Below are 54,937 nucleotides of genomic sequence, written 5' to 3'. Positions count from 1 at the left end.
CAGGCGGACATCTCCACCGACACCCTGTCTGTCGAGGAATTGCAGCAACTGGGAGGCGAAACGACCGATCCGTCCGTGGAACCGGCCGAAGCCCCGGAGGAACGGCTCCCGGTGCCCGAGGGTACAAGCGTGGCTTCTCCGGATGGCACGACCGAAAACACGGCCAAAGACACGTCGGTGACGGCGGAACCGCTGGCCGAACCGGGCGCCATCAGGCCCGTCGAGCCGGAAATCTTCGCCTCGCCGCTCACCGATGGCGCCACCTCGCTTGAACGGGTGGAAGGTCCGGCGGACAAGGTCGTTAAACCGGTCAAGAAGGAAAAGCCGGTGCTGATCCCGCGTCCCAACGCTGTCAACGCCGGCACGCTGACTGCGGGTGAACGAACGCTGATCCTGAGCGGCCTCGTGCCGACCGATATCGAGCGGTTATGCCCCGATGTCTCGGGCAAGCAATGGCCCTGCGGCGTGGTCGCCCGCACCTCGCTGCGCCTGTTCCTGCGCAACCGCTCCGTCAATTGCGACCTGCCGGGAGATGACGAGACTGGCGAGATCGCCACGACCTGCCGGCTGGGCGAGCGCGATATCGGCGCATGGCTGGTGGAAAACGGCTGGGCCGAGGCGGAAAAGGGCTCCGTCTTCGAAACGCTGGGTGAAGAGGCGAGGACCGCCCGCCGCGGGCTCTACGGCGACGACCCGCGCCGGACGGCAACGCCTGACGCAACCGATACCATCGAGCCGTAAACCCGCTCTTGCAATCCACGCCGCCTGCGCCTATGTCCCCGGACAAAACGGAAGGGGTATTCGAATGGCCGGCAAACTGGGCACACATGACGCCTTGATCTACGTGATGGTAATGGCGTCAGCCGTCGACAGTTCGATGAGCGACAGTGAACTGTCGAGGATCGGGCAGCTTGTGAAAGCACTGCCGGTGTTCGACAGTTTCGACGAGAACCGGCTGATCGATGTTTCGCAGGCCTGCGCCGACCTGGTTTCCGGCCCCGAAGGCCTCGATATCGCCCTGGAGACCATTCGCGACACCCTGTCGCCACGGCTCTACGACATGGCTTATGCGCTGGCCGTCGAGGTTATGGCCGTCGACGAAGCCGTGCTGCCGGAAGAAATCCGCCTTCTGCAACTGCTGCGCGACCGCCTCTCGTTGGACAAGCTCACCTGCGCCGCCATCGAACGCAGCGCCATCGCGCGGTATCGCCGAGCCTGACATCCGGTTCAATAGAGCCCGTAAGGAAAATAACGCAGGTAGATTTCCTGCAGGCGACCGTTGCGCGACAGCGTCAGCAGCGCATGGTCGATGGCCGCCGTCAGCACCGTGTCGTCCTTCCGCAACATCACCGTCATCCCTTCGCTGAGGAAGAACTCGGAAAAATACGGACCGTCGAGAAAAGTGCAGCAATTGGCGGAAGCCGGGCCTGACGTCCAGAAGGAAAGTTGCAATCCATCGGAGAAGACGGCATCGACCGCACCCGTCTTCAGCGCCTCCATCATCGCGTTGCGATCCGCGAATCCCACGGCCTTGAGCCCGGGGAAAAATGCCTGCAGCATGGCCGCGTGACGTGTGCCGGTCACGACCCCGACCGGATGACCTGCGAGGCTTGCGGCCTTTTCGTCCGGCAGGCTGACCTTGCGGTTGCGCACGAAGCGGGCCGGCAGCTCCATGAACGGGCGCGAAAAAGAAAACCGCCGGCGCAGTTGCGGCGTGACCGCAACGCCGGCAATCGCCGCCTCGGCCTGCCCGCCTTCCACCGCCGCTTCGATTTCGGCAAACGGCAGCGCCTGGATCTGGCATTTTTCGGCGATCTTCAGCTCGTCGCAGATTTCCCGCGCCAGATCCACTTGGAAGCCGGCGAGACGGCCGGTCTGGTCGATGAAGTTGAACGGCGCGAAATCCACGGTGGTGACGAAGCGGACACGGCCGATTTCGGACAGGTCAGGCTTGGCCAGGCGCTCCCGCGAATCGAACAGCACCGGCAGCCTGTTGTCCGCCGCCTCCGCGGTCACGGCCTGCGCCAGAACCAGCAGCGAAAAGAGCGCGTTTAACGTGTATTTCCCCCAATTTTCTAGGGATGAAAGAATAGGGCGTCTCATTATGATCCAGACTGTCGGGGCATGAGCGTCGTAGCGTGTCAATGGTGTATCAAAGTCATGCGTATTGGGGAATATCCGGAACGACCAGCGCAAAGGACGGACGATGGCGACAGAGACCGCGCCGGGTGGCCACATGCTGCTGTGGACACACCGCTTTCCCCCGACCCGCTCGACACGTCCGAAGCGCAGATCCTGCTGCAACTGGGTTTCGGAAAACCTCTGGTGGCGGCGATGGCGGAGCGCGCAGCCCGCTACGGCACGACGATCGAGCAGGAATTGCTCGGGGATGGCTGGATCGATCCAGACGCCTATTATGCGGCCCTTGCGCGCATGCTGCGCCTGCCCTATCTGAGCCAGGTGAACGCCGAAGGCGTCACAGACGTCAGCCATCTGGATTCGCAGCTCGTTCAGCCGGCAACCATCCGCCTGCAGCATGCCCGGCAAGCACCCGTCACCGTCATCGTCCCGGAAGCACGCCGCGTTCCGATGATCCTCGGCATGCTGAACCGCCTGCCGGACCTGCGGCATTCGCTCGCCGTCGCGGCAGGCAGCACCGTCCGACAGGCCGTCTGGAAAGCAGGCGCGCCACGACGCTTGCAGCAGACGATCGGCAATCTTTTCGAGAACAATCCGAAATACAGCGCACGCATCGTCCTTTGGGGACGGCAGGGTTTTTATACCGGCGTCGGCGTGACGACCGCAGCGCTCGGCACACTGATTGCTCCCAGCCTGGCGCTTCTGACGTTGCATGTCTTGATGTCCAGCCTCTATTTCATCTCGCTGTGGCTGAAGTTTTTTGCAATTCGCTATTGCCGGGAACCGTCACAACCGATCCTGCCGCTGCCGGAAAAGAAAGATCTGCCTGTCTATACGGTGATGGTGGCACTCTACCGGGAAGCGACGGTGGCGGCGCAGCTCGTCGCGACGCTGAGGCGGCTCAACTGGCCGCCGTCGCTGCTCGACATCAAGCTGGTGTGCGAGGCAGACGACCGCGAGACGATAGAGGCGCTCGAAGCATTGCGCCCGGGTCCGCAATTCGAGATCGTCAAGGTGCCGCCGATGCAGCCGCGCACGAAACCGAAAGCACTCTCCTATGCCCTGCCGGCAGCGCGCGGCGAATTCCTCGCCATCTACGACGCAGAGGACCGGCCGCATCCCGATCAACTGCTCGAGGCGTACGGGCGTTTCGCCAAGGCGCCGCAAACGCTGGCTTGCGTCCAGGCACCGCTGATCATCACCAACGCGCGGGCTTCGTGGCTGAGCGCGCTTTTCTCGCTGGAATATTCCGCGCTCTTCCGTGCCTTGCTGCCGATGCTCGCCCGCGCCGGCATGCCACTGCCGCTCGGCGGCACGTCAAACCACTTTCGAACCGCTGTCCTGCGCAAAGCCGGCGGGTGGGACCCCTACAACGTCACGGAGGATGCCGACCTCGGCATGCGGCTCTATCGCCTCGGCTACCGCGCCGACAACGTCCGGCACACGCTCGAAGATGCGCCGACGACCCTGAAGAGCTGGTGCGGCCAGCGGACGCGCTGGTATAAGGGCTGGCTGCAGACATGGCTGGTGATGATGCGCGATCCGCGGCAACTGGTGCGCGACATGGGATGGAAGGCCTTCATCGTCTTCCAGCTGATGATCGGCGGCATGCTGGTCTCTTCGCTTGCGCACCCCTTCATCCTGCTGTTCTTCTTCGTCACGCTGGTCGCCATGCTAGACAATCCGGCAACCGACATCCACATACTGGCGAAAACCCTGTTCACCATCGACATCGTCAATATCTTCGGCAGCTATTCGGCGTTTCTTGCCGTTGGCGCCGCGGCGATGATCCATCATGAAAAGAAGCTCGTCGGCTGGCGCTGGGTGCTGATCCCCGTCTACTGGATGCTGGTGTCCTTCTCCGCCTGGCGCGCCGTGGTCGAACTGAAGACCCGGCCGTTCTTCTGGCACAAGACACAGCACCAGCCGCACGCGCAGGCCGGCCCCGCCAAGAGTGCCCGGCCATATTCGCACCCGCAAAATGTGCGGGTGCCCCGTTAGCACGCCATTAAACCCATTAGGCTTATCTGAATTAGCGACATCGGACGACCATTCAGGCCGGACGATCATGACGGCCGTCGTTTTCGCCTTTCATCAAGGCATGCTCCCACTATTTCTGAATGCGACATCTGCCATCGCCAAGACGAACCTGCGTCATCCCGATCGCCGATTCTTCTGGTCGATGCGTAATATTAAGGACCGGAATCCAAGCTTATGTTGAAGAACGCGAAGATAAAAACCAAAATTCTTGCCGTTATCCTGTTGCTGGGCGTGATTTCCGTCATCGGCCTGCTGCATCTCAGCAAAGAATTCCGCCAGGCCGACAGCGCCTATACGAACTTCCTCTCCAACGACAGCGCCGCCGCGATGGAAACCTCGCGCGCCAGCGGCGGGACCATGGTCGCCGCGCTGCAGATCGCACGCGTGCAGGACTTCGCTCCGGATTCGCCGCAATACAAGGATGCCGTCGAGACGCACGACAAGTTCATCAACACCGCGAAAGACCGCATGACCAAGGTCATGCAGCTTGCTCCGTCCACCAAGGACGTCGATGAGGAGATTATCCGCCGCCTCGATGCCTTGAGCGCGCTCGGCCACAAGGTGTTTGCTGCGCACAAGGCCGGCGATGCCGCCGCCGTGGAGAAGGGCCAGGCGGAGACGGACGCGTTCCTCGACGAACTCGTGAAGCTTTTCGTTTCGAACAACAACGCCATGTCGACGTCGATCGAAATCGGCACGCAGCAGCTTTCCAGCGAGATCAACAGAACCATTACCGTAAGCCTCATCATGCTGACGCTCGGCATCATCCTGTCGATCGTCGTCGGCATGGTGCTGGCAGAGGTCGGCATCACCGCGCCGATGGCGCTGCTTCGACGCCGCATGACCGCGCTTGCCCAGGGCGAGACCACCGAAGACGTCGCAGGCCTCGACCGCAAGGACGAAATCGGCGACATGGCGAAGGCCGTCGCCATCTTCCGCGACGGCGCCGTCGAGCGCATTCGCCTCGAACGCCAGGGCGAAAAGGACCGTGCGTCGAGCGAGACGGAACGCGCCGAGCGCGAAACACAGAAGGCTGCAGAAGCCGCCGACCTGCAGCGCGCCGTCACGGCGCTCGGCGGCGGACTGCGCCGCCTTGCCGACGGCGACCTGTCCTTCCAGATCGACACTCCTTTCGTCGCGCATCTCGACCAGTTGCGCCTCGACTTCAACGATTCGCTGAGCAAGCTCAACCAGGCCCTGAGCGCCGTCGGCGGCAACGCCCGCTCGATCAATGCCGGCGCTGACGAAATCCGCAACTCGGCCGACAATCTTTCGAAGCGCACCGAACAGCAGGCTGCCTCGGTGGAGGAAACGGCCGCGGCGCTCGAAGAAATCACCACGACCGTCAAGGACGCGGCGCGGCGTGCCGAGGAAGCCAGCCATCTGGTTGCCCAGACCCGCACCGGCGCTGAAAAATCCGGCAAGATCGTTCGCGATGCGGTCAGTGCCATGCAGCAGATCGAACAGTCGTCGAGCGAGATTTCCAACATCATCGGCGTCATCGACGACATTGCCTTTCAGACGAACCTTCTGGCGCTGAACGCCGGCGTCGAAGCCGCGCGCGCCGGCGAAGCCGGCAAGGGTTTTGCCGTCGTCGCCCAGGAAGTGCGTGAACTGGCACAACGTTCCGCCAATGCCGCCAAGGAGATCAAATCGCTGATCACCGCCTCGGGAACCCATGTGGCGACCGGCGTCAACCTGGTCGGAGAAACCGGCAAGGCCCTCGATGCCATCGTCAGCGAGGTCCAGGAAATCAACCGCCACGTCCACGCCATCGCCGAGGCCGCGCGTGAACAGTCCATCGGGCTGCAGGAGATCAACACCGCCGTCAACACGATGGACCAGGGCACCCAGCAGAACGCCGCCATGGTCGAGGAAACGACGGCCGCAACGCATACGCTGGCAACGGATGCAGCATCGCTGACCGAACTGCTGTCGCAGTTCAAGATGACCGGCACCCATGGCGGCCTCGCCTCCAGCCATGTCGCCCGCCCTGCTTCCCGCCAGAGCGCGCCGGCTTCCCGCCCAGCCGTCGCACCGGTTCGCGCCGCGACGGAAACGACCCGACCCGCTCCCTCGCCGGCGCGCCGTCTTGGCCAGACGCTCGCCAATGCTTTCGGCGGCGGCGCTTCCACGGCAACGAAACAGGAGGCCGACTGGACGGAATTCTGAGGTCCGCCTGCGGACACGACGACAAACCACGGGCGGTCGAAAGACCGCCCGTTTTCGTTCGAGCGGCCCGGCGCAAGGTGTCTTATGAAGCGCCATGACCGGCGCCGCCGGAAAAGCAAAATTTATCCTGTCGCAGAAATTTCGATCGCCGGTACGCAAGACGCTTGAGAATGGCAGGGGACAGGCTATCCTCCTCCCGCGCCTGCCAAAGATATGAAAATTACCGCTTCACCGCGATATTGCATCCATATTTCTCATTCTTAGGATCGACGATGGCCAATCCCCCAACTCCGACGACCGCCGAAAGAAATGCCGCCCTTGGACGACTGGCTCGAAACGAAACGGTCGGCCTGACAAATCGCAGACAGCTTGAAAGCTATGACTTCGTCGAGGATCTGGCCGTAAAACGGCTGGTCACGCAAAAGCTTTGCACCGCGGCAACCGCCGACCTTGTCTATGGCGGTATCCTCAAGCTTCTCGAAGATGCGCGCCTGACGATTTCGCTCAAGGCGCCGAACTGGTTCTATCACGAGAACACATCCAAGACCTATGGCAACTTCTGGGAGCGCGGCGTCAGCGGCGCATCGAGCGACGCGAAAAAACGCGATGCCGCCGAAAACTCGATGTTCGGCTACAGCAATCCCGTCACCGATGCCGACCCGAAGGTCAAGGCGGCCCAGAACCGGCTGCTCACCTTCGGCACCTCGCCTTCCGCCACCTTCGAGCCGGCCATGCGGCCGCGATATGCCGCGGTGGATTTTGCCTATTGCATCAATGGCGGATTGTCGAAATACGGCAAGAGCTTCCTCGTCCTGAAGGACCACATGAAGCACAACTCGACCTTCACCCACTGCGATTCCTTCGAAGTCGACATGGATCTGATGGAGCGCAAGGACGAATATTTTGGCACCAAGCTCAACCTCCAGGACGTCGCCTGCAGCTTTTTCCAGCTCGGCTTCATCGTGCTTTTCTGCCATCCGGCAGTGCTGAAGAAGCTGCATGCCTATGCGACCCGAGAAGCCAAGAAGGGCAGCGAAACCAATCTTCTCGGCGGCATGATCTACATCGAGGCGCAGATGCACGCCGACATCCAGTTCAGCCGCGACGTCGCCGAACTGAACATCAGCGGCCAGGATTGCGCCGCCGGCCCGGTGAGCCATCCGAAATCGAAGAGTTTCTTCGGCAAGAAGACCGTCTGGGACAATGACGACATTGCCCGCGTCAAGAAGAACGCCAAGAAGTTCGCCGCAAGCAACGGGCTCATCTACAACGACGTGCCGTAAAAGCGGGCGAGGAACACAGATTGTAGCGCGCCGCCTGCACAACAGGCCGGTGTCCGCACCGGAGCGGATCCTTGCCACCCCTATCGCCGGCGTCGGCTGCCAGTGGTCAAAGCCCGGCACCCGATTGTCATGAAAAAGCCCGGACAACCGGGCTTTTTGCATTCGGATGGAACTTCGCTTAGCGGAAGACGCCGCGGGCAACGGTGGGAATTGCATCCCGGCTGACGCCGATGTCCTGCAGGGCGCGGTTGTTCATACGGCCGAGCTCGTTGAGGGTGCGATGATAGTTGATCCAGCTGTTGATGGCACGGACGACATTCATGATGATCCCCTTTCCTGGGTTCGATTGACGTCGGTTTCCGTTCATTCGGCCCGGTGTCTTTGATGACCACGATATAGTGACAAAGGGCCGACGATAGTAGACGCATAGCGCTCAATGCACCCATGCCGCGTTTTCACGCGCTCCATTTGAGCCATGAGTCTGGCCTGAAGAAACGGCGGAGCAGGGAAAGTACGTTCAGATCCGGATCGGCCCCATCGATTGGCCCATGCGAATAGGGCCGACAAGGACGGCCAGCGTGATCTCGCGGCAGCAACGTGACGTCAATCGGTCGCCCGACCCCGTTCTATAGATAACGGCGGTCGCGTCCTCATGCTCTTGTGACAGCTTGGAGAACAGGCGTCCAATGCAAATTTGCGCCGATCCACAAAAGCTACCCCAAACGTGATGATGACGGTGCCAGCCTCTGCAGCGGTTGGAGCCGGATCGGCGCACGAGGCGGCAACGCGTGACCACTTTGCTCTATCCTTTTGTTTTTGCCGCATTGTCCGACGCCGAAGCGATTCCGCTTCGGCTGGAAATGCTCTAAGTTCGCTGTTCAAGTTGTGGCTCAGCTTCGCAAAGCAGACATGACGTTTTCAGCATTGGGACCGAAACGGGTTGGCTTGGTTTGAACGGCATATGGAATCAAATATATGCATGGATGCCAGCCGTTAACTCGGAAATATTAGGACCGGTCTCGATGAAGCAGAAAGACAGCCCGTGACGCAGGTCAAGTCATTGACATTCGACCTTAAGCACACTGGCCTGCTGCGTGCGCGAGCGACAGCGCGCCATTTCAGCCCACATCTGCACAGCACACACTCAATTGTGCTCATCAAATCGGGAGCCGCAAGGATACAATCGGCACGATGGACCAAGGTCGTTGGTGCTGGAGACGTCTTTTTCTTCAATCCGTTTGAAGTCCATGCCGCAGAAGACATCCAAGAACCGGTTGAGTATGAGACGCTTTATCCCTCGAAAGAATTCATTTCAGGATGCATCGCTGAAGGAAATGGCAGCGATACCATAAATATTCAGTCGGACGTGATATCCCCGACCCGTCAGACCCGCGAATTGGCCGAAGCTCTGTCCGCCCCGCTCACTGACAACAGGGCAATCGAAGAAGCGCTTGGCAACCTCCTGCGAACTTGCGTGTTTTCGACGGAGAGTCGAGCTTCAAGCTTCAGGTCGGTGGCCTTCCGGGCCTGTAGTTTCATCAGAGACAACTACTCGCTCTCCATGCGCACAAACGAGCTGGCAATCAAAATAGGCGTGCACAAAAGCCACTTCATCCGCGCCTTCAAAGCCGCAACGGGAATTGCCCCCCAACTCTATATCCGGCAGGTGCGCGTCGCAAAGGCTCACGACCTGATATGCGCTGGTCTGGACTTGAGCGACGTTGCGCAAATTGTCGGCTTCTGCGACCAGGCCCATCTGACACGCGAGTTCAAGAAGGTATTCGGCGTTCCCCCCGGCGCGTTGTCACGCCATATTTCAATTGCGTACCGGCAGAAGGCGCGGCGTCCTGGCACCTAACCGGACGAGACCATCTGCAAGGCGCAAATCCTGTTCAATACGATGATGATAGAGCCAGGTAGCGTAGACCATCTTGTCCCAATAATGGATGGTTGCAATGATCGAAACCGTAAGCAGTGACTCCCCGAACCTCCCCGATTCGCAAGGCTATTTTGGTCAGTTTGGCGGAAATCACTATCCGCCAGAGGTAAAGCCCGCGCTCGATGAATTGGCGAATACATATCGGGCAGTGCGACAGTCCCGGGATTTCCAGCGTACGCTCGATACGGTCCGCAAGGGGCTTCAGGGCAGGCCTACTCCGGTGCATTACCTGGAAAACACCTCTCGCCGGATCGGCGGTGCGCAGATTTACGTCAAACGCGAAGACCTCAACCACACGGGCGCTCATAAGATCAATCATTGCGTCGGCTTTGCACTTCTGGCCAGAGAAATGGGCAAGCGCAAGCTGATCGCCGAGACAGGCGCCGGGCAACATGGCGTTGCCCTGGCTGCGGCGGCGGCCTATTTCGGGCTCGAATGCGAAATCCACATGGGGGCGATCGACATCGAGAAACAAAGCTCGAATGTCGGACGCATGCGGCTCCTCGGAGCGCACGTCGTATCAGCGACTGCTGGCCAGTCGACATTGAAGGAAGCAAGCGACTCTGCCTTCAATGCGTATGTCGAGCAGCGAGATCATGCGCTTTACGCGATCGGGTCCGCCATCGGCCCACATCCTTTTCCAATGATCGTCCGCGATTTCCAGTCGGTGGTCGGACGAGAAGCGCGCGGCCAGTTCCTTTCACTCACGGGTGGATGCCTGCCTGACCACGTTGTCGCCTGTGTCGCCGGCGGATCGAACGCGTTGGGCATATATGCCGGCTTCCTGGACGACTCGGACGTCGCGTTGCATGCTGTCGAGCCACTCGGGAAATCGGATGAACCTGGGCAGCACGCTGCGACGTTGTCGTTTGGCAGGCCAGGAGTCCTGCATGGTGCGCGTTCCATCATTTTGCAGCAGGATGGTGCGCCCGCCAAAGTGTCGTCTGTTGCTTCAGGGTTGGTCTACCCAGGTGTCGGCCCCGAAATCGCGATGCTGCACGATACGGGACGGCTGTCAGTCAGTGCGATTCCCGACGAAGAAGTCATCGATGTGTTCTTCCAGGTAACGAGGTCCGAGGGGATCATTCCCGCGCTCGAGAGCGTGCACGCTCTCGCCTATGGGATTCGCCTGGCCTCGAGCGAGCCGGCATCAAAGCGAATCCTGGTCAACCTTTCCGGACGAGGTGACAAGGATGTCGATCATGTGATTGCGAATTACGGCGCCGGCTGCCGTCTGACGACTTGAATGAGGCCGGACGCTGCCTGGCCGCTTTATCCCAGCTATTATGCAAAGCCTCTCTGGTCCGAGCCAGTGCTAATGACGACACCAGTCGCACCCCGAAACCCGCTTCAGCCAAGCGCCACGCGATGGGGCGGTGATAGTTACCCGTTGCTTCGAAGCCGCAAACCACCGGCCGACTATACGATTGGAGAATCTCGATCAACCGATCATGTTCCGCGCGCTTGTTAAGGACTTGCAGCCGACGACGGCGCTTGTCGCCAGGTGCTTCGATGAGAACTTCATTGCGCACCTTGGCGATGTCGATCGCTACCAGTACGGCATCAGTGGGTATAGTGTTGGACATGGTCATGGTCGGTCTCTCCGGAATGGGTTGTGAGCATTCACATTCTAGAGAAATTCTGACTGGCCATGGCCGCCTCAAGCGGTGCGCGCCTGCAGCGAAGAGCTGCGCGCACCGACGGCTCAGTTGCCGAAACTCACTCCTTCCGTAGGTGCTACGGGACCGAACTGACCTCGAATGCCATCCTTGCCTGGTCGAAGGATCACAAGATTGAGTGGCATTACATCGCGCCGGGAAGGCCAATGCAAAACGGCTATGTCGAGAGTTTCAACGGCAGAATGCGCGACGAACTGCTCAACGAGAACCTATTCTTTGGACTCGATCATGCCCGCAGCGCCATTGCAGAATGGGTCGACGACTACAACAATTTCCGGCCGCACTCATCGCTAGGATACCAAACCCCGGCGGACTATGCCGGGATCATCGCCGCAACCGGCTCCAACGCTACGCAATATAGACGCTCCGCGTTTCCCCCGGTTGCTCACACCACGCCATTTAGCTTATCAAAAACTGCCGAGGCTCTAATCGCAGCCGGTTGAAAATTCAGTGGCAGGTCACTTTCATTCAAAGCCTAAAGCTCCCGGTTCAACTTTCGCGGGCTTCCGCCCAATGGGGGTAGGTAAGGCTGTATCATTGTTGAAACGTGCTGGCATTGGCGGCCTCCTCTGGAGTTGAGATAGAGTCACCAGATCGCGGGGCAAGCCAAATGTGAAATCACCAGGAAAGTTCCCAAGTTCTTCCCCACTTCCAATCTCACTTTTGTGTGCTGGCTGGAACGAACATTTTTTCGAATGCGTCGTTCTTAAATGGCGGCAGAAAAGGATGTTATCATGGGAAGGTTTTTCTTCGATATTTCAAACGGCGATGGGGACTCAACCGATGATGACGGTGTGGAGTTTCCAACCGCGGCGGCGGCGGAAGATGAGCTTGCAAAGGTACTCGGCGACGTCGTGCGTGAAGCCGTTGTCCGAGAACGAAACGGACGAGTGGTTGTCCGCGTGAGAGACGAAAGCGGAAACGTCTGTATGAAGGGTATGCTGGATTTCGCGATCGAAAATCTGCCGACGTCGTAGGAACGCTCGCAGAGTTCAGCGAGGCTCCCGATTGAAATGCAAGTAAGTGGGGTCAAATTGGGCCAAGCGCTCCAACTCTCCAAGATCCGTGATCCGAACTAAGCCGTCCTTCCAGCTGAACAGGTTATCTCCCCGCAGAGCCTGTAGAGTTTTGTTCACATGCACGGTAGAAACACCAAGGACATCAGCCAAAGTCGCCTGCGTTATTGGAAAGCGAAACGTTGTGCCCTCCGTCAATCCGACCGCCCGATAGCGATAAAACATTTCGCAGATCAGATGCGCAAAGTGGGCCTTGACTTCGCGTCGGCCCATGGCGGTAATCCATTCCCGGTGGATCGATCCGTCGATCAAGGTCAGAAGCCAAAACATCCTGGTCAAGTGGGGTTGGTTTTCAGTGACGGTCTGTAGGCTGCGATGCGGCGCAACCATAACCGCACAGTCGGTCAGCGCCAGAACACCATGATCCATGTGCTTCAGCAAGAAGGCATGCAAGTCCACAAAATCACCGCCGATATGAAGGCCAGTGATTTGCCTCTTGCCGTCCTCCAGCAGCTTGTATCTCGCGGCTAGGCCGCTGAGAAGCAAAGTGCTTATGCTAGGTCTGGAACCTTGCCTCACCAGGTCTTCACCTGCCGCAAACACGATTTCCTGCTTAAACAACGCCCGCGTGATCTGCTCTTCCTCAGCAGAAATGGCATCCCGTGCCAACAAGTTTGATATCAGTGCGTCGGTCATAGGAAAGTCCGATTGGCTCTAACTTTGATGGAAAAGATAGGCCGCAAAGTTCACGGGAAAAGGCGTGCGACTTCTGCTAAGCGGCCTCTATCATGAACACCTTGGGAGTGAAGTTGCAGCATTAGGAATTCCAGAGATTTCCCGGCTTCCGAAGCCGGCAAAATTCCTCGTGACGAGCAAGCTTGCTCGTAAACGACGCGCAGGTCATCGAGACTTGCCACTTTTTGTTGGGAATCAAACGGGGCGGTCATATGCCCCTCCATATCTTGGGGCGGGAGCACATAGTAACCACCGGCCACCGGCGCCCTTGAGATGTGCCGGTGATGCATAAGTTTCCCACCACTGGCCGGTCATCACAAGCAGAATGAACCGCAAATTTGGCCGATTATGGGATGTTTATTTCCATCTAAACTGTCATTTTTAATTGACGATCAGGGTTCCGTTGCCTCAAGCGCAGATGATGGAGGACTGCGATGCATGTTTTCGCGTACACGCTAACTGTCAAAGGCAAGCAACCGGTCAAAGGCATCGGCTCGACGAATGATCTGGAAGTTCTGATCTCACAGATGAATTTGGCCGGACAGACGCCGCCGCACTGGATCATTACCAATCCAACAATCATCGGCCTGGATGGATCGAGGACTTACATCCACGACGAAGGCGGCAAGGATGAATGGCGACTGCGTTGGGTGCCATTCACCTAGACAAGAGATGTCGTTCTAGCGTCTTGCTCCAGCAGGGCCTGTCTGAGCCTCCGCACAGCAGCTTGAAACCGGCTCAACTCTTCTGACGTCGCCGTTCGAGTGCGGCCTGCCTGGATAAGAATTCTTGCTTCCTGTTCCAGCGCAGCCATTGCCTGTTTTGCGGGGGCCTCATGAGGACCACAAGGCCAAAGCGGCTTAAATCAACACGCAAACCGAGCCGCAAACTCCCATCTTCCAAAGACCAAAAAGTCTCAGATCATTCGACGACGGACAGTATCGACTTTCCTGCTCATTACTCGGTATCGTAAATTGTACCGAGAAAAATGCTGGCTGTCACTGGATACCGTTGGACGACCTCGTGCGCACGCGAAGCGAAAGAGCTTATTTTCCAAGCCTTTTCTTTTCGTACTGGACGATCGTGGATCTTGCAAAACAGGTCGCTGGAGCGGGTGAAGGGAATCGAACCCTCGTATTCAGCTTGGGAAGCTCGAGTTAAAGCAGCAGCGCCAACGACCTCGCTGTAAAACTCACTCGGAACCATCGAAAATTTCCCAATCGGCTCAATGCCGGTGTAAAACCTCTGCGCCCAAACGGAGGAGTTGACGATGTACCGAATATGTATGCCTGCGCTTGTCGTGATCTTCGTCGCCACCGCCCCCGCCCATGCCGATCCGCAGTACAAACTCAACAAGTCGCAAACCGAAGTCGTGGCTCTCTCGCGCTTGACCAGTGGAGGCATGTGTCAGCCCGGCAGAATGAGAGGGCAGGTTGTCGCTCGCACGTTCGATCCAAGCGGCGTCGTTTTGATGAACTTCGCAGTCGAGGAGAAGAACGGCGATCGCACAGTGATCAATGTAGACACCGACGCAATCGCTCAGGCGAACCGAGTGACGCAAGCATGGGTGATGCAAGGCCTTCACCGCATGATCCGCGAGGGAAAGCAGGTATCGCTACGTGCGCAATTCTGCGGAGCGGCCGGCCGCGTCGTGATGCTTGACGGAATATCGACGCGATAAGAGCAAAAGAAAAAGCCCGCCGAAGCGGGCCGAAGGAGCAGAGCGTCAGATACCATACGGATAGATCTCCCGACGAATTCAGTGCCGCCGAGCTACCTCGACAATCAGCGCGCCGACCTTGTCAGTCAAATCCTCAATCTTCTTTCCGAGCGCGTCGGCCGCGCGCTCTTGCGTTTTCCTGCCGTTGATCATTTCCATTGTTTGGGCCTCGATCGCAGCTGTCAATTCCTTGGCCGACGAGCTGTCAATCAATGCGCCGGCAACCTCAACAGCACGTTCTGCCGGCGCTGCGGCTTGTGCGGATCTTCTGCCTGATCGGATGCCTAGCCCGGTAGCGAGGCCAATAACCAGAATGACGATGGCGTTGGCGATCTTTTCGTAGTCCAGCGCTGCCCAGTCCATTATCCATGCCCTTGCCGATGCCTGCTGATATCCGCCCAGGAGCGGTGGATGTTGACAACCTCCACCAACACCAATGTCGACCATATGATAGCGCCGGATAAAGCCCCGCCGCCGAAGTATGAGAGGAGAAAGCCAAGGCTCACTTGCGACCATACCAGGGCGCCGATAATGGATGCCGCCGCTCGAATGTGCGGGGAGTAGGCAAAGCCTCGAAACGTTCCGTTGATCGTGAGCGCCGTCAGTCGGCAAACGCCACAAGCCGCCAGCACGATGGCCCATTGCCCCTCATTGCCCCAAGAGGCGAGCGCGTGAAACGAGGGAGATGTTGCAAACATGTTGGGATCAACCTGCAATACGATCCACATCCCAAACGACGGCCACAACATTACCCATTCGGACCACCGAAACGGGAAGTGGTCTGCCACCCCCTGGTAAACGGCACGGAGGACGATCACTGTGTCGCCTCCCCATGTCGGCCACACTCGTCGGCAGTCCAGACCTTCGCCGCGCAGATACCGACGACGGTGCGGTTGATCTTGCGCTGATCGGCGGGCGTTGCGCCATGGGCGCCGATCAGATCAGTACCGACGACCCGCCGGAGGCCGGGCACACTTGCTGGCGCGGTAGTTCCACACGCCGCCCCCATCGACACATAGGTCAAAATCAGAGCGAGCACTGTCCGATTGATCACCTGATGCATTGTTTTGCCTTTCAACGGCTGTGCGCACACTGTCGGCGCCATCCTGCCAAATGCTCGTTGCCACGACGACGAGCGCGACGATCACCGCGCACGTCACGAATATTCTGCCGTACGGCAAAGAAGGGATCATCTCGCGCCGCCCTCGACGGCGGCCTTGATCTTACGCGCCGTCGAAATCAGGCGATCGTGCAGCACTAGGCCTACGATCAGCAGCACCACGACGACCGCGCCGATCGCAACGACGGACCGCCAGTCGGAGAGGAAAGAAAAGCCACCCATGCCGATGACGCCGCCGATCGAGAGGATGCGATCCCAGAAGCCAAAGGTCTTCGACGTCGGCTTATCGATGGCATCAGGCACAACAGCGACCGCAGTCTCCTCGACCACCGGCGCGGCCTTTACTTTCGGGCTGGCGATCGCCGCGTCCGACAAGGCGACCAGGGCGAGGTGCAATGCCGCTCGCGTCTTGGGGCCGACATCGCCGTCAACCGCGCCTTTGTATTGCCCGTTGCGCTGCGCCGCCACCTGAAACGCCTCGACGGTATCCGCCTTGTAACCGAGCAGGACGAGTGCGGCTCGACCGTAATAGTCGATGCGATCCGGCAGGCCATTTTTGCCGCCATTGACGCGCTTGGTAACGGTTTCGATATCGCCCTGATCGGCCCAGCTGTTGAGTTTGCGTGTATCCCAATACCAGAGCGCAGACAGCCCCTCCCAGGGATCAGTGTTGATCAGGTCCGGATTGCTGACGAAATTCGGCACTGCGCCGCCGATGGTGCGCACACACCAATTGTAGAATTCAGCGACGTTGGCTTTTCCGGTCACCTGCAGCGGGCCACGGCCGGCGTATTTCTTTCCGTCACCATCACGCGCAGGCGTGTTGCCGAGATCAGTGCGGACGTCATAACGATCCTGCGCCGGCGTCGGCCCCCAGATTTCACGGTCATACCGAAACGATCCGCTTTCATGCATGATCTGCGCCAGAAATTGCGCCAGACGGTGCGGCCTGTCGAGGCCATAGCGAGCGCCGTAAGTGTTGAGGGCGATCAACACTGACGTCATGTTGCTCTCGTTGACCTTGCCCTTCGCGATAGCGCGCAACTGATCGCCCGAAATGATATCGGCCATTGCCTTCTCCTGATGGGTTGACTCTTGTTGGATTGAGAACAATTAAAGAACAAAAGACCGATGCGGCCGGTCATCCATGCGAGGTGATTTATGGATGACGAGACTTTTCCGCCGTGGTTTTCCGTCAACGTTCGCTGGCTGTCGGCGCACAAGGGCAAAGGCGCTAGACTGACCTGCAGCCGCTGCGATCTCCGGAAGGCCTACCGAGTTGACGACATCCTGGCTCAGGAAGGCGATATCGCGGAAAAGTCCGTGCCGGGTATGGTGGCGCGCCTGGTCGGATGCGAACGCATCGCTGAAACAGCATCATGGAAACGCTGCCTGATACAATGCGAATTCCTCGACATCAGAAACCCGTCCGATCAGCTGCGGTTTAGCATCCCGAATGACATGGATCGCCTTCCGGAAATTCATCTGCGTGAGGTGCCGTCCAACTACGCGATATTCGCAGCCTGCCGCTGCGGACGCATCCATTATCTCGATGTCCGGCCATTCCTGAAATCAATGCCCGACCTCACCACGAAGGCGCTGGCTGCTAAGATGAACTGCCGGCGCTGCGGCAACAAGGATGGCAATGCCCTACTCTACATGCACATGCCGCGATGAGGTTGGAAACGATGAAGGGTTAGATTTCGCAATTGATAATTATCCGCAGACCAATCAACATTCCTCTGTCGGATGATCCGGTTCTAAGTTGGGGAAAGCATGATGGCTTACGATTGGGACGGCGAAAGAACTCGAAAGATTAATCGCATCAGGCTGTTTATGGCCTGTCTCGTTGGAACGGCCATCGTTGCGGCACCCTTTGTTACAGCACTTTTTCTTAATCAAAGGCTCTGGAAACCGCTCATTAACCTATAATCTGCGAATATCTTTTGGCTGACCGGCCAATGATCGGTAAAGAGTATTGGACCCTGCTTCGGCAGGGTCTTTTTTGCCTCTAGCCGAGCTTGGCAGAGGCGTAGTAGCTGAACCCAGCTAGACCGGTATCGCCCGGGCGTGTCCACGACGTATCATTGGTGCTAATCGCCAGCGTGCCGTCAGACAGAAAAATCAGCCAACGCGTACCGTCCCAATATCCGCTGCGCACACGCTCCGTACCTGGCATAGGCTTGCCGACCGGCGATGAATAGGATGTGCCGTCCGTCGAGGTGAGCCACTTTCCACCAGTGCCGGACGCGAACCATCGTCCAGACTTGTATCCGACCCAGTCAAAGACGCCGCCGACCGGATCAGTGCGCAACGTCCATGTGGCCGGATTATTGAGTGCGGCAGTGGCAATCTTGCCGGTCCCGAACGCCGCAAGCACGTTTCCGCCCTGCACCACTTGCGCATCGGTTCCGGCAAAGCCGAGATCGCGAGCGGTCCATGCGGCCGACGCTGACGCGCCCGAGAGCGCAGCGCCGCCATCGCCAACACCCACGAGCACACCCGTCCCGGCAGCAATCGATTGCGCGTCCGCCGCAAACCCTTTATCAGCATACGATGTCCAGCTGTCGCCATTGGTCGTGACAGCAAGCTCACCGGTGCTACACAGCAACACAAGCTGGCCGCCAAAAGACACACCATCGACGAAACGCTTGAATGAGGCTCCCTTGACGCCATCGATCGGCGTCTTCGAACGGTTGATGTCCCGGCCATTCGGCGACACGAACACTGCGGCGCGCTGGAAGCTTGCGCCATCCGTAATCCATCCGACGAAATAGATCTTGCCGCCGTGTACAATGGCCTTGGTGCAGTTGAATGCCCCAAGCTCGCCCGGCAGCCCCTGCTGCGTATACTGGACGATGTCGCCCCCCGGTATAATACGGGTGTAGACAAGACCTCCATCGGAGACGCGATATTCGAGGGTTCGCGTCGTCACCGGCGCCCCGCCGACAAGCGGCGTCGCAAGGGCAACGTGAGTGATGCTGCCCTTATATTCCGTGTTGCGCCCGATGAACGGCATAGGAAATATGATCATGTCTTGTTGCCGCCCCAGGTGAGCCAAACCTCGCCGTTGGCTCGCACGAAATAGGTGATCATGGTGACGGCGCCGGCAGATGTCGGCCACGACGGCTGCGGGCCGAACCACTTATAATCGGTGCCCCAGTTGGTAATGGTTTTGTTTCCGCCGCTACCCTGGATGACACTCAGGATGCCCGATTTGTTCGCGACCTTGCCTGTCGGGTTTGCAAGCGCACGGCCAGCGGCGCCAATCGTCACGTCGAAATTGATGCCTGCCTCAATGTCCCACGCGATCGACGCGGCGTCCGTGAGCGCGACGGGCGCGCCGGCGTCATAAACCCGGCGGATCGATAGATACTGCGCGCTTGTGCCTGCACGAATGTCGGCGACACTTGATTCCGTGCCTGATCCGGCCGCAGCACTTGCTGCATCTTCCGCCACCTGGTCGACAGCCGCTGCGATGAAATCCAGAACACCATTGATCCATCCGGCCACCGTAGAGACGGCGTTCATCGCCGGGTTCCAGTTCTGGCGATGACCGCCTTTTGCGAGACCTTTCGGATTGGTCAAGGCATTATACGGGTTCCCGTTGACCTCCGAGAGCAAGGTTGCTTCGGTTTCCGGGTAGTCGGGAGTTTCGGGTAGCGACATTATCGCAGCTCCTTGATTTCGAATGCCATGGAGTTCAGTGGGCCGTCCGCCGAGGACAAGGCGATCTGCTCAAGCGGAGAGAGCTGGCGTAATCGGCCCAGAAAGTTGCGAGACGCCCCGTATATCTGATCACCGGGGTCGGCGATCACGAAGATCTCTCCCGAAACACCAGCTCGACGAACCATCTCCAGCGCGCGCCCGTATCCCTCATCCTGGGAGAGATGTCCCAAGGTAAAGCGCATGACGCGTATCGGTTCGCGGCGATCAAAGAATTCAGCGCCTGACAACGATGTGTCGATGCCTGTCGCATCCTCATATCCAAGCGTCGAGCCCCAGGCATAGTTGATCCGAGGCTCAAGAAAGGAGGTCCCGACGAAGACGCGGCCGATATCGACGAAACTCGCCGGGTTGAACTGATCGTCGATCGTCACCCGGAGATATCGGGCATTTACCTCCTCATCGAGTAGGACCGGCGCAACCGGCGTTTGGCCTTCGATATCCTCTTGTAGATAGGTGCCAAGCCAATAATTGTCGTTTTCCCACTCCAGGGAATCCAGGTCCCAATCCGCATCGCCCACGCCGGGCCAGGCGTCAGCCCAGAGATCCAGCAGCAGTTCCGAAAAATCGTCCTCGTTCGAAAACTCCAAATGGATGCGCCCACCGAGCGTGAAATTGTGGGCGACGAAGGCCACGATCCGGATCGGTCGGTCCTGCTGAAAATCGATGACGAACGTCGTTGACGTGAGCGCCAGGTCGATGGACCGCGCCACCTTGGCAAGCGCCCGGTCCTGCAAGTTCGCAAGCGGAAGCGCCTCCACCCATGCGCCTCCGGAAAGCACCGCGCTGCCGATGCGATTCGGATAACAAAGCATCAAATTGGCCATATCAACCCCAGAGATCGAGCGTTGTGTTTCGTGTATCGAGGTTCTCGGTGATGCCGATGACTGCGAAATCCTTGCCGGCATCGAGCCCAAAGCGATCGAGTTGCAGACGCACAACGTCACCAAGATCGACGCGCTCGACCAAGTAGGATTTGACCGTCACCACAAAGCGATCGCGCGCCACGGAATGCATTGAAAGTCGGCGCGCTGCTTCGGCGAGCGCATCGGCCTCACTAACGAGGTAGGTCTCGAATGTTAATTCCGGCGACAGTTTGTGAATCGCCTTGACAGCCTCATCAGTGGCAATCGCAGTGCGCCATTCGAGTTCCGCGAAACTTTTGAAGGCATCCGGCGCATCCGTTCCAAGATCGCTACGGGTCATTTCGACCCAGTTCTTCGCGTATTTGATCGTCACCTTCCACGACGGAACTCCCTTGCCCTCATCGCCGGTGGCAAGCAACTGAATACCTCTCGTCGAGGTTTCGATGATTTCCGCCCTGGTCAGCACGGCTTTCGGAAATCCAGACGGCGCATCCAGGCGAAACATCCGAAATACACCGAGCCGGTTTGGCGAGATCATCGCCCCAATCGAGTTCAGAACGTCGCCGACCGTCGTAAGCGCGGCGACCTCGTCAGTCCCGGTCCAGTATCCCACTACGGCATCATTCAGCCCATCGAGAGCGGCAATATCAGATGCCAGGAAAGCCGCCCCCTCGACAAATCCCATACGCAGCAGCATCCGCCTAGCGATTTGGGCTGCAGTGCGCGCCGCGGCATTCGCCCCTTCAAGCGGTGCGGACGTCAACTGACCGATTGGCTTGCTGCCGGTCTTGATCTGACCATTGACAAGGCAGGTTGAATACCGCCCTTCCGCCACAGATGCAGCGCGCAACAATGCTGTCGTGGCATAATTGACGCCGGTCGGTGTCAGCGCCACCCCTTTGTCGCGAATCGTTCCGACGCTCTGCAGGCCGTTCTGGGCAATGTCGAAAATGAGATCAAACTGATTGCTGTTGATCGGTCCGATCTGCTGTGGCGCGCCCCAGGCTGTCGGCTTGTGCGACCCCTTGAGATCTTCCGGCCTGCCCTCCGCTTCGTTCATCCCGCCGCTGATCGTCGTCCCAGCATAGGTCACGGGTTGCAGGGGCTTGTCGATCTCCGCAAGCCGGTCACGAATACGGATCGACGCCCTTTCCCAGGACAACTCAACCTGCTCGACTGTTCCGGTAAAGACGAGGACGGCATCAACATATTTCGGGTTAAGGCGCGGAATTGCCAGTATGCGCAGCGCGTACCCGTCGAAAGCAAGCCTTCGGAGATAATCAAGCTCACCATCCATGTTACTCAGCTCGACCACGCCGACACCGACACTCATCTCCCCCGATGTTGTTCCCACGCCAAACAGCGTCCGCTCGTAATTGCCCGGCACTTTCATTCGGCCGGAATAATGCGTGTTGGCAGGCGTATCGGTCGGAAGCGTGTTGAAGCCGTCCGAGGAAAAGTAGACATTAACCGGATCGCCGGTTTCAGGGTCAGCTCCCGCCATTTCGAGCAGATACGCCGTGCCACCTTCGATGTCCCGAGGGATGATGATGATGTTGCCGTCGCTATCACCCTCTCCGGTAAAGACGTCTGCCCCAATTTCACGGGCGAACATGGCGCCAGACGCAGGGACACTGGTGAAAACGTCTGCGCCCACCTCGACAGCGGCCAGAGCGCCGGAGACGACAGGCCCGCCGGAGGCCGCGAAAGTATCGCTCCCGCTCTCCACCGCAGCCAGCGCCCCGGTGACAACCGAGGACGCGATGATCGTGACGACATCATCACCGATCTCGCGAGCAAACATGGTCCCGCCAGTCGGCTCGCCCTGGAATGCGGTCGACTGGAAGGCGCCTGACTGAAAAGCCATCGCTACCCCTTATCAGGTCTGGTCAGGCGGCCGGGGGCCACCACTGATCGTCGGCGAAATCCGCCGGTATCGGGTCCATGGCCTTGAGCGACCGCTTGGCAGCATGGAGCGCCTGCATGTAGATCTTGCCGGCATCGACAAGCTCAATGACCTGTTCCGGCGTCAGATGGCGATCGATGTTGTCTCGGTCGGTGAACATCAGCACCGGCTCAGAATATCCGACCGCCACCATGTCGCGGGCGGTATCCTTCAGCGCGAGCAACACCATCTGTGTGCCGGCCGAGCCCTCCAGGGCGACGTCCCCATATCCCGCTACCGCAAACACCCTGCCTGTCGCTGCGCGACGGTCATGTTCGGCGTTGATGTCGTCAGTAGGCGGTGGTGGCGCATCGGCAAGCATGTCGACGAATTTGACGACGCCATCGACGCGCTCAACGGTCGTTGCCGTCGCCATCTTGCCGGGCGGAATGGGGTCTGCAGGCGCGGGCAAATATAGGCCGATTGCCGCAAGTTCGTCGCCGGACCAAACCCGCTCGATCGTCAAGGGATGCTGAACGTCATTGATTGCTTCGCCGGCCCACGGCACGAAACCGTCAGGCGTCTCCAGATAGAGAGTCATTGTTTTCTCCAATTTAAAGAGGGGTGCCGACGATTGACCAGTCGTCGATAAAGCGGGCATCCACGCTGGCCGGCCCGCTAAGCACGATACTTATCGTCACGTCATTATTGCCGGGATTGTCAAACCCGCCCGACATCTGAGCCCAGCTTGTGACAGCGTTGCTGCTGATGGATGCCAGTGTCACCCATGAGCCCGCCGCGATCCGATATCGCAGGACAACATTGTTACCTGAGCCGACTGAGTTCACCGCGCGATGCCAGAACGAAACGTCGATATGGCATCCACCTGCTCGCGCAGCCGGGATTGTATATTGCCCTTCGCCGTTGATAGACCCACTACTCGCTGTCGCCATTTGGCAGCCACCCGGCGCAGTCCGAACGGCGTCAGCAGTCGTCGTTTGAGCGAAGCTGCCGCTGACCTGCGTCCATCCGTCTCGGTCACTCGCAAATGTGCCGGAATAGTTGAACCCAGGGCCTTTCAGGAGGGGGACCGGGAAACCAGGCAGTATCATGTATACACCAAATGGCTGACGATGATTTCGCTTGTTGAAGCCGCCGTAAGGATCAGCAGGATTTTGCGGGTGTTTGTTACCGTGTCAGTCGGCAGGTCACCCTTGTAATTCGTACCAAATGAAATTGTTCGGGCCGTCGATGAACTAGCGACCAGCAGGATCATGATAGTATCCCCTTCCTCGACTGACGTCGGATTGGAAAGGGTCATGTTGCCGGTCATCGTGCAGGTCCGATACCAACCATCGGTCCAGACCAACGACCTGGTAGTAGAGTAGGCCAGCGCAACAGCCGCCTTCGTGGCGCCGAGTTGTTCGGGCGTTGCAACAACGTTGGCCGTTCGTGCCCTCAATTCCGCTGGCGTTGCCAACTCGACGACGCCCGTCACAGTGTCCGAGGCCGACTGCTTCAGGTTGCCAAAGGCCGTGGCAGCATCACTGGCGCCCGTACCGCCGTTGGCAATCGACAGATCCGCGCCAGACCAGTTGGCGTTATTGATTGTCGCCAGTAGAGCAAGGGCGCCGAGACCGGAGACATCCGAGGCCGCGATGGCGAGCGCCGTCTTGAGGCCGGCAGCAGAAATTGCACCGGTCAATCCGGCGACGGAAAGGACGGCATCTGTCGGCGTCAGCAGCTCTTTCCAATCCGCCAGTGTGCCTGGAGAGTTGGTGGAAAGAATGAAGCTCTTGTTGAGATCAGTGCGGATCGCCACATCGCCCTGCTGTGCGGACAAGGCGAGCATCGATGATTGGTTGTTGACGACGAAGGTTTCGGTGATCGCAAGCGCCGGCAGGGTCGACGTGTGCAGCTTGCCGCTACCATCGAGGACAGGGATATTGCCTGCCGATGTGCCTTTGACCAACTCAAGGAGCGTTCGTACTGCAGAAGCATCAAGCTCCTCAATCTCTCCAGTCCCGGCGGTGGTGCGGCCCAGCAACATCGCTGTTGCCATAGCTGTTACAAGATCGGCGTTCCAGTGGCTGGGGAGGATCTCGCCCGCCACCTCGGCCGCCGGGTCATCCTCAATCTCGCTGACAAACGCATGCTTAATGCTGACCATATCCCGTCACCTCAAGCCGGATCAGGCGCGTGTTGGATCTGTGCGCTGTTGATCGTGACGTCCTGCCCATCGGAAATGGAGGTATTGATCAACTTGATATCGGCGCTGGATGCCGGGTCGCCCACGGTCAGCCCAGTAACTCTCACCGTTCCTCCGGAATTCTTGATGCGCCCCTTTGTCGCCGTCGTGCCGGCGCCGGCCGCGTCCTCACCCGCGACCGTCGCAGCGTCCAGTTCCAAGGACCAGACATCGCCCGAAACGCTGCCGCCGTCTGCGTCGAGGCCGAAGGTGGCCAGCACCACATTTGCAGCGGAGAGGATTTCGAGCGTACCGTTGGCAACGGAATCCCGCGTGGCAGTCATGCGCGCGGTCTTCACCGTCGTATCGTAGATCGGAGGCATGGCAGTTTCCTGATTTTTCGGTGGTCGTTACCGCGCGTTCGCGCGCTTCAGATCGCCGCTCACTTCGGCGAGATTGGCATTCGTCTTCTGCTGTTCTTCGATTTGCCTTGTCCCGGCAAAAGCAACAGCTTTGGCCAACTCCCGCACGGCAACGCGGAGTTCGGCATTATCCTGTCTCAAGCCCTTGACCTCATCGACAAGATCACCGTTTTTGTCCTGGAACAGTGCTCGCGTCTCGCCGGCGCTCCAGATGCGCGACGGCCCTGTCGCTTCGATCTCAGGCCCGCGCTCCCCGACAATGCGAAGTCCACCGACATGGAAGCCACCGCTTGCGAAAGCTCCAATCGATTTCGCGTACTTCAGGTCAGCCTCTATCTGAGAAACGCTTTTGTTCGTTCCGACCCAATATTTCAGACCGGCTGCATCAACATCGCGTCCCATGACCGACTTGTAGAGCGCCCTGATTTTTGCCTCGCGGCTGTCGCCGATTGCAGCCTCCACCCAATCGATAGACTTGCCATCCTTGACTTGCTGCTGCCAGTAGGACAGACCGGCCGCCTCCGGATCGCGGCCGAGCGTATTGTGGTAGGCCTCTGTAATCGCATTGGTGCCGACCATGCCGATCTGGTCTTTGAGGACGTCAAGGCTCGCATTGAGGGTCGTATTGTATTGCGCCAAGGCGTCTTTCACCGAAAGCACGCTTTCATCGACCTTCAGAATGCCGGCAACCGACGCGTCGAGCGACTTGAGTTGTTTTTCGGCTTCGGACAGGCTCCCCTCGCTCGCCGATTGCACCTGCGAGAGTGTGCGGTCGACCTCTTTCCATATCTCGAAATACTTTACCGACGACGTGTAGTAAGCCTGCGCCTCATCCAGGTATTCCTGGCTGATCTGCGTCAGCTGCCCAATAGCATCCTCATCCCCCGTCATTGCGAGTATGGCGAGTTCGCGGAACTGACGAGCCGCCTCATTCACCCTTTCGAGAGGGCCGAGCGGCGACGTATCATTCAGCTTCATTTCCTCTCGAAACTGCTTGATCGAGGAAATAAAAGCTTTCGTCCTGCCGATTACATCATTAAGGGCATCCGCCTCCTTGTCATAGGCAGCCTGCAATTGCGACGTCGCGCCCGCAAGGCTCAAGGTGTCCTCTGACCAGCCTTTGATCGCAAACTGCAATTGTGGAAACGCTTTGGACAGAATCTCGATTTCTGCCTTTGTCAGATCACTCGACAGGACAATATCCTTGAGCGACAGCGAAAGCTCGCGAAGTGCATAAGAACCATCGATACCCAGCGCGGCCGAATTCTTCAGACGCTGCTGGTAGATCTCTTGTGCATCAAGAATATCATTGAGGTATCCAACCCCCGAGAGCTGATTGAGAGAAGATGTGATATCCTTCATGAAGCCATCGCGCAGTTTTGCAAGGGCAGACCCAAGCGCCTGCTCGATACCGGCCGCAGCATCTTCTGCCGACATCCCAAGCTGTTCAAGCGTGCCCTGGGCAGCAGCGGCGGAACCGCGCAGATGCAACACCGCGGTCTCCATTTCGCTCAGCTGATCAACGCCGGCAATCGTCGCCAGCACCATTTGCTGCGCCGCCCGCTCCGCCTCCTTCACCCGTTCCGCAAGCTGCTCCGGCGTGAGGTCGCGATTGTGAAAGATCTGCAAATCTCCGAACGTCTGCGCATCCGCCACGAAATCCTTGAGTTCTTCGCGTAGCTGCTCCATTGCCGCAGCGCCCTGGAGGAAGGCGCTGTTCGATCCCATGCCGCTGCTGTAGGCTTCGATGATGCCATCGAATTTTGCTAGAAAATCCTTCTCCAGCAGGATGAAAAACTTGTTTACGTTCTCGCGCAGGCGTTTGACCAACTCGTCATCACCGGCCTTTTGAGCGACAATATCGATTTCGGCGGTCTTGTCGTAAAACTCGTTATAAGCCTGCGTGGCGGAGCCGATCCCGCGACCCTCGCCCGTCGCAAAGATAGCCTCGATCGCCGTCTTGTTGCTGTTGAGTTCGTTGCGGGCCTGCGCCTGCTCTTTCTTCTTGGCGCGCGACTTCCCGAACAGGCCGCCGATGAAGCCGGCGATACCGCCGATGATGGCGCCAGGCAGGCCGCCGGCGGAAAAGCCGGAGATTGCACCACCAAGCGCGCCCATGGCGGGATTTTCGGTTTGCGCGCCGAGGCCGAAACCGCCGAGCGCCGCATTGAGTGCACCGCCAAGCCCCGCGCCGCCGAGACTTGCGCCCGCAGTTCCACCAGGCTGACCTGCGACGATGTTAAAACCGTCGCCAGCTCCGGCGCCCACGCGAGCGGATGCAACAGCGGTCAGCGCGTTTTTCGTGCCGTCAGCAACAGCCGATTTCATATCTGGAGCCGTGCCGAGAAGGCGATCCGCCGAAGCGTAGTGCTTCGGAATATCGTTGGCGACCTTTTGCATGACGGTGGTCGCGCCGTCGATACGATTGTAAAGTCCGACCCGGCCGGCATTCACCGCAGAATAGAGATCCTTCAATCCCATGCCAGGCTCAACGCCGGCATTCTTCAAATAGCGGGTGACCGCCTCCATCTGCTCGGCAACCGTCGACTGCGCCGTAACGCCATATTGCCGGCGCTGCGGCTCGCCCCACTGGATCAGTCCGCGATGCTCACCCCATTTGCTCGTCGGCCCCTTCTGCCAGGCGTTATAGGTGCCTCCGGTTTCGTAACCGATGATGGCGGCGATATCGCGCGCCGATACACCCAGATCAGTCGCTGTCTTCTTGATCGATGAGCCAAGGTCGCTCAACACGTTCGTGACAGGCCGCGTCGAGACCCGGGCCGCCGCATCGGCAACTGCCCTGCTCTGCGTCGAGACGAACGATGACGACTTCGTCATTCCCGTTCCGAAGAGGGAACTGACCGCGTCCTTCAGGCCCGAAAAGATATTGCCTGCAGATTGGCCCGACCGTCCCGCGCTGCTCCCGCCGCCACCCAGCAAACCATCGAAAGCCTTTTGAAGGTTCGCCTGGCCGAGTTGCGCGAAAGCCGAAATCATCTTGTCGACGAAAGCGTCAAGGCCGCGCGTCGGCTCCGAAAACAGATCGGACAGCACTGAACCCAAGGTGCCCTCAACCGCCTCTGCCGCCTCCGCCATCCGGCTTTCCGTCCGGTCACCGAGACGCCGGACGCCCATTTCCGACGCTTTGAAAAGGTTCTGGATCTCAGTATTGACGGCTTTCGCCTGCAGCTCGTCGAGCTGTCCGCCAAACTGCTTCATGAGCGAAAGCAGTTCTTCAGCCTCGCGCCTGGCGGCCTCGCCTGGGAACATCTGCTCAACGAGGCGATCCGCATCATTTGCGAAGCTGCGAAAATCACGCTCCGCTTCACGTGCTGCCTTCGCAGCGTCGCGAACATCTTTGGCGGCTCCGCGCTCGCCGGCCTTTGCAGCTATGTCGTCGAAATGCTTGGTCGATGCGTCCAGTTCGGAATTCATAGCCGCAGTGGCGCGCTGCAGCTGCAGATTTACATCCGCCTCGCTTTGGCCGTTGGTAATGGATTTGCGGATCTCCTTTTCAAGATCGGCATATTCGTCGCGGATGCGGGCCGCAGCAGCAGCGCGTTCATCCATGGCGCCGATTGCGGCCGCACGTTCCTTTTTCTGCAGCGAGCTTTCCGCCGAGGAAAAACCCGTGATCTCCTCTTTCGCGCGACGATAGAGGCTGGAAGCCTCGTCGAGCTTCTTGTTGTAATCGTCCTGCGTGATCGCGCCCGCCTGAAGCAGGTTAGCTGCCTCCGTCCGCGCCTTGTTCAAGCTTTCATCTGCATCACGCAAGCCCAGCATAGCGGTCTGCGCCGCCGCAACCTCTGGAATGATGCTGCCCAGCTTCCACAAGGCGTTCGCATAAGCGCCGGCCGCACCCGCTGCGGTTCCGTACTGGCTGGCAGCCACCTTGGCCGCGTCACCTGAGTTCGCAACCGCCCAGGCGCTGGCCTGTGCGGCTCGCTCCATGCTGGCATAAGCCGAGACCAGCGCATTCAGATCGCCAATCGTCCGCGCGCCCATGGCATCGGTACGAAACTGATCGTCGAGTTTTTCCTTTTCCGTGCGGAGATCAACCGTGCGGTCGCGGACCCGTTCCAGAGCTTCCGCAACGCCCGAAGTGTTGGCGAGCGCATCCTGGGCTGCCTTCGTCTCCTCCATACGAGCGCGCAAAGCATGCAGCTCACGCGCAAGATTGAAGACGCTATCTGCCGCATCCTTGACAGACATATCATCGGTCGCTTCGAAAAGCGCACGCGCAGCAATCATCGCATCATCAAGTTCCTTGGCGCTCGATGATGCCGATAGACCGAGATCCCGAATGAAGGCCGCCTGCTGGCGCAAATCGTCGAGCCCCGGACCCTCGTTGATGCCGAAGGCGACTGGAGCAGACGGGCTATTGAGATCGGAGAAAAGCTGCTGCGCACTCTCGCGCGCGGCTCTGATCCTCTGGTCAAGCGCTTCCGCCTCTTCGGCCTGGCGCTTAAGGCCGGCGGCGAGGTCAATCTCGACGACGCCCTGCGGAAGACGAGCGGCTTCATCGCTGGCGGCACGCGCGGCCTTCTGCACACTTTCATAACCCGACAGGAGAGCGTCGAGCCATTTCTTGTGCTCCTCCAACGCCTTTCCGGCGTCTTCGGCCCCATCCTTAGAAGATGATACCCACTGGATTGCAGCGGCAGCCACGGCGACAAGCCCGATCGTAACCAGCGAAACCGGGCTGACGATCGAGGCAAAGGCGGCGCCAAGAGAGCGGACGGCGCCCGCCGCGCCCATCGGACCGAGAACCGCCGAAATCTGAGTGCCCTGCTGCAGCGCGATCTGCAGAGGGCTCATTCCCATCGCCGCCGTCACGCCAATATCTTGAAACTGCGCAGCCAGGTTCGCAGTATTCGACGCGTTGTCATTTGCAACGGCAAGGCGGTTTGTTGCCTGTGTCAGATCGTTAGTCGCCGCGATTCGAGACCGAATGGCATCGTTCGCAACTGTGGCGCCGGATCGCGCAACGTTGCTGATTTGCGCTAACTGGCCCGCGTGGCTCTTCTCCAGGGCCATGAGTGTGCGCAAAGCCTGCTCTTGCGTCGTGTATCCGAGAGCGACAGCATTGGCGGCGTCAACTGCCGCACGCTCCGCCTCTCGACGAAGCTTGATTTCCAGAGCTGCCCCTTGATCAAGCTTGGCTTGCCACCGCTCCATCGCGCGCTGTTCGGCCGTAAGCCTTTCGACCCGCTGCGTGGTGAAAGCAGCCCCCTTCCGCTCCGCTTCCGCGAACTTCGTCATCGCGGCGTTGTAGCGGTCAATTGCACCGGTCGACTTTTCGCTTGCCGCGCCGGCGGCCTGCATGCCGGTCTCGAAACGATCGAGCACGGCAAGCGAACCGCCATCGCGGACAATCAGCTCTGTCACAGCCTGCGTCATTGATGATCTTTCGGGGGGAAGGGTTAATCAACCAAGGCCGCCGCACGCGCCCTCAGGTAAATGTTATCGAGAGTTTCAAGGAGTTCGATTTCCCAAGGTTGCAGTCGCAAGCCGGATAAACGATTGAAGGCGTCGAAATCGCTCCACTCAATAGGCTGCGCATTTCCCATGCCGTCGGTCGACTTGCGTGACCGTAGACGAAGGTAAATTTCCCAAAGGAAGGACAGTGCAGCGGGCAGAGGGGGGCAGTTCAAATCCCCCTCCAATTCCCGTCGACGCTCGCCCCGCGCCCTCTGCAGGAGGCCGGTCAGGCGCTCGCGAAGCGACACGCCCTTCTTATCCGGCATGACGAGCGTCAGATGGCGCTCGGCGAAATCGATCAGTTCCCGCCCGAGCGACGAATAAAAGAATCGTCAGCCGCCAAGAACTCCAGGGCCTGCGTCATGAGCGATTGCTTCTTTCGGTCAGAAAGCAATGCACGCGCCGCTTCCGGCGAGAATTCAAGCGGCTGTCCGTCGAGATTAACGGGAGACCAGCCAAGCAGGCGGTTCACCACGGATTCGATGTTCTTCGACCGCAACTCCTCAAGGCTCTCTTCCGGAACTTTGACCTTTTTCCCATTGCGGGCAGCCTGGTCCATTTGGCGTTCACGGTGCAGAACTTCGCGAGCAACGCGTTCGCCGTGCTCGATCGTTCGGGGATGCGCCGGGCCGGCAAATGTCCAAATCCAGTCGGATGGCTTTCCATTGATGACGACGACCATTTTGCCAGTCTCGACAGATTCCAGATCGAAACTGCTAAATTCGGCTATTTTTTCATTCATGGGGTTTTCCTTTTTCGGGCAAGGAGCGGAGGGCGCCCGAACGCCCTCCGCATGCTGCAGCAATTCCATCGGCGGTTCGGGCCGCCGATCTGGTTACGCCTTCGGGAGGCGTGCGCGCGGCGCGTCAACGGCTGGCTCGTCGCGAACGACCAGTGCCGTTTCAGGCGTGGGGACCGGGGATGGTGCCGGGATAATCGCCACAGCCTTCGCTGTTTCGCTGATTGCGATCGAGGCCAAGCCCTCAGGGCGCGTCGGCCACTGGACGACGAGGCCAGCGGCCCCTCCCTCTTTGACAGCTTCCAGCAGCGCTTTCGCCGCGTCGCGGATTTTCGTTTCAGCATTCATTGCAGGTATCCTCGTTGTCGTGCGTCGGCTTACGCCGCGCTGGTTTGGAACTTGATCATCGTGGGGTCATGGGCTCCGCCGCGCTGATCCTTGCCGACAAGCAAGCCGAAGCTCTGCGTGCGGGCACCGTCCGAACCGAGTTCGGATTTCGTGGCTGACGCCAGCGTGAAGTTGCCGAGGTAGAAGCTGCAGAAGTCTTTGGGCTCGCCTTCGTTCTCGGTGAAGAGCAGATGCAGGCTCAAGACCTCCTCCTCGATAAACTGCTCGACGCGAGCGACATCGCCCTTCAAGGCTGTAATCGTGCCGTCGATATTCATGAGGTTCGTGAAAACGTCTGGCGTGACGTTGGAGCCGACAACCGGCACGCCGGCAGCATTCAGATTTAGGGTCAGATCGAGCGACGAGATGTCGAGCACATCCTGGTCGCCAAGACGGATGATTGCCTCGACAGCCGTCATGCCTTCGGAAACGGTTTCGCTCGGCGTCGTGAAATACGGGGACGAGGCCCCGGTCATAACCTGCCCGTCCTGGCCGACAAACGAAAACGTCAGGATGACCATGCCATTCGGCTGCAACTGGATCTGGAGCTGGCCGACACGATTGCCGGTGAAGATTTCCGAGCCATCGATATCGATTTCACGTTCTTCAATCGCGAAGGACCGAGGCACCATCCCCTGGATGACCTTCTTCGGCCGCACGATGGTAAATCCGGTATCCGCTACAGCATTGATGGTCAAATCATCGGGCACGGTAATCGTGCTGGCGGTCAGGCCCGTGATACGGAGATTGCGGTTGTTGTTGGCCGCCGTCGCGTGATCTTCGAGCCGGAAAACATCTCCGACGCGGAGACCGGCAGTAATCCACGAACCGGCCGCCGCGACAATCGTATTGCCGGTCGTCGTGATGCTGGTGAGGCCCGCGGTTGCCTCGGTGATAGTTAGTTCCGGTTCGAAAGTGCCGCGAAGCACGGCCTCAATCAGATCGTCATACGAGCCGAGGGAAATATCCGCCGCGTAGTTACCGCTCACGGTCCGAGAACCGTGGCGGCCGCGCGTCGTCATCCCGTCCCGCCGGTTTTCGTTGGACCGGATAGGCTCCTTGCTCAGAGTAATGCCGCCAGAATTCGGGCGGAATACCTTCGCGCCAGATGCACCGGGCAGCTCGCCGTAGTTGGTTTCGAGCTTATACGCCACTTCGATATTGCGGCCTGTTTGGTAAGGCATCGTCAGATCCTCTTGGACATGGATATGCGCTTGCCCAAGGCGCTGACCAAAGGGCAGGTAGTCCGCAGTGGACTGGAATGGGCTAAGCCCGGTGGTAGAATTCGAAGGGCGTCATGATGCTCATCGCCCACCATGAGCCGGACGGATTTTCCGACTTCGCGTGGTTCCCCGGTCCGATTTCCGGTGTCCAGGTCTGGACATACACTCCGGGCTCGACTTGGTGAAAACGCACGGTTCGAAAGATGTCAGCCAGATCATCCGCAAGGATGCGAGCTTGCTCACGGCCGGTCTTTCCGCCACCTCGCGGCACAAACAACGTGAGGGCGACAATGCCGTTGGTGACCGTGATATGGTTTCCAGGCCGGCCAACGCTTTTGATGGCGCTGCGCGTAGTGACTACCTCACAAAGCACCCACGGTTTACGCTTCCCATCCGGGCCGGCAGTTTCCGGTTCGTTGTCGTTTTCGAATGCGATAGGCGTTGCGGACCAGTTGTCGCGCAACCGTGCTTCAATCGCGTTCACCGCATCGGAAAAGGTCGCCATCTCAGCGCTCCTCAATAACCAGGGCAGGATATCGGAGCCCAGCCTTGTTGCCTGCGCGCCCACTCACGATACCCCCACCTACAACAGCGCGATACGTGAAACCGATGCTGGCCTCATTCCCGAACCTGCCCCGTACCATATCTGCGGCTTGGAAATAGACGCGGCTCGATCCGTCAACGCGCATTTTCATCGCGCCCAATTCGATCTTCCGGGCGTACGGCTGCACGTTGGTGATGACTACTTCACCGCCGGCATAGCCCTCCATATTTCGGGCCAGCACACCGTTCACAAGAAGCACATGGCTGTTTCGATACTCGCCCGACAAGACAGGTGACAGATCGAACAGAGTTTCCAGGGCGAACTGCACCACTTCGGCAAGTCGCGGATACAGGTAGCGGATCATGCCACCCGCCTTCACCGCATCCTCAGGAGCGCCGCGCTTCCCGTCAACGAAACGCTCAAAACGCGTTGGCTGCGGTGCGGCCCGCATCACTTCCGCATGCTTTTCCTTCGCGAGTGCAACCAGCGCTTTCCGCGTCTCTTCGATTGTCTCGCGGGCCACAACACTGAAAATCTGCCGATAGTTTTTCGCCATCAGCCTGTCACCGTTGCGTTGATGCGGACAATGACGCCATTCATACGGATCACCTCGGGCCGTTCATCAATAACAATTTCCGGATAGTCGCCAATGCGGATCCAGTCACCGCCCTTAACTGTCCCTCCAAAATTTCCGAGGAAGGATGGTGAGAACACAATCACTCGGGTTCCTTGAGCAATGCCTGCCCCGAGCGTTTCAGGCTTGGATTTTCGTACAAATGCCCGAACATTTTCTTCGATCGAACCACGACGAATGCGAACGGTTTCTCCGCGCCTGGACAGAGCATCGTCCAGGCGGGCGATCGTGCCTGCGGGCGTATCAGACAGATCAATCATGCGTAGATTCCGTTTCTGTACCGAGCCAGACTTCCCAGCACCGAAGCCGGCAGGCTCGAACCACTCGCCTTCCCAGGGAGTGCGCCCGCCCAAAAATCGGTACGGATCGTTTCGACGCCATCAACCTCGATCGAATGCGCTTTGACAGTCGGGTCGCGCGTCATCTCGATCCAGTAAGAGCGCATCGTCTCTATTGCGACCTGTTTGAGATCGTCCGGGACATCAGTGAACCCCGCCCAATATTCGACCACGACCGTACCGGACCAAACCCCACTGCGATGAGACAGCAGGCCTGCCCCAGAATTGACCCGAAAGTTGTCGGGACCAATGACTGCGCCAGACTGGCTGACGGAAACGATTGAGATTGCATGTCGACGAGAGAGAACCACAACCCCCTCCTTATGATCTAGATCAATCGTCTGGCGAAGGCGCTCTCTGCGCAGCGTTGGTGGATCCTCACCCTCATCGGCTGCGGCAATGTTGCACTCCGTTGCAATCGCCGCCGCCACTCGCTCATCAAGCGCTTCTAGATCAGCATCTCGCGACGCGTCGGCCGAACCGAGACCAGCTGCGGCCCGACGCTCTTCCGCCGTCAGAAGCGTCGTTTCAGGAGCTGCGGTGACGACAACGAAAGAGGTGTTGCTCATTGGGCTTTCGATTTCTTGAGGTGTTCAAACGCCGCAGCCAGGTCCATTTTCGGATATGCCCTCAGCGCACTGGATTGCGAACAGTTGATGATGCGGCACCCGATACGGTCGAGATCCATCGCGGCATCGTCGAGGCACTGCCGCCAGTATTCGACCGTCCCCTCGTGGGGGTTTCCCAGCCCATCAAGGTGCGCACCGTGCCAGTGCAAACCCGATGAAATTGACGCATCGAATCCGACGAGGATAATGTCGCGAGCGCCAAATTGCACAGCCAGATTGAGCGCCTGGAACCCTGAGCATCCGCCAGAACCGATCGTTCCCGCCGGCTCCAGAACAATTCGATCGACCCACTGTCCGCAAGGACGCTTTGCAATCTGAACCGAGGAGACACCGGGCGCCCCTTCGCGACCAACGCGAAGTCCTGGTATCTCGCAAGGGACACCGGAGCGCAGCCACCATTCCGGGTCGCTCGCATACAGCACATCCGCCCGCGGGCAAAGACGCCAGGAATTGTTGATCGCGACAAATCTTCCTGCGCGCGAACAACCCGAAAAATCGGCCGCGACCGCCGACGGTCCCGATGCCACGATAGTGACGATCTGTCCGCGCCAGTCCTGAAACCAGTCGGGGTGATCACCATTTCGTACCATCTGGCCCGACCTGCGTTAGATCGCGTCCGCGCATACCCGGCTTGCCCGGTTCACCGGGCTTGCCAGGGTCACCATGCCGGCCGTCCCGGCCTTTTTTAACCGCCAGACGCCAGCCTTTGCCGCTATCCGGCTTCTCATTGGTATCGGACTGTGCGATCCAGAAAGACCCGCCCCACGTTACGCCATCGCCAGCCGTATAGCTGTGTCCGTCTTTATAGACGCCACGATCGATGACGATCGGCAGGGTGAAGGCAAACTCCTTCGACTGACCGCCTCGAACGAAGCTCAGGCGGATAGTTTTCTCACCATCGAACGTTGCCTGCAGATCATCGAACCCGAGACCGTCGACACCATCTCGAGGCTTCGGGAGCGCCGCAAACCGCTGGTCGATCTTCTCTTGCAGCAGTCGCTCGTCCGAATCCTTGCCGACCACCTCGCCAAGATGGACCGCCTTGCCATCCGTGAGCGTCACTACGAGAGATCCGGATCGGTCAATGAAGGCTCCCGCCAGACCGACGCCATCTTTGCCGTCGATCCGAGGCGGCAAGGCCTTCACGGCGGCATCGACGGCGATGTCGATCACCGGACGCATTTCTTCGATTGTAACGCTCACGCCGTCTTTCGGCTGCGGCAACTCCAGCACCTTGGCCGCGACTTCCGCTTTCACAAGCTCGGAAACTACGCCCATGTCGACATCCTTGCCGTTCGTCCCGGGCTCACCGTCCTTTGCTGGCGGCAAGCGTCCAACCGCTTCGGAAACCAGAGTGTCGATATCGGGCAGCTCGAAAGTCGGGACAAGATCTCGGACCAGATCCTGCCGTAGGCTACCTATCTCGTCTTGCAGCATATGGCGTACAACATCGAGATCGGCATCCTTCCCGTCACGAGCGACCGGAAGCTCTGACAATTGGCGCTCGACAGCACCGATGCGCTGCGACAAGCCGTCGATCTCCTTGGCAAGGTAGTCCTTGACGACCGATACGATCTCGGCGCCGAAGGCTTTTCCATCGAACATCAGCGCAGCCCCTTATAGATCTCGACCAGCGCAGCACGCGCCTCGGCTTCGGCATTGTCATTTGCAGGCGCTTCCGGCGGCGTATCCTCCACGGCCGGCGCAGCCGTCGCAGCACTCGCAAAAGGATCTGCTTGCGCATCGCGCCGCGCGAGTGCGGCAAGCGAGTAGTTCTGCTGTTGCATGTAAGGCGTATCGCCACCTGCCACCGGCTTCAGGCCGAGCCGTTTCCGGGATTCGTCGGGCGCCTTGATGCCGCCGCCGACAGCGGCGGCCTCGGCCACGATCAGCGTCGCAGTGTCCATGCGGAGGAGATCATCGAGGTCGAATTCCGTGCCATATTTTCGGCCGTCTTTCGCAGCGGTCAATCCGAGACCCTCATCAAGGCAAAGCTCAATGCTCTCGATCAGGATCTGCAGGCACTGCGAATAATATTGCTGACCGAGGGCTTCGACATTGTTGTTCAGCGGCGCCGCACCCACCCCGGCCATGTAGGCAGGCACACCGAATGTGGAGCAGACGGTTTCAGCCGACCACTTTAGCTGCTCGATCAGCTGCGCGTCGGTCGCCTTTACTGCCATCGTTTCATACTTCAGGCCATCGCCGAGGACAGCAGTCCTGCCGACATTCTCGCCCGAGTAGTTCGCTTCCCAGTGCGCCTTGAGACGCTCGGCATTTTCCTTTGAGATGGCCCCGGGAGCAGTCAAGACTCCGCCGGGGTTAGAACCATTCCCGAAAAAGCGAACGCTGTTCGTCTGGATCTTGAGGCCCTGAACAGCCGCAAGCCCGCATGCATGGATGGGCGACGTGCCGATCAGCGGGTGATAGATCGTGTTCCAGCGATCGTGAATGATCTCGGAGGCCGGCACGGTAACGCTTGCCTGAACGACACCGCCGAGCGGATCGCGGCCCATCTCATAGTAGACGGAGCCATCCTCGGCCACCAGCGGCTTCACCCTGTTGGGGTCCAGCACATAGATGGCCGCCACGACACCACGGTTATCCCGCTCCTTGAGGATGTAGGCATTGCCGTGAATCAGTTTCGACTCCACCCAATTGGCATAAAACTGGATACGGTTCTGCCACCGGTTTGGCTTCCGCAGTACCGGCGAAAATGCGGGCGAATCTGCCTCGGTCCAAATGCCATTGGCATCCATCTCCACCAGGCGGATCCGCATTTTCGCGACGTCGGACGAGATCAGGGAGATGCACCGAAAGACCGCGCTGTATGTCAGCACCGTATCGACCTTGACCTCGACATTCTTCTGCCAGGCTCCGGTAAAACTCTCCTTGATCATACCCCACCAGCCGCCGCGATTATCGACGGCAGACAAAGTGCGAGCCGACTTCTCGCGGGGCACAAGCGGGACCGACGACTTCATGATCAAGCGCCCTGCTGCGATGCCGCGATCTTTTCGCGCAACGTTGCTGCATCCCAGGCATGAAAGGGCTTTTTCCCGAGGGCAGCCTCGTACGCCGCCCGGGCGGAATCGAGATCGTGATTACCAGCACCAATCGCGGGTTCGCTTTCGGCGATGACTTCCTCTTCACCAGCCGGGCGAGCCTTGCGAATGGCGATCAGAATGCGGGCATCGCGATCTCGCTGCGTCTCGAAGCTGTCGCCAGCCATCAATCGACGGGTCGCATATGTCATGGATTTCGTTGCCACTAGTTTCATCGTCAGTCTCCAGCGGGAAGAGAGGTGTGAGGCCGGCAGAGCACCGGCCCCAAGTCTCAGCAGGCGTCAGGCGACGCCGTACTTCGCGCTGTCGATGTACTGGACCGCTCCCGCGCGGCGCTTGGCCCAGTTGATGTACCGCTCGGCGCGGATGCCAACCATGTTCATCTGCCAGAGGGAAATCATGACCGTGTTAGCCACCGGCGGATTGGTCGGCGCGCTGTCCATCTGCAGGGACGCCTGGTTGCTGGCGTCGAGCATGACCTGACCATCATCAGCAAGCAGCACCTCGCTCGCTTTCGCCAGGATGATACGGGCTCCGGCGCCGGTCACGGGCGAGCCGCTGCCCGGATTGGCGGTGACATTCTCCGACAGCACGACCGGCAAGCCGAAGAAGGTGCCACCGGAGGATCCACTGATTTGGATTCCGGGAAACTCCGGCTGCCCAAGAGGGTTCAGCATCATCGCCAGCCCCAAAGCCTGCGTTTCAGACATGACCCAGACCGCACCTGCAATGGACAGATTCGCGGTCAGGAATTTCATGAAAAGTTTGTTCACATCGAGCCGGACAGCATCGGCGTCAGTTCCGCTCGCAACTACGGGCGTGACGCCGTTGGTGATCGAAGCCGGAGAGACATCCGTCACCGCCGCCTTTGCGGGGTCGACAAAGTCCTTGTCCATGGTCTGGATGATCGTGTCAGACAGATCCTGCCGCACAATGCCTTCCGCGGCCGGATTGGAAGCGCGGACCAGCTCTTCCGTCAAAACGACGATGCCAGCGAGCTTGGTCGTGCCCAGCGTGATCTGGTCGAACGAAAGTTCGCTGACGGGCTTCGGGGCGCCTTGACCGACCCAGGACGCAGACGATCCGCCCGTCTGACGCGGGATCTTGATGTTGAACGGCACGCGACGCAGACCAGGGATTCGACCGATAATGGTCTGGGGACGCAGCAGTTCGGCGAATTCGGAAGCCATGTTCTGATATTCTACGAGCGGCTTCGCCCAGTCTGCATCCGTCGTCGAACCAGCAGAGACGGCCGCCTTCAGCACGGTCTCTACTTCCGGAGTGCTGTCGTGCCAGTTCTTCGCGATCTCGACGGACTGCATCAGGTTGCCCTTGCCGAGAGCCAGGGCCATCGCGTAGCGCGTGAACGCTGTGCCCTTCGGCAGGTTCGTGCCTTTGACCTGAATGGTAATGCCGCCGCGAACTTCCGATCCGCTGGCAAGGTCCCTGACGCCGCCGACCGGCGTCGCCTTCTGTGCCAGCGAACGTTCGCGGTCGCGCAGACGGCCGAGATGCTCGTCGATTTCCTTCACCTCACCGGCAAGGGTGTCGTATTCCTCCTTCTGAGCGGCATCGAGCGTCTCGCCCTTGTCGGCCGCGACATCCATGATTTCGTCCATACGGGCGGATTTCGCCACGCGGGTCGCTTCGAAGGCCGTGATCTGTTCGGCAATGGTTTTCATTTTCGTCCCTTTCTTGGGCGCTGGATTGACTGACTTCGCGGTGGAACCCGAGACGCCGGGACGGACAGGCCGGTCGGATGCGGTCTGCTGTTTGCCAGACGCGGCAAGCAGAGGGGCATCGATCGACTTGACAAGATCGATGGTGGCGTCGGCATTGGCCGGGACGGTCACCAGCGAAAGTTCGTAGACTTCGGATTTGCTGAAGCGAATGCCGCCGTCATCGAGAAACGAGTATTCAACCGGCCGGAAACCAATCGATACAGCGCGCACTAGGCCGAGCTTGACCTCACCCCAGGCGGTATCGACCCTGTCTTTCAGCGAACCAGGCTCATTGATAACCGGAAGCCGTGCTTCGAAGGTGATGCCCGCCTTCGTGGGCCGGTCGAACGTCACAGTCCCCACAGGTTCATGGTGGTTATGCTGATGCAGCAGTGGCATCGGATTGTTGAACTGGACGCCCAACGGTTCGACGATATCGCCGACGCGGTCAGCGTTGGGTGTCGTTGCCGTTCCACGGATAATGCGTTGCTCTTCCTCGACCGCTTTCACGGTCAGGATGGAATAGGCGCGGTTCATGGATTTGCCTCCTCAGGCGAAGAACATCTGGTATTCGGGGGCTCGAGCGACTTCCGGATTCTTGCTCATTACGGTGACCGCATCCATCAATGCCATCCATGGATCGATCTTGTTGTCGCCGGCATTCTGCTTCGTCGCCCGGATCGCCGTGGCCGTCGCTTCGATCTTCACGTTTTCAACGCACCAGTCCATCAACCGGCTGACGGCATGTACCAGTGTCCCGCGCGCTAGCCGACGTTCGGCGGTCTTAATCGCATTCATCAACCTGATGCCCTGGCCGACACCAACAACAAGGCCGCCATCCTCGGTAATACCGATCTTCGCCAGTTCATCGACCAGTTCGCCATAGGGGCCTTCTGCATCAATAGCTACGCAGGCAAGCAAACCGGCGTCGTGGATCTGCTCGATGATGCCGACGATTTCACTCAGATCTTGCAACCGGTCGTCAACAATCGTCAGTTCCTGGGCGGTCGCGAAGTCGGTGAGCTTCGTGGCGATGCTCTGCCGCCGCTCCAGCACGCCATCGTGGCACCAGGCATGGCACCATGCCAGCCAGTTTTTCGTGCCACGTTCGCGGCCGAGGGCAGCAAACCCGAAGAGATCGTCGAGACCGCCGCCATCAATGCCAACAACGATGGCTTCGCTGCGCTCAATCAAGGAGTCAAACGTCAGACTGGCATCCTCGCGCCGCGCCCAGAATTCGGCGCCAGGCCACGCGTCGGATTTCATGCCAACGCCGATTTCAATGTTCAGATGCTGGCTCGCCCAGATCTGGATATCCTTCTGGCCCTTGCCGCGCTCCGCTTCCCAATCCTTGATCAGGCTGTCGAGCCTCATTGAGCGCCCAAGGTTCGGCATCACCATGGACCAGTTACTCGGGTCCTGCCACAGCGCCGGATTGCGGCCGATCTCGCCCGGAAATTCGTACAACACCGGCAGCATCGCCCGCATCGTCTTGCCGCGATATTTGCCGTCGCGAATCTTGCGTGCCTGAATCAGCTCATCGCGGAAGGCGCCGGCGGGCGCCTCGTCGCTCTGGGTGCTGATGATGAGGAAAAAGCCCTCCGAATTCTTTTCGAGACCGCCACGGATCTGGCGCAGTACCTTCGTCGCGTAGGCATTCCGCCCCAGCAACCAGAGTTCGTCCAACAGGACAACAACCGGCATAGACCCGGTCAGGATATCGAGCGCAAACGTCTTGACCTTCATCTTCGTGCCGTTCACACGGTCGTGGATTTCCTTTAGATGCTCCTTGGCGTCGAACCGCTTGTAGAGATCCGGGTCTGCATCGATCATTCCTTTCGCCTGCGCGAACGCACGGTCGGAAATTGCCTGCGTCGGGCCGACAAACAGCATCTCCGCTCGCGGCCGAAGGTTCATAACCATCGCGGTGACCATCAGGCCTGCCGAGTAGGTCGTTTTCGACTGCCCTTTAGGCACAAGCGCCAGGACCTCCCGGATAAGCCGCTCGTTGGTTTTCGGGTCGCGCGATCCGAAAACAGCACGAACAATATCGCGATACCAATCACCAGCCGCATCACGCATTTTCGGCATCCCCGGCACGTCAGGCAAGCGCAGCTCATCGAAGACATTCACAGCCATCTCGGCCTCGTCGGCGAAAAGCGGAAGATCCGGGATCAGCGACCGACCGGAAACGATACGCTCTTCCCAGTCAACGCAACTGAGATCCCATTGCGCCTGCGGCGTCAGCATCAGTTCATCCGATCCGGATTGGCGCGCTGGTTCATCAGCCGGCCGAGCGGAGTGTCGTCGCTCATCTCAATGGCATCCTTCAGTTCCTGCTCTTTTTTGCCGAGCTTCTTTTCCTTCGGAGCTTTTGTGTTCGTGGCATTCGCAGCGGCGCGCTTGTAAAATTCGCCGTCGCCAGCCTCGGCCTTGTCGAGCACCTTGCGCATCTCCTTGATTGCCGCGACGTTGCCTTCATGGACCTGCTCGAAAAGCTTCAGCAGATTTTCGCCCTCGACGCGGAACCGCGCCTCTTCTCGCGAACGCATTTCGGCGCGATAACTCTTGCGCAAGGTCGGCTCGGAAATACCGAGTGCTGCTGCAATCTCGGAGTTCTTACGGCCGATCGCCATCAGTAGCATGACCTTCGCGCGCCGGGCATCGTTCACGACATGCGGGGGGCGGCCCCGCTTTCCCAGGCCCTCCGGGACGACGTCGCCGAAAAGATCGTAGTTGACCACCGCGGCCACACCCTTCCCAAAATGTAAATAAATGCCGGGAATTCCAGCGACGAGGCAGGCGTTTTCCGGAATGCCCGGCTCTTCACTTAATGATTTCAAAGGCTTGCGGCAGGCAGCTAAAGCCGGCCTCATTAAGTGGCCGCCAGAGACCTCAGAAATTCGGCCTCAACGAAAAAAAACCTCTGAATGCCACCCATGCGGTTGGGACCCCTCCCGGCCTCCAGACTTCGACCCGCCCCCCCCCTGGGAGGGGTCAAAGGCGGACCCTGAGGCTGTCACGGCCTTGCCACCATCCGCTTCGCCCTCGCCGCCGCCGTCTTGCGGGTGTGGCACGATCCGCAAAGGCACCTGACGTTAGCGGGGTCCAGCAGCGCGCCGCCGTCCCGCACTTCAACGATGTGATCACCGAAGATCCGTGTATCGGTTCGCCCGCATTCCTCGCACCGGCGCCCTCGAACCTTCAGAACGCTCTTCATCAGCGCCCGCCATTCTACCGACAGATAGAACGGATCAGCAGTCTTTGCCGGCGGCCTGACAGACCGCGCATCTATGATCGGGATCGAGGAGGAGATCTTTTTCAGTTTGGGCGACATGGCCGCCGGTCAAGCAGTGATATGCTTGACCGCCCACATGACAGCCTCTTCAGTCTTCGTCTTCGCAATCGACAGCTCACGCGAACTGCCCGCAGCGTCGATCAGGCTAAGCAACTCAAGCCCCTTGTCCTTGATCGCGACCATCTGCGCTTTCTCATCATCACTCAGCACACGGTACTGGTGACGAACGGCGTTATTGGCAACGCGGCCATCAGATGCGCTATCAACCTGCGTCATGCTTCGTCCTCACGATGTAACGGATGAGACCGGGCACGATGCCCATACTCTAGAAACAGCAAAGGCGACCAATTGGCCGCCTTTGTCGCCTCCGGATGACCGCCGGGCCGCTTGAGATGTAAGGCTCGCAAACACGACTGCTAACCCGAACAGCGCCTCACATCATCATCTGAAGTCATAGCAGTAGCACTTGGCCTGAATCGGTGCCTCAAATGCGAGGCGGTCAGGTCAGGGTCTGTCCGGTTACCAACGTGGCGGTCTCCCGCACTCCTGGCCGGTCGTGCCGACGAGTCAAACGTACACTCAGGATCAACAGATCATCCGTTGCTATAGCTGTCAGAGCTTGGCAAGGAATGCAAGAGGCGTGGTGATCACGCTTTCCTTGCCTTTGACGACCACCTTCACCTTTCCCTCAACCTGCACCTTAGGCATCCCACGGGCGATCACCATGCTGCGGACGCTCTGCAGCTGGCCGACAAATCCTATGAACAACCCTTCCTCGAAGCGAACCTGATTGCCCACTTCAAAGCTTGGACGATCGGCCTTGATGTACTGGCCCTGCTCGCTGTCACCAACGATCTCCTTGAAGCGATTAACTTCGTCATCGCGAATCCAGTACGGCTCTTCGTTGCCGCCAACGAAGCCTTCGACACCCTTTTGAAAGACGATGCCGGCGAAGGCGGCACTTGATGGCACGATGCAAGCCAGCACGTAACCAGGCATTACGGGACGCTCAGGATGCACCATCTTCCGCCCGCGCTGCCAGAAGACCCCAGCCCGCCAAAGCGGCAGCCACACATGAATACCTTTGGCCGCGAGACGCTTTTCCACAGCCTTTTCCCTCCCGTGAAGCACATCGAGCACGTACCAGCGCTTATCGCCCTGCTGACTCGCTTCTGCCATCGACAGCATGGAGACCTTCAGTTCGCGCCAATTTCGCCCCTTGGCGAGAGCGGACTGATACCGATTTTCGTCATAAGCCTCACTCACGGCGTAAATCTTAGTGTTGTGCATCATCGTCGCGTCCCTCGTTGATAGCTGCCCGAAAATTTGCCATTGCGCTCTCCGGATCACCTGCCGGAAAGAAGAACCATTCGTGCCCGGTATCGGCGAACCACGGCAGGCCAAGCCGACGATGCATCTCGCACCACTGCCAATACCGGTCACTGTCGCGGTGCGCTCGCTCGAACCCTTCGGCGAGTGCGGCGATCCTGGAAGGCACTGTTGCCGGCCTCGGCTCTGCCGCCATGCCCGCCGCTTTCGGCCAGCCGTATTTCGTCCTGCGCTCAAGCTCGATCGCTTTCGCCCGCTCGGCATCCCGCATTTCCATCCGCTGAAAACCTGACGGCGCAGGGAATGCTGTGGCCATGGGCTTGCAAAGCTCCGAAAGCCACAAAGCCATCCACGGCTTCGAAAAGGCGTTATGCAGCTGCGGTGCGGCAGGGTCTGCGGCGCGATCAGGTACGTCGAGGAACAGCCTCTGCTGCAGGTAGGTGGAAGGCGCCGGCACGTGGGATTTCTTCTGCGCCTTCAGCATGGCGATCCATGCAGGGAACCGCTCGATAGCCATCCGGCGCTCGTCAGCCGTCAGACGCATGAACGGCGCCTTGGCCGGCTCTTTCGGCATGCCGGCGAAGCCAGGCCAGTCTTTCACCAAGCCCCAGAAGTCGCGTTCGATCTTTTTACGATCTTCGTCGTCTCGCTCGCGCTCTCTCTCCCTTACGGGTTCTATTACTGGTTCCTTTACAGGGTTACTGTCCAGATTCTGGACTCGGCTTTCGCCATTTTCTGGACACGGCTCGCCCTGATTTCTGGACTCGGCTTCGTCGTTTCCGTGTCCAGTTTCTGGACTCGGCTTTTCACAGGTTTTGCGCTCAAAACCGTCTTCAAAAGCAAAGCGATACCGCGTTGATTCCTGCCGTTTCGAACCCCGCTCACGCCGCTGCTCACGACGGATAAGACCGATGTTTTCCAGCTCATTGAGGTAGACATTCAAGGTCGATCTCGGCATCTCGCAATCGTCGGAAAGCGTCTCCTGCGACGGAAAACAGCCATGGTCAGGATGGAAGCGGTCGCAGAGGTTCCACAAAACAATCTTTACGGCCGGCTTCAGACCGCGCTGCTTGATCGCCCAGTTGGTTGCGTCGTGGCTCACTGCAGCACCTCGAAATCATGCAGCAGCAAATCGCCGGCAAGCGCTCTCATTCGCCCCCTCGCCGCCAGCAGGTCGACAGACACGAGACCATCATGACGACGCCACGCATCCATGTCGCGCAACTCCGCCTCCAGATAGGCGATGCCATCATGGAAGAAGGCAACGGTGAGCCGGTTCCTGATTGTGCCCTCGCAGAGCACCAAGATTTTAAGCGGCGCTCGCACGAGCCAAGCGGCTCGCGCAGCGTTGCAGGCGCACCTGTCAAGCGCCTCGATAATTGGAAGCGCCGCGTTCACTGCCCGATTTCCTTCCGGATCTTCGCCTCCAGGCGCCGCGTCTCGGCCATCTGCGCCGAGATCGTCGAGAAGGCCGCCCGAATTTCGGTGATGGCCTCCTGCAGCTCACCCTGCATCGTCGCCACTCGTCGAGCGATGGCAACCTGATCGCCTTCCAGCTTCGAAAAAGCCGCCACCACCTTCTCAGAGGCAGCCAGGAAAGCCTCGATTTCCGGCGTCACGCCCTCCGGACCAAAGATTGCCGCGCGGATATCCGTCACCCATTCCTTAGGGTAACCCAGATCGCGCCCGACACGGGTATCCGTCCAGCCGGGCCGATATCCGGCTTCCGGATTGAGATAGACCTCAACCAGCTTGAGATTGATGATCTGCCGTTCTTCGAACGTCGGCGCACGCGCAGCCGAAACCGCGACGATGTCCACAACCGCAGCCCGTTCGGCAGCTTCAAAGGCCTTGCCCATACCTGTCCCCTTTTTACTGCGGCGCGCGCGTGCGCATTCAACGCAACGATCCTTCGCACCCCTCAAAGACCAACCCATCGCGTGAAAATGCTGAATGACCGCAGTCGGCGGCCGCCGTCGCGCCCCGCGCTTGTGCGGGTAGAAGCCCACCGAGCCGCACTCAGCGCAGACGATTTTCGAGGCGAGAATGCGCTCGCCATTCGCCTCGATCATCTCTTCCGGAAAGGTGCGTTCGCTCATGTCTCACCGCCCCCCAGATCCAAGCCGATTTGCTCGGCTCTCGCGGTCGGCGCTGGCGTGACGAACATATCCGGCTGCCGATAAGCATCGCGGATGCGCTGGCAGGCGATATCGAAATAGGCCTCGGAGATTTCGATGCCTACAAAGGCCCGCCCCCCCCCTTGCGCACGCTACGCCCGTAGTGCCGCTGCCCATAAAGGGATCAAGGATGACGCCCGCGTCCGCAACAAGACCGAGGCACCAGCGCATCAATTCGACCGGCTTCTGTGTCGGATGCTGGCGATCCTTTTCCTTCCCCAGCATGCCGTTGCCGTTGAAAACGAACTTCTTTGTCGCAGTGCCATCGAGGCTGGTCCAAGCCAGTTCTCCATCCGAGTAGCTTGGCATGGTCTGCAATTTGTCCCACCACAGCCACTTCTGTGATGCAGGCAGCAAATCTGAGAAATAGTTTCCTCCCCAAATTATATGACGCTTTGCCTGATCAAGGATGCGCTCGAAGAATTCAGGCGACGGCCTTGAATCATCCCACTCACCTTCGTAAGTTCGCGATATACGTTTGCCACCGAGGCCCTTGCCGCCGAGGCCCATTCCTTTCGAGCGGCCAATGCCATACGGCGGGTCCGTAACGACGGCATCAACCCTGCCCAACGCCGGCATAATTTCCATACAATTGCCGAGATAAAGCTCACATTGGCCGATCACCTGGACACGTTTTGCTGCCGGGCAGCGCTCCTGCAGCAGTCGAGCCCGATTGGCGGCGATCGCGACGTTGTAGCTTTCAAAAGCATCTTTCTGCGGGTCATACTCGCTCACGCCGCCTCGCTTTCCGCCACGGCCGGCATGTAATCCGCCCAGTCCACCCGGTTGAGAACCGTCTGCTGCCCATAGCTCCCGTCTGCCTGGCGCTCCCAGACAAACCACGCCGTATTCATCGACGAGCTGGCCTTCGCGCCGTCCCATCCGTCGCGGTGCATCATCGGCAGTCTGTGCTTGAACATGTAGACCCGCGCCGGGCGCATATCCTCAAAGACGAAGTTCCGATCTTCATCCTCGTACCCGCCATACGCATTCCAGTTGAGCAGCAGCGCCATCTTGCGCGGTCGGTGGACGCGAAGCGCATGCGCCATGAAGGCGTTCATCTCGTCGCCATAAGGCGGGTTGGTGACGATATCGTACTCGTCGGGACAGAACCGCCCGCCCTGCATGAAGTCGCCGACGAACTGCAATGTGCCGTCGCGATCCGCCGTGCCGTAATCGACAATATCGGCCAGAATCACATCATGACCGGCAGCCTCCAGCGCGCGGCTTATTGCACCCCGTCCGCAAGCCGGTTCTGCAACGAGCTTCGAAAATCGCTCCATCGCCAGCAGAGCAAACATGGCTTCCGGCGGAGTTTCGTACAGGTTGTGACCGCGCTCTTCCCGCGTCGCCGTCTTCGCACCGATGGCCGACTTCAAATTGGCCCGCGTCGGTTCCAGTCCAGCCCGCAACCTTTCCTGAATGGCGCGCTCCACGATGCCCGGCTGTTTTTTCTCAGCCTTCGCCAGCTTGCGCGCCGCGTGCACCTGCTGCGCCGTAAGACCCACATCGTCGAGACGGAAAGTATTTTCGTCTGAAATACTTTTAGGCCTGCCCTTGAGGACACGCCCCTCATCCTGCGCCGTATCGACCTCCTCCGCGATGCGGATCATCGCGCGGCTTTCGATCAGGAGCGCATCCGCCTGAATCCGCCGGCAGGCGTCCAGACTTTCCCGCGCTTTGAACCGGCTGGCGAAACGTCCGGCAGCTTGCGCCTCGTCGTACACGCCCGAGGCCAGCATGCGCGCGGCCATCACGTCGCCATCGCGCAGCAACTGCGCTGCCCGCCCCGACTTGGCCGCCAATGCGGGCACATCTGCTTTGGCGGCGACCGCCACTGCAATCTCACCGACGCTTGTCAGATACTCCCGCCCGCGATCCGTCAAATTCCAGAGGCTGCCTTCGGTCGCCGCGCGCCGCGCCGGATCACGGCGCAAAAACCCCTTTCCGGCCAGACGGCTCGCAACGCCGTATTGAGCGCCGAGGCAAACGATCTGGCCTTCGGCGCCTGCCTTGATGAGCAGTTCGTGCCCGGCCTTGCCCGGTTTCGGAAACGAGGCCGCCATCATTCGCACCTCAGCAGCCGGTCGAGGTAGCGAATCCCGTCCGGCGTGATGCGGAACAGATCGTCATCGCGGCAATCCTGCGTCAGCAGGCGCGCATTGCAGCAGGCGATCCCCGCCTCGCGTTCCGCGTTGCGCCCGGCGCGCAGCGCACCTGACGCGAGCCGGACCCGCGCCAGAAAAGCAAGCGCACGCGGCCCGACCGGCGGGCCAGAGGATCGAATGTCGGCAGAATTCGAGATCGCCATGTCACACCCCCGTCAATTGGTCGCGAGCCTGTTCCAGCGCGCGAATGGCTTCGTTGATTTCCTTCAGGATGCGTTTCCGCTCGCCGGCATCGATCTTGAGATCGTCGAGGGCAGCGGTGATTTCACGGATTACGTCGACGAGATCCGCGTTCAGCCGGAGTGCAGTGCGGTGACAAAACTCCAGAGGCGATCCGCCGACGCGCTCTTCGCGCACCAGGCGATAGCCGAGTTCCCGCGCCATCGCCGCGGTGATCACTGGCGAGCCGGCCCGCCGGTCAGCCTCGACCGCCAGGTCGACGCGAATAAAATTGTCCCCGTGCTCTTCGTTGAACGAGGCATATTTCGAAAGCGTCGGAATCCCCATTCGAAGCAGTTGCGACAGCAGCGTGACGCCGCCGGCAAGATCGAAGGCCGCCGCTGTGGCAGCCTTCAGCGCCCGTAGGCTGATTTCGGAAAGTGTGCGCACGAAAACACCCCTGAAAAGCGGTCAAGGAAAAAGGATCGGAAAAAGATTCAGTGATCGGCGCTCACCGGCGCCGTAACAATCGGGCCGTCATATCAAGGGGGACCACATGCAAGATTATGGCGGCAGAAACATTCCGAGGCCGGTGGACTCGCTCGACCGACCTGATGTTTATTCATCGCGCAACCGTCCGACGCTGGAGCAGACAGAATGGCGCCTCGAAAACCACGAAAGCCCTCGCGGGAAATCCTCGCCGCAGAGAACGCCGCCCTTGCGGCGGTCCTTCGCGCCGTCGTTCGATCTCTGGTGGACGAGAAGCCCCGTGACGAGAGGGATGCCATCCTCGGCGCGATGCGAAAGACGGTGGACATCGAGCTGTCACGCCACCATCTTGAGGATGAGGCCTTGGGCGCGGCCTCGAAGATCATTTCCGATATATTTTTCCCATGACGTCGCCCTGAAGTCGGACGATCTCCGCCCGCAGCCTTTCGACCTCGTCGCGCAAATCGCAGATCGCCGCGATAACAAGGCGGTTGTCGCAAGAGCCGCGCTTGCAAGGGAGGACGGAATGCAGCAAGACGCCGAGCCATCGCATGGCAACACCTCTCAAAAAGAAAAGAAGGAAGGGACGCTTCGCCAGGCAGAGCCTGTCCCGGCCGGTAGCCCGACGCAGCGGGGAGGATCGCGCATACAGACAGAAAAATGCTACGCCGCGCACCATGGCGAGTGGCGGCGTAGCCCTGCGGGCGCCAAGGCGCTGAAGGCCGGAAGATTTGGAAGAGGCGCGTCATCCCGCGGCCGCGATTGCAGGAATTATGAAAACATCTGGCTTGTGTTCCCGAAGCCACTCAAGTCGAACCTCGTGCATATCTTGAAGCGTGACTGCGCCACCGGTCATTTCGATGATTCTGTCGATCATCGGTGCATCGGGACGATTTTCTCCGGTCTCATACTTCTGAAAATTGCGCGCGTGCCCAACACCAAGCCGAAGTGCGCAGCTCGCCAAGGTCATTTTTTGCGTCAGTCGCCACTCGCTTAGCTTCATGCACCATAAAATGGCATCATGGGCCAATTTTTGTCAACCGCAATGTTGGCACAGGCGGCCATTCATTTTTTGGCAAAAAACGCCATATATTATCTCACATTAAAAGCAACCCTCAACAAACTGATTCGAAAATGAAAAACAGTATCGAAAAGATTCGACGCTCCAAAAAGATGTCGATGGAAAAACTCGGAGCCGCCATTGGAACGGATGCATCGACGATCAATAAAATCGAGAAGGGTCGCCTTGAGCCGAGCGGCTCCCGACTCCAGCAGATCGCGGCTGCGTTGAGTGTGTCGATCGACGAGTTGATAGTTGCGCCTGACGTATCAACAGACTCGGTGCCACGGGTAGCGCAGGCACGCACGACAAGTGATGTCCCACAGATTCCGGTAATGGGCTCGGCAGCAGGTTCACTACTTGAGGGTCACTTCCAGATCACCGATGGACCAGTTGACTACATCGACACACCAAAAACTCTTGAAAATGCACGCGGCATATATGCGCTCTATGTCGACGGCCTATCAATGGAGCCAATGTTCAGACACGGAGAGAAGATCGTAGTCAGCGAATTCCGACCGCCAAGAGTAGGGGATGCGGTGGTAGTACAGGAACGCCGCGCAGAATCCGGTCCACTTTTGGCCTCCATCGGCATTCTTGAGACACGCAACGGCGAAAAAGTCATACTTCGAAAACTAAACCCCGTTGGCACAATCACAATTCCTGGGAAATATGTGATCGCCATTCACAAGGTGATCGAATACTCTGAGTTGCTTGGCTCTTAGGCAGTCGTCGCTGCACCGAGCAGTTCGATTGAAATCTCGTTTATCAATTGCCGTTCCTGGGGTTTTCTGGAACCATCAGCATCCATGACCTCCACGCAGGCCCGAATTAGACGCTCACAGTGAGCTGTGCCGGCTTGCTGCAGCCGGCTCAATGCATGAAAGATTCGATCGTAATTCGGTCGCAATTTGTTTGCGTAGCGCGATAAGGCTAGCACTTCTGCGGGCGCCAACATCGCGCCCTTACGCTCGGCAAGTTTGCATAGATACTCCGTAACCATATCAGCTTCGGATGGATGATATTGCCCGTCTGAGTGAGCAACTGCCGCGAGAATAATTGCATCATCTCGGACTGCATCCAACACCGCAGCCCAGCTATTTTTCGGCTCGAAACTGGAAGACATAGCGGCGAAGGCCGGATGCATGCCGAAGTTATCAACTAGGTAAACCAAAACATCATCAAAGATTTCGCCATCGAAATCAATGCAGCACTTGATGCGGTCAATTCTGAACGCCCTCGTTGACTTCCTTAGGTGGCAGCGAGCCTTCAGGATCGGAACGCCATTCGCGCCGGCATCGATCGAAAAAACCGTAATGGGTCGCCGCGATGCCTTTTTGGCCGCATCCATGTACTCGATAATGAAGCTTTGCCCCTCCGCGTATCCATAGCTTCCATCGCCAAACTGCTCCTCTACCTCATCGTCCGGCACAAGCAGGACAATGTTGGTCGCTGGCAGCGGCCGGCTTTCGATCAGATTCGCAACTTCAAGCGCTATCCCCGACAGACCCATTCATCCTCTCCATGTGTGTTGATTGTAAGCTATTCCCCGCACAACTCGGCCGCAATGGCATAAAGTGCCATTTTATGGATTGACACAAAATGGCTTTTGGTGCCATTTTGTGTTCGTCCCGCTAATCTCCCCCCATGCGGGACACTGCGAATGCCGGCCGCCGATGGAAACCCTCTTTTCCTTTAGAGCCATCGGCGGCAGGCATAGCGCCAGATGGGAGCACCAAGGAGCCCGCAATGCCCACGATCGAAATTTCCCCCGCCGACCGTCGCGACCGTGCCAACATGTTCAGCCTTTGGCAGGAACGCGGCGCAATGACCGAACGCGAGCTTGAGCGCGCCGGCATCAGCAAAGAGAGCCAGGCCCGCAATGCCGCCGCCGTCGCGGAGCGCGTCCGCCTCGCCGAGATGGCCTGACAGATCCGGTTTCGGTGTCCGCCTCAGGGACAGGAGGCGGCATCCGAAACGGATGCAAAGGCAACCTCATGAACCACTTCACCCCATTCCTCGACCGTGATGCCCGCGAAAACGCCAGCTTCGCGCTGCTCGCGCTCATGGTTTTTCTGCCGCTCGCAACCAGCCTGGCCGCGTTGGCGATCGTCGCCACGCCGTAACCCGCGCCAACGCCGCCGGCGCGAAGGGCGGCCGTCACGAAAGGAAGCATCCATGAAAATCCGCGATGCGAAGATCCTTTTGACCATGCTGGAATCCGGCAAGGTCAACGAGGATCTGACCGCTACACTGACCAGCACGATCAAGGCGCTGGTCGACATGTCTCGCGATAACCCGCGCGGCACGTTCAAGAGCACCGTCACACTGCAGCTCAATCTTGTCGTCGAGGACGGCGGCGAGATGGTCGAGATCAATCCGAAGATCCCGACGCCGAAGCTGCCGGAGCTGAAGCGCCGCACCACCGTCTATTTCACCACCGACGACGGCGGCCTTTCCACCGAGCACCCACAGCAAATGGACATGATCGGCGGCCCCCGCGAGATCATCCACAACCGCTAACCCCCGATCGTCAGAAAGGAAAATCCATGACGAAAACTGAAAACATTGCCGCCGAGCCGCTTGAGGCGCTGGCATCACCACTCCTCAATGTCGGCGCACCCGTCGATCTCGAATTCCTCAAGACCCTGGCCGATGACGCCGGCACGGATCTTGTCACCTATGACAACGTCGCCAATCGCAACGGCCTGCCGGTCCGCATTCCGGTCTTGATCGACCGCAAGACCGGCGCGGCCAAGAGCGTCAAATCACTGTTCGAGGAATGGCGCACGTCGCCCGAGCGCAAGTCCGGCACGGCCACGGTGAACACGCTTGAAAGCTTCACCGCGCTGACCAATCGACACAAGACCGAGCACAGCGCCATTTTCGCCAACACCGATTGGCGCTCGCCGTCTCTCACGGCAGTCATCGATTATCACGAGAAGGCCAGCGCCGGTTACGCCGACAATGGCCGCCATCGCATCCACTATCCGTTCCCGCTCACGGAAGAATGGGAAGCCTGGATTGGCATCACCGGCAAGCCGCTCGACCAGGCGCAATTCGCGGAATTCATCGAAGACCACCGCGCCGAGCTTGCCGCTCCGCATGAGGAGGAAGTGACGCACTGGGAAGAGCTGCTTGGCGGCAAGCTCGCCGCGCCGAACGAAATGCAGATGCTGTCGCGCGGCCTGAAGGTCAACAGCGAAGTCAAGGTCTCCAGTGCCGTGACGCTGTCGACCGGTGAAGGCGAGCTGACCTGGGAGGAAACCCATCAGACCCGCAACAATGCCGGCGCCAAGATCATCGTGCCGAGCTTGTTCATGATCGCCTTGCCGCCGTTCTATCAGGGCGAGAAGACCCGCCTTCCGGTCCGTCTGCGCTACCGCGTCACGCCGGGCGGCGGCGCCGTGAAGTGGATCATCATTCCCTACCGCCCTGACATCTACGTCACCGAGGAAGTGATCCGCGTCATGGAGCGCGCGGCCGACGAAACGGAACTGCCGGCCTTCCAGGGCAGCCCCGAAACCGCCGGCTGACCCGGCACCCGCAACGGAGCGGCGCGCAAATGCCGCTCCATTTCTGGAGGTAATCATGCGCAACAAGATCGAAAAACGTTCGCCCGCCATCGAGATCGACGAGGAAGCCGTCAAGTCGGCCTATCTTTCTGGCCGGCGCGCCTGCGATATCGCCCTGTCTTATGGCAAAGGTCGATATCAAGCCGTCGCCAATTACATCTCCGCCAATCGCCAGCGCTGGCTGGAAGAATCCCGCTGGCAGGGTCTGCAATCAGACGAGACGAAGATCGTCATTCGTCGCCGCGTCCCGACAGACAGCGGTGGCGGTATCATTATGCCGATTTCGTTACCCCGCGTCAGCATGCACGTTCTGGCGATGCAGGAGGCGGCCTTATCATGATCCGCACCGACACCCCCAAGACGTTCCGTGTCCACATTGACGGCGACCGCGTCGTAACCGTCGTCGCACCGAACAGCATGATGGCGGAGCGCAAGGTGCGCATCAGCCATCCGGATTGCGTCGTCCGAAAGATCAAGATCGACCGGTCAGGGGCCAACAATGGCGGATGATATCGCAGTCGATCCGGAGGAGACCCGGCAGGTGGAAGCGCATGTCGCAGCTTGCAAGGCTGCCATTGAAACCACGATTGCACGGTTTGACCATCCCCTCGTTTCCGCCGTCGTGATCGCAATCGCGAACCTGGAAGCCCGCGTCCTGTCGGAGATCGAAGACGCCGAAGAGCGCGCCGCGCTGATCTACGAGCTTGACCACAGCCGCACGCAGATCCGAGCAATCTACGCCTCGCTCGCGCCCGCCAGAACCCGCTCCGTAATCGTGAAGGGAACGAAGCATTGACCGAGATCCAGAATCAGACCCCGCGAATGAGCCGCAAGCTTTTGGGCAAGATCGTCGACACCCCCGCGCCCTCGACGCAAATGGTGGGGGGTGACATTAGAAGGCAAATCCTCGAATTCATCCAAATGTCATATGACCTTTCGACTTGGGCGGCGTGCATCAATTGGCGCAGCAAAGAGAACCAGAAGGAATGGC

The 54,937-nt window shown here is 59.2% G+C and carries 64 protein-coding genes and 2 pseudogenes (1 of these 66 cut by a window edge); 23 read left to right on the top strand and 43 right to left on the bottom strand.

The genetic code is table 11. The annotated features are described in order from the left end of the window. Both DEM27_RS00320 and DEM27_RS00315 read left to right on the top strand, forming a co-directional pair. Positions 1-741 carry the 3' portion of a thermonuclease family protein gene (locus DEM27_RS00320; protein ID WP_128755409.1) on the top strand. 105 nt of this gene lie to the left of the window's left edge, so the window shows 741 of its 846 coding nt (coding positions 106-846); its start codon lies beyond the left edge, outside the window; the stop codon is at positions 739-741. Between the two features lie 64 nt (positions 742-805). Continuing rightward, positions 806-1,219: a tellurite resistance TerB family protein gene (locus DEM27_RS00315; RefSeq protein WP_109456207.1), complete on the top strand. Its 414-nt coding sequence runs from the start codon at positions 806-808 to the stop codon at positions 1,217-1,219. A gap of 8 nt (positions 1,220-1,227) precedes the next feature. Here the strand turns inward: DEM27_RS00315 and DEM27_RS00310 are convergent, their stop codons facing one another. Then, positions 1,228-2,103 carry a transporter substrate-binding domain-containing protein gene (locus DEM27_RS00310; RefSeq protein WP_109456206.1) on the bottom strand — a complete coding sequence of 292 codons (876 nt, stop codon included), beginning with the start codon at positions 2,101-2,103 and terminating at the stop codon, positions 1,228-1,230. A gap of 141 nt (positions 2,104-2,244) precedes the next feature. On the opposite strand from DEM27_RS00310, the gene DEM27_RS00305 reads away from it, so the two are divergent. From DEM27_RS00305 to DEM27_RS00295, 3 genes are all read left to right on the top strand, one after another. Continuing rightward, positions 2,245-4,140, top strand: coding sequence for a glycosyltransferase family 2 protein (locus DEM27_RS00305; protein ID WP_245445592.1), 1,896 nt, complete (start codon positions 2,245-2,247; stop codon positions 4,138-4,140). A gap of 213 nt (positions 4,141-4,353) precedes the next feature. Continuing rightward, a complete protein-coding gene (locus tag DEM27_RS00300) occupies positions 4,354-6,351 on the top strand; it encodes a methyl-accepting chemotaxis protein (protein WP_109456204.1) in 1,998 nt (665 codons plus the stop codon). Positions 6,352-6,623: 272 nt separating this feature from the next. Beyond that, the gene (locus tag DEM27_RS00295; RefSeq protein ID WP_165823311.1) at positions 6,624-7,634 is read left to right on the top strand and encodes a DUF3626 domain-containing protein; all 1,011 of its coding nucleotides are present in this window, start codon (positions 6,624-6,626) and stop codon (positions 7,632-7,634) included. Between the two features lie 178 nt (positions 7,635-7,812). Here DEM27_RS00295 and DEM27_RS00290 read toward each other — a convergent pair whose 3' ends face one another. Next, positions 7,813-7,956, bottom strand: coding sequence for a YjiS-like domain-containing protein (locus DEM27_RS00290; RefSeq protein ID WP_109456202.1), 144 nt, complete (start codon positions 7,954-7,956; stop codon positions 7,813-7,815). A gap of 720 nt (positions 7,957-8,676) precedes the next feature. Here DEM27_RS00290 and DEM27_RS00285 point away from each other — a divergent pair. Together DEM27_RS00285 and trpB are read left to right on the top strand one after the other, a co-directional pair. Next, positions 8,677-9,492: an AraC family transcriptional regulator gene (locus DEM27_RS00285; protein WP_109456201.1), complete on the top strand. Its 816-nt coding sequence runs from the start codon at positions 8,677-8,679 to the stop codon at positions 9,490-9,492. A 97-nt stretch (positions 9,493-9,589) separates the two neighbouring features. Next, positions 9,590-10,819 carry a tryptophan synthase subunit beta gene (trpB, locus tag DEM27_RS00280; RefSeq protein ID WP_109456200.1) on the top strand — a complete coding sequence of 410 codons (1,230 nt, stop codon included), beginning with the start codon at positions 9,590-9,592 and terminating at the stop codon, positions 10,817-10,819. 25 nt (positions 10,820-10,844) lie between these two features. Here the strand turns inward: trpB and DEM27_RS00275 are convergent. Continuing rightward, a pseudogene (locus DEM27_RS00275) lies at positions 10,845-11,165 on the bottom strand (IS110 family transposase); the annotation flags it as partial. A 149-nt stretch (positions 11,166-11,314) separates the two neighbouring features. On the opposite strand from DEM27_RS00275, the pseudogene DEM27_RS00270 reads away from it, so the two are divergent. Beyond that, positions 11,315-11,695: pseudogene (locus DEM27_RS00270) on the top strand (integrase core domain-containing protein); the annotation flags it as partial. A 291-nt stretch (positions 11,696-11,986) separates the two neighbouring features. Beyond that, the gene (locus DEM27_RS00265) at positions 11,987-12,229 is read left to right on the top strand and encodes a DUF6894 family protein (protein ID WP_128755408.1); all 243 of its coding nucleotides are present in this window, start codon (positions 11,987-11,989) and stop codon (positions 12,227-12,229) included. Between the two features lie 15 nt (positions 12,230-12,244). Here DEM27_RS00265 and DEM27_RS00260 read toward each other — a convergent pair whose 3' ends face one another. Further along, entirely contained in the window at positions 12,245-12,964 is a 720-nt protein-coding gene (locus DEM27_RS00260; RefSeq protein ID WP_109456198.1) for a Crp/Fnr family transcriptional regulator, read from the bottom strand. 473 nt (positions 12,965-13,437) lie between these two features. Here DEM27_RS00260 and DEM27_RS00255 point away from each other — a divergent pair, with 473 nt between their 5' ends. Next, entirely contained in the window at positions 13,438-13,668 is a 231-nt protein-coding gene (locus tag DEM27_RS00255) for a hypothetical protein (RefSeq protein WP_109456197.1), read from the top strand. A 605-nt stretch (positions 13,669-14,273) separates the two neighbouring features. Next, positions 14,274-14,684, top strand: a complete 411-nt coding sequence (locus DEM27_RS00250) for a hypothetical protein (RefSeq protein WP_109456196.1) — start codon at positions 14,274-14,276, stop codon at positions 14,682-14,684. Between the two features lie 78 nt (positions 14,685-14,762). On the opposite strand, the gene DEM27_RS00245 is transcribed toward DEM27_RS00250, so the two are convergent. From DEM27_RS00245 to DEM27_RS00230, 4 genes are all read right to left on the bottom strand, one after another. Beyond that, a complete protein-coding gene (locus DEM27_RS00245; protein ID WP_109456195.1) occupies positions 14,763-15,086 on the bottom strand; it encodes a hypothetical protein in 324 nt (107 codons plus the stop codon). Beyond that, positions 15,086-15,541, bottom strand: a complete 456-nt coding sequence (locus DEM27_RS00240; RefSeq protein ID WP_109456194.1) for a hypothetical protein — start codon at positions 15,539-15,541, stop codon at positions 15,086-15,088. Before DEM27_RS00240 ends, DEM27_RS00245 begins: the two co-directional genes overlap by 1 nt. Then, positions 15,538-15,786, bottom strand: a complete 249-nt coding sequence (locus DEM27_RS00235; RefSeq protein WP_109456193.1) for a hypothetical protein — start codon at positions 15,784-15,786, stop codon at positions 15,538-15,540. The genes DEM27_RS00240 and DEM27_RS00235 overlap by 4 nt, the downstream gene beginning before the upstream one ends. Positions 15,787-15,912: 126 nt before the next feature. Further along, complete coding sequence (locus tag DEM27_RS00230) at positions 15,913-16,914, bottom strand: glycoside hydrolase family 19 protein (RefSeq protein ID WP_109456192.1); 1,002 nt, start codon at positions 16,912-16,914, stop codon at positions 15,913-15,915. Between the two features lie 90 nt (positions 16,915-17,004). Here DEM27_RS00230 and DEM27_RS00225 point away from each other — a divergent pair, with 90 nt between their 5' ends. Beyond that, positions 17,005-17,520, top strand: coding sequence for a hypothetical protein (locus DEM27_RS00225; RefSeq protein ID WP_109456191.1), 516 nt, complete (start codon positions 17,005-17,007; stop codon positions 17,518-17,520). 334 nt (positions 17,521-17,854) lie between these two features. Here DEM27_RS00225 and DEM27_RS00220 read toward each other — a convergent pair whose 3' ends face one another. The 34 genes from DEM27_RS00220 to DEM27_RS00055 form a co-directional block, all read right to left on the bottom strand. Next, entirely contained in the window at positions 17,855-18,877 is a 1,023-nt protein-coding gene (locus DEM27_RS00220; RefSeq protein ID WP_109456190.1) for a hypothetical protein, read from the bottom strand. Beyond that, on the bottom strand, positions 18,874-19,512 hold the full coding sequence (locus DEM27_RS00215; RefSeq protein ID WP_109456189.1) for a hypothetical protein: 639 nt from the start codon (positions 19,510-19,512) through the stop codon (positions 18,874-18,876). Before DEM27_RS00215 ends, DEM27_RS00220 begins: the two co-directional genes overlap by 4 nt. Continuing rightward, positions 19,512-20,396 (bottom strand): hypothetical protein, encoded by an 885-nt coding sequence (locus DEM27_RS00210; protein ID WP_109456188.1) that lies wholly within the window; start codon positions 20,394-20,396, stop codon positions 19,512-19,514. The genes DEM27_RS00215 and DEM27_RS00210 overlap by 1 nt, the downstream gene beginning before the upstream one ends. 1 nt (position 20,397) lies before the next feature. After that, a complete protein-coding gene (locus DEM27_RS00205; RefSeq protein ID WP_109456187.1) occupies positions 20,398-22,302 on the bottom strand; it encodes a hypothetical protein in 1,905 nt (634 codons plus the stop codon). 22 nt (positions 22,303-22,324) lie between these two features. Continuing rightward, positions 22,325-22,921 (bottom strand): DUF4376 domain-containing protein, encoded by a 597-nt coding sequence (locus tag DEM27_RS00200; RefSeq protein ID WP_109456186.1) that lies wholly within the window; start codon positions 22,919-22,921, stop codon positions 22,325-22,327. A 13-nt stretch (positions 22,922-22,934) separates the two neighbouring features. Then, a complete protein-coding gene (locus DEM27_RS00195; protein ID WP_128755406.1) occupies positions 22,935-23,273 on the bottom strand; it encodes a hypothetical protein in 339 nt (112 codons plus the stop codon). Positions 23,274-23,428: 155 nt separating this feature from the next. After that, positions 23,429-24,490, bottom strand: a complete 1,062-nt coding sequence (locus DEM27_RS00190) for a hypothetical protein (RefSeq protein ID WP_109456184.1) — start codon at positions 24,488-24,490, stop codon at positions 23,429-23,431. Positions 24,491-24,501: 11 nt separating this feature from the next. Next, positions 24,502-24,891: a hypothetical protein gene (locus DEM27_RS00185; protein ID WP_109456183.1), complete on the bottom strand. Its 390-nt coding sequence runs from the start codon at positions 24,889-24,891 to the stop codon at positions 24,502-24,504. A 27-nt stretch (positions 24,892-24,918) separates the two neighbouring features. After that, positions 24,919-30,330, bottom strand: coding sequence for a phage tail length tape measure family protein (locus tag DEM27_RS00180; RefSeq protein ID WP_109456182.1), 5,412 nt, complete (start codon positions 30,328-30,330; stop codon positions 24,919-24,921). A 23-nt stretch (positions 30,331-30,353) separates the two neighbouring features. After that, entirely contained in the window at positions 30,354-30,677 is a 324-nt protein-coding gene (locus DEM27_RS00175; protein ID WP_109456181.1) for a phage tail assembly chaperone, read from the bottom strand. Between the two features lie 32 nt (positions 30,678-30,709). Further along, positions 30,710-31,153 (bottom strand): branched-chain amino acid ABC transporter, encoded by a 444-nt coding sequence (locus DEM27_RS00170; protein ID WP_109456180.1) that lies wholly within the window; start codon positions 31,151-31,153, stop codon positions 30,710-30,712. A gap of 93 nt (positions 31,154-31,246) precedes the next feature. Beyond that, positions 31,247-31,498 carry a hypothetical protein gene (locus DEM27_RS00165; protein WP_109456179.1) on the bottom strand — a complete coding sequence of 84 codons (252 nt, stop codon included), beginning with the start codon at positions 31,496-31,498 and terminating at the stop codon, positions 31,247-31,249. A gap of 29 nt (positions 31,499-31,527) precedes the next feature. Next, positions 31,528-32,721 carry a phage tail tube protein gene (locus DEM27_RS00160; RefSeq protein WP_109456178.1) on the bottom strand — a complete coding sequence of 398 codons (1,194 nt, stop codon included), beginning with the start codon at positions 32,719-32,721 and terminating at the stop codon, positions 31,528-31,530. A gap of 82 nt (positions 32,722-32,803) precedes the next feature. Continuing rightward, positions 32,804-33,265 carry a phage tail terminator-like protein gene (locus DEM27_RS00155; RefSeq protein ID WP_109456177.1) on the bottom strand — a complete coding sequence of 154 codons (462 nt, stop codon included), beginning with the start codon at positions 33,263-33,265 and terminating at the stop codon, positions 32,804-32,806. 1 nt (position 33,266) lies between these two features. Then, entirely contained in the window at positions 33,267-33,860 is a 594-nt protein-coding gene (locus DEM27_RS00150) for a hypothetical protein (protein ID WP_109456176.1), read from the bottom strand. Then, positions 33,860-34,198, bottom strand: a complete 339-nt coding sequence (locus DEM27_RS00145) for a hypothetical protein (RefSeq protein WP_109456175.1) — start codon at positions 34,196-34,198, stop codon at positions 33,860-33,862. The genes DEM27_RS00150 and DEM27_RS00145 overlap by 1 nt, the downstream gene beginning before the upstream one ends. After that, positions 34,195-34,845, bottom strand: a complete 651-nt coding sequence (locus DEM27_RS00140; RefSeq protein WP_109456174.1) for a hypothetical protein — start codon at positions 34,843-34,845, stop codon at positions 34,195-34,197. The genes DEM27_RS00145 and DEM27_RS00140 overlap by 4 nt, the downstream gene beginning before the upstream one ends. Beyond that, positions 34,842-35,495, bottom strand: coding sequence for a hypothetical protein (locus DEM27_RS33430; protein WP_128755405.1), 654 nt, complete (start codon positions 35,493-35,495; stop codon positions 34,842-34,844). The genes DEM27_RS00140 and DEM27_RS33430 overlap by 4 nt, the downstream gene beginning before the upstream one ends. After that, positions 35,479-36,510, bottom strand: a complete 1,032-nt coding sequence (locus DEM27_RS00130) for a hypothetical protein (RefSeq protein ID WP_205908853.1) — start codon at positions 36,508-36,510, stop codon at positions 35,479-35,481. The genes DEM27_RS33430 and DEM27_RS00130 overlap by 17 nt, the downstream gene beginning before the upstream one ends. Continuing rightward, positions 36,510-37,889 carry a phage portal protein gene (locus DEM27_RS00125; protein WP_109456172.1) on the bottom strand — a complete coding sequence of 460 codons (1,380 nt, stop codon included), beginning with the start codon at positions 37,887-37,889 and terminating at the stop codon, positions 36,510-36,512. The genes DEM27_RS00130 and DEM27_RS00125 overlap by 1 nt, the downstream gene beginning before the upstream one ends. A gap of 2 nt (positions 37,890-37,891) precedes the next feature. Beyond that, positions 37,892-38,176 (bottom strand): hypothetical protein, encoded by a 285-nt coding sequence (locus tag DEM27_RS00120; protein WP_128755404.1) that lies wholly within the window; start codon positions 38,174-38,176, stop codon positions 37,892-37,894. A 75-nt stretch (positions 38,177-38,251) separates the two neighbouring features. Continuing rightward, complete coding sequence (locus DEM27_RS00115) at positions 38,252-40,228, bottom strand: phage major capsid protein (protein ID WP_109456170.1); 1,977 nt, start codon at positions 40,226-40,228, stop codon at positions 38,252-38,254. 12 nt (positions 40,229-40,240) lie between these two features. Further along, positions 40,241-41,941, bottom strand: coding sequence for a terminase large subunit (locus tag DEM27_RS00110; protein WP_109456169.1), 1,701 nt, complete (start codon positions 41,939-41,941; stop codon positions 40,241-40,243). Further along, positions 41,941-42,444: a helix-turn-helix domain-containing protein gene (locus DEM27_RS00105; RefSeq protein WP_245445590.1), complete on the bottom strand. Its 504-nt coding sequence runs from the start codon at positions 42,442-42,444 to the stop codon at positions 41,941-41,943. Before DEM27_RS00105 ends, DEM27_RS00110 begins: the two co-directional genes overlap by 1 nt. A gap of 266 nt (positions 42,445-42,710) precedes the next feature. Then, positions 42,711-42,911 carry an HNH endonuclease signature motif containing protein gene (locus tag DEM27_RS34510; RefSeq protein ID WP_245445631.1) on the bottom strand — a complete coding sequence of 67 codons (201 nt, stop codon included), beginning with the start codon at positions 42,909-42,911 and terminating at the stop codon, positions 42,711-42,713. A gap of 126 nt (positions 42,912-43,037) precedes the next feature. Further along, on the bottom strand, positions 43,038-43,265 hold the full coding sequence (locus DEM27_RS00095) for an Acb2/Tad1 domain-containing protein (protein ID WP_109456166.1): 228 nt from the start codon (positions 43,263-43,265) through the stop codon (positions 43,038-43,040). Between the two features lie 336 nt (positions 43,266-43,601). Next, the gene (nusG, locus tag DEM27_RS00090; RefSeq protein ID WP_165823310.1) at positions 43,602-44,282 is read right to left on the bottom strand and encodes a transcription termination/antitermination protein NusG; all 681 of its coding nucleotides are present in this window, start codon (positions 44,280-44,282) and stop codon (positions 43,602-43,604) included. Then, complete coding sequence (locus DEM27_RS00085; RefSeq protein WP_109456880.1) at positions 44,266-45,420, bottom strand: helix-turn-helix domain-containing protein; 1,155 nt, start codon at positions 45,418-45,420, stop codon at positions 44,266-44,268. The genes nusG and DEM27_RS00085 overlap by 17 nt, the downstream gene beginning before the upstream one ends. Continuing rightward, positions 45,417-45,716 carry a hypothetical protein gene (locus DEM27_RS00080; protein ID WP_109456164.1) on the bottom strand — a complete coding sequence of 100 codons (300 nt, stop codon included), beginning with the start codon at positions 45,714-45,716 and terminating at the stop codon, positions 45,417-45,419. The genes DEM27_RS00085 and DEM27_RS00080 overlap by 4 nt, the downstream gene beginning before the upstream one ends. Continuing rightward, positions 45,713-46,417: a hypothetical protein gene (locus DEM27_RS00075; protein ID WP_128755403.1), complete on the bottom strand. Its 705-nt coding sequence runs from the start codon at positions 46,415-46,417 to the stop codon at positions 45,713-45,715. The genes DEM27_RS00080 and DEM27_RS00075 overlap by 4 nt, the downstream gene beginning before the upstream one ends. 3 nt (positions 46,418-46,420) lie before the next feature. Next, positions 46,421-47,230: a DNA methyltransferase gene (locus tag DEM27_RS00070; RefSeq protein WP_109456162.1), complete on the bottom strand. Its 810-nt coding sequence runs from the start codon at positions 47,228-47,230 to the stop codon at positions 46,421-46,423. After that, positions 47,227-48,564: a TRM11 family methyltransferase gene (locus tag DEM27_RS00065; RefSeq protein ID WP_245445588.1), complete on the bottom strand. Its 1,338-nt coding sequence runs from the start codon at positions 48,562-48,564 to the stop codon at positions 47,227-47,229. The genes DEM27_RS00070 and DEM27_RS00065 overlap by 4 nt, the downstream gene beginning before the upstream one ends. Then, entirely contained in the window at positions 48,561-48,806 is a 246-nt protein-coding gene (locus DEM27_RS00060) for a hypothetical protein (RefSeq protein WP_109456161.1), read from the bottom strand. Before DEM27_RS00060 ends, DEM27_RS00065 begins: the two co-directional genes overlap by 4 nt. 1 nt (position 48,807) lies before the next feature. Beyond that, positions 48,808-49,272 (bottom strand): phage regulatory CII family protein, encoded by a 465-nt coding sequence (locus DEM27_RS00055; RefSeq protein ID WP_109456160.1) that lies wholly within the window; start codon positions 49,270-49,272, stop codon positions 48,808-48,810. Between the two features lie 207 nt (positions 49,273-49,479). On the opposite strand from DEM27_RS00055, the gene DEM27_RS00050 reads away from it, so the two are divergent. The 3 genes from DEM27_RS00050 to DEM27_RS00040 all read left to right on the top strand — a co-directional run bounded on the left by DEM27_RS00050 (position 49,480) and on the right by DEM27_RS00040 (position 51,096). Beyond that, on the top strand, positions 49,480-49,719 hold the full coding sequence (locus DEM27_RS00050; protein ID WP_109456159.1) for a hypothetical protein: 240 nt from the start codon (positions 49,480-49,482) through the stop codon (positions 49,717-49,719). Between the two features lie 118 nt (positions 49,720-49,837). Then, the gene (locus DEM27_RS33820; protein ID WP_165823309.1) at positions 49,838-50,308 is read left to right on the top strand and encodes a hypothetical protein; all 471 of its coding nucleotides are present in this window, start codon (positions 49,838-49,840) and stop codon (positions 50,306-50,308) included. A gap of 137 nt (positions 50,309-50,445) precedes the next feature. Continuing rightward, a complete protein-coding gene (locus DEM27_RS00040; RefSeq protein WP_109456157.1) occupies positions 50,446-51,096 on the top strand; it encodes an XRE family transcriptional regulator in 651 nt (216 codons plus the stop codon). On the opposite strand, the gene DEM27_RS00035 is transcribed toward DEM27_RS00040, so the two are convergent. Further along, entirely contained in the window at positions 51,093-51,884 is a 792-nt protein-coding gene (locus DEM27_RS00035; protein WP_109456156.1) for a tellurite resistance TerB family protein, read from the bottom strand. The genes DEM27_RS00040 and DEM27_RS00035 overlap by 4 nt on opposite strands. 236 nt (positions 51,885-52,120) lie before the next feature. On the opposite strand from DEM27_RS00035, the gene DEM27_RS00030 reads away from it, so the two are divergent. The 8 genes from DEM27_RS00030 to DEM27_RS34335 form a co-directional block, all read left to right on the top strand. After that, positions 52,121-52,300, top strand: a complete 180-nt coding sequence (locus tag DEM27_RS00030; RefSeq protein WP_109456155.1) for a hypothetical protein — start codon at positions 52,121-52,123, stop codon at positions 52,298-52,300. A gap of 68 nt (positions 52,301-52,368) precedes the next feature. Beyond that, the gene (locus DEM27_RS34930) at positions 52,369-52,497 is read left to right on the top strand and encodes a hypothetical protein (RefSeq protein WP_280954501.1); all 129 of its coding nucleotides are present in this window, start codon (positions 52,369-52,371) and stop codon (positions 52,495-52,497) included. A gap of 52 nt (positions 52,498-52,549) precedes the next feature. After that, complete coding sequence (locus DEM27_RS00025; protein WP_109456154.1) at positions 52,550-52,894, top strand: hypothetical protein; 345 nt, start codon at positions 52,550-52,552, stop codon at positions 52,892-52,894. Positions 52,895-52,920: 26 nt separating this feature from the next. Next, positions 52,921-53,907, top strand: a complete 987-nt coding sequence (locus tag DEM27_RS00020; protein WP_109456153.1) for a DUF2303 family protein — start codon at positions 52,921-52,923, stop codon at positions 53,905-53,907. A 55-nt stretch (positions 53,908-53,962) separates the two neighbouring features. Further along, entirely contained in the window at positions 53,963-54,286 is a 324-nt protein-coding gene (locus DEM27_RS00015) for a hypothetical protein (protein WP_109456152.1), read from the top strand. Then, entirely contained in the window at positions 54,283-54,456 is a 174-nt protein-coding gene (locus DEM27_RS33815; RefSeq protein WP_165823308.1) for a hypothetical protein, read from the top strand. The genes DEM27_RS00015 and DEM27_RS33815 overlap by 4 nt, the downstream gene beginning before the upstream one ends. Then, positions 54,446-54,742 carry a hypothetical protein gene (locus DEM27_RS00010; protein ID WP_109456151.1) on the top strand — a complete coding sequence of 99 codons (297 nt, stop codon included), beginning with the start codon at positions 54,446-54,448 and terminating at the stop codon, positions 54,740-54,742. Before DEM27_RS33815 ends, DEM27_RS00010 begins: the two co-directional genes overlap by 11 nt. Next, positions 54,739-54,937: hypothetical protein (locus DEM27_RS34335; protein ID WP_205908852.1), on the top strand; the 199-nt coding region annotated here is incomplete at its 3' end. The genes DEM27_RS00010 and DEM27_RS34335, both read left to right, overlap by 4 nt.

This window comes from Rhizobium album, assembly GCF_003122325.1.
In the GTDB taxonomy this organism is placed as follows: domain Bacteria; phylum Pseudomonadota; class Alphaproteobacteria; order Rhizobiales; family Rhizobiaceae; genus Metarhizobium; species Metarhizobium album.
The sequence above is the reverse complement of the archived record's forward strand: the minus strand, read 5'-3'. Positions and strand labels throughout refer to the sequence as shown.

Coding starts and splice junctions, on each gene's coding strand:
- DEM27_RS00315 (WP_109456207.1), top strand. CDS start 806: ATGGCCGGCAAACTGGGCACACATGACGCCTTGATCTACGTGATGGTA.
- DEM27_RS00310 (WP_109456206.1), bottom strand. CDS start 2,103: ATGAGACGCCCTATTCTTTCATCCCTAGAAAATTGGGGGAAATACACG.
- DEM27_RS00300 (WP_109456204.1), top strand. CDS start 4,354: ATGTTGAAGAACGCGAAGATAAAAACCAAAATTCTTGCCGTTATCCTG.
- DEM27_RS00295 (WP_165823311.1), top strand. CDS start 6,624: ATGGCCAATCCCCCAACTCCGACGACCGCCGAAAGAAATGCCGCCCTT.
- DEM27_RS00290 (WP_109456202.1), bottom strand. CDS start 7,956: ATGAATGTCGTCCGTGCCATCAACAGCTGGATCAACTATCATCGCACC.
- trpB (WP_109456200.1), top strand. CDS start 9,590: ATGATCGAAACCGTAAGCAGTGACTCCCCGAACCTCCCCGATTCGCAA.
- DEM27_RS00265 (WP_128755408.1), top strand. CDS start 11,987: ATGGGAAGGTTTTTCTTCGATATTTCAAACGGCGATGGGGACTCAACC.
- DEM27_RS00260 (WP_109456198.1), bottom strand. CDS start 12,964: ATGACCGACGCACTGATATCAAACTTGTTGGCACGGGATGCCATTTCT.
- DEM27_RS00255 (WP_109456197.1), top strand. CDS start 13,438: ATGCATGTTTTCGCGTACACGCTAACTGTCAAAGGCAAGCAACCGGTC.
- DEM27_RS00250 (WP_109456196.1), top strand. CDS start 14,274: ATGTACCGAATATGTATGCCTGCGCTTGTCGTGATCTTCGTCGCCACC.
- DEM27_RS00245 (WP_109456195.1), bottom strand. CDS start 15,086: ATGGACTGGGCAGCGCTGGACTACGAAAAGATCGCCAACGCCATCGTC.
- DEM27_RS00235 (WP_109456193.1), bottom strand. CDS start 15,786: ATGCATCAGGTGATCAATCGGACAGTGCTCGCTCTGATTTTGACCTAT.
- DEM27_RS00230 (WP_109456192.1), bottom strand. CDS start 16,914: ATGGCCGATATCATTTCGGGCGATCAGTTGCGCGCTATCGCGAAGGGC.
- DEM27_RS00225 (WP_109456191.1), top strand. CDS start 17,005: ATGGATGACGAGACTTTTCCGCCGTGGTTTTCCGTCAACGTTCGCTGG.
- DEM27_RS00220 (WP_109456190.1), bottom strand. CDS start 18,877: ATGATCATATTTCCTATGCCGTTCATCGGGCGCAACACGGAATATAAG.
- DEM27_RS00215 (WP_109456189.1), bottom strand. CDS start 19,512: ATGTCGCTACCCGAAACTCCCGACTACCCGGAAACCGAAGCAACCTTG.
- DEM27_RS00210 (WP_109456188.1), bottom strand. CDS start 20,396: ATGGCCAATTTGATGCTTTGTTATCCGAATCGCATCGGCAGCGCGGTG.
- DEM27_RS00205 (WP_109456187.1), bottom strand. CDS start 22,302: ATGGCTTTTCAGTCAGGCGCCTTCCAGTCGACCGCATTCCAGGGCGAG.
- DEM27_RS00200 (WP_109456186.1), bottom strand. CDS start 22,921: ATGACTCTCTATCTGGAGACGCCTGACGGTTTCGTGCCGTGGGCCGGC.
- DEM27_RS00195 (WP_128755406.1), bottom strand. CDS start 23,273: ATGGCGACAGCGAGTAGTGGGTCTATCAACGGCGAAGGGCAATATACA.
- DEM27_RS00190 (WP_109456184.1), bottom strand. CDS start 24,490: ATGGTCAGCATTAAGCATGCGTTTGTCAGCGAGATTGAGGATGACCCG.
- DEM27_RS00185 (WP_109456183.1), bottom strand. CDS start 24,891: ATGCCTCCGATCTACGATACGACGGTGAAGACCGCGCGCATGACTGCC.
- DEM27_RS00180 (WP_109456182.1), bottom strand. CDS start 30,330: ATGACGCAGGCTGTGACAGAGCTGATTGTCCGCGATGGCGGTTCGCTT.
- DEM27_RS00175 (WP_109456181.1), bottom strand. CDS start 30,677: ATGCCGGATAAGAAGGGCGTGTCGCTTCGCGAGCGCCTGACCGGCCTC.
- DEM27_RS00170 (WP_109456180.1), bottom strand. CDS start 31,153: ATGAATGAAAAAATAGCCGAATTTAGCAGTTTCGATCTGGAATCTGTC.
- DEM27_RS00165 (WP_109456179.1), bottom strand. CDS start 31,498: ATGAATGCTGAAACGAAAATCCGCGACGCGGCGAAAGCGCTGCTGGAA.
- DEM27_RS00160 (WP_109456178.1), bottom strand. CDS start 32,721: ATGCCTTACCAAACAGGCCGCAATATCGAAGTGGCGTATAAGCTCGAA.
- DEM27_RS00155 (WP_109456177.1), bottom strand. CDS start 33,265: ATGGCGACCTTTTCCGATGCGGTGAACGCGATTGAAGCACGGTTGCGC.
- DEM27_RS00150 (WP_109456176.1), bottom strand. CDS start 33,860: ATGGCGAAAAACTATCGGCAGATTTTCAGTGTTGTGGCCCGCGAGACA.
- DEM27_RS00145 (WP_109456175.1), bottom strand. CDS start 34,198: ATGATTGATCTGTCTGATACGCCCGCAGGCACGATCGCCCGCCTGGAC.
- DEM27_RS00140 (WP_109456174.1), bottom strand. CDS start 34,845: ATGAGCAACACCTCTTTCGTTGTCGTCACCGCAGCTCCTGAAACGACG.
- DEM27_RS33430 (WP_128755405.1), bottom strand. CDS start 35,495: ATGGTACGAAATGGTGATCACCCCGACTGGTTTCAGGACTGGCGCGGA.
- DEM27_RS00130 (WP_205908853.1), bottom strand. CDS start 36,510: ATGTTCGATGGAAAAGCCTTCGGCGCCGAGATCGTATCGGTCGTCAAG.
- DEM27_RS00125 (WP_109456172.1), bottom strand. CDS start 37,889: ATGAAGTCGTCGGTCCCGCTTGTGCCCCGCGAGAAGTCGGCTCGCACT.
- DEM27_RS00115 (WP_109456170.1), bottom strand. CDS start 40,228: ATGAACCGCGCCTATTCCATCCTGACCGTGAAAGCGGTCGAGGAAGAG.
- DEM27_RS00110 (WP_109456169.1), bottom strand. CDS start 41,941: ATGCTGACGCCGCAGGCGCAATGGGATCTCAGTTGCGTTGACTGGGAA.
- DEM27_RS34510 (WP_245445631.1), bottom strand. CDS start 42,911: ATGAAGAGCGTTCTGAAGGTTCGAGGGCGCCGGTGCGAGGAATGCGGG.
- DEM27_RS00095 (WP_109456166.1), bottom strand. CDS start 43,265: ATGACGCAGGTTGATAGCGCATCTGATGGCCGCGTTGCCAATAACGCC.
- nusG (WP_165823310.1), bottom strand. CDS start 44,282: ATGATGCACAACACTAAGATTTACGCCGTGAGTGAGGCTTATGACGAA.
- DEM27_RS00075 (WP_128755403.1), bottom strand. CDS start 46,417: ATGAGCGAACGCACCTTTCCGGAAGAGATGATCGAGGCGAATGGCGAG.
- DEM27_RS00065 (WP_245445588.1), bottom strand. CDS start 48,564: ATGATGGCGGCCTCGTTTCCGAAACCGGGCAAGGCCGGGCACGAACTG.
- DEM27_RS00060 (WP_109456161.1), bottom strand. CDS start 48,806: ATGGCGATCTCGAATTCTGCCGACATTCGATCCTCTGGCCCGCCGGTC.
- DEM27_RS00050 (WP_109456159.1), top strand. CDS start 49,480: ATGGCGCCTCGAAAACCACGAAAGCCCTCGCGGGAAATCCTCGCCGCA.
- DEM27_RS33820 (WP_165823309.1), top strand. CDS start 49,838: ATGCAGCAAGACGCCGAGCCATCGCATGGCAACACCTCTCAAAAAGAA.
- DEM27_RS00040 (WP_109456157.1), top strand. CDS start 50,446: ATGAAAAACAGTATCGAAAAGATTCGACGCTCCAAAAAGATGTCGATG.
- DEM27_RS00035 (WP_109456156.1), bottom strand. CDS start 51,884: ATGGGTCTGTCGGGGATAGCGCTTGAAGTTGCGAATCTGATCGAAAGC.
- DEM27_RS00030 (WP_109456155.1), top strand. CDS start 52,121: ATGCCCACGATCGAAATTTCCCCCGCCGACCGTCGCGACCGTGCCAAC.
- DEM27_RS34930 (WP_280954501.1), top strand. CDS start 52,369: ATGAACCACTTCACCCCATTCCTCGACCGTGATGCCCGCGAAAACGCC.
- DEM27_RS00025 (WP_109456154.1), top strand. CDS start 52,550: ATGAAAATCCGCGATGCGAAGATCCTTTTGACCATGCTGGAATCCGGC.
- DEM27_RS00020 (WP_109456153.1), top strand. CDS start 52,921: ATGACGAAAACTGAAAACATTGCCGCCGAGCCGCTTGAGGCGCTGGCA.
- DEM27_RS00015 (WP_109456152.1), top strand. CDS start 53,963: ATGCGCAACAAGATCGAAAAACGTTCGCCCGCCATCGAGATCGACGAG.
- DEM27_RS33815 (WP_165823308.1), top strand. CDS start 54,283: ATGATCCGCACCGACACCCCCAAGACGTTCCGTGTCCACATTGACGGC.
- DEM27_RS00010 (WP_109456151.1), top strand. CDS start 54,446: ATGGCGGATGATATCGCAGTCGATCCGGAGGAGACCCGGCAGGTGGAA.